Genomic DNA, 57,671 nt, shown 5'->3' on the forward strand with positions numbered 1-57,671 from the left:
GGACTGGAACCAGAAGCATCAAAAATAATAAAGGAGCTAGTTAATTATGAAACAGAAGGGATATTTGAGAAATATTTTGAGCGTGAATTAAACTATATTGTAAAAGTATGATTTTAATTGAGTTGCACAAAGCAATTTGCAGAATGTTGAAGAAAGAAATACCAGCGATACAGACATGTGAAATATATCCAATGATAAGAAGGGAAATAGTAGCACCAGCGGTATTTGTGGAATTGTCAAGTTTAGAGCAAGGAAAAGATTCAGGAACAGAAGAATTAGCCCTGAAAGCAAGATTTGAGGCACGAATTGTGATTGATAGCACAATAGAGAATGCAGCTATTATTGTCAGAGAATTAGCTGCTGAGGTTGCGAGAGTAGTAAATAAAAATACTTGGAACGTAAAAAATGTTTCGCCAGGTGAATTTATATCAGCAGAAATTGACGGATTTAGGCCAGAATTAGACGCGTATTTAGTGTGGATGGTAGACTGGGTGCATGAAGTACACTTGGGTCGATCTATTTGGGAAGAGGGAAAATTTATGCCACACAAAATAGAAATCGGTGAAATAAATGTTGGAAAGTAATTTTGCTATTTCAGAGTTGCAAAGAAAGTTAGCTAACATTGTACGTATTGGGCTTGTGAAAGAAGTAGATTATGAAAAAGCGAGAGTAAAAGTGCAAATAGGGGAATTTTTAACAGATTGGTTGCCATGGATAACAAGTAAAGCAGGAAAAGATAGAAATTGGTCTCCTCCAGATATCGATGAACAGGTTATTATACTTTCTGCGCTAGGAGAACTATCATTAGGGGTGGTATTAGCAGGAATATATCAGGAAAAATACCCTGCACCAGAGAATAAAAAAGAAATAAATAGTGTAAAAATTCAAGATGGGACAAGATTGTTATATGATAAAGAGAAGCATCATTTAGAGATTGAAGTAGTGGACAAAATAACATTGAAAGCTGGGGAATCAAGTATAGAGATGACAAGGAGCGAAATAAAACTGAAAGCAGATAGAATAGAACTTAATTAATTGGAAAATGAATAAATCAGTTGTGCGAGTAGGAGATTATTGTGGAGAAGCAACACCACATTTTTGCATTAGCGGCAGTAATAATGTTTTTGTAAATGATTTCCCAGTCTGTAGGAAAGGAGACAATTTTAACGAAGGAAAAGTAATGATTCAAGGATCAAAAACAGTGTTTGCAAATGGTCATGGTGTAGGAAGAGTAGGGGATTCAGTATCTTGTGGGTTAAAAGTAATAAAAGGCAGTAAAAGCGTCTTTGCAAAATAGAAATGAAGGGTATGGATGGTAAAACAGGAAAAGCGTTAGAAGGAATAGAGCACTTAAAGCAATCAATAATTGATATACTTACGACTCCTATAGGATCACGAATTATGATGAGGAATTACGGGTCTAGGCTATTTGAATTATTGGATAAGCCAGTTAATCGTGATTTAACACTAGAAATTTACGCAGCAACTGCAGAAGCTTTGGAAAAATGGGAAAAAAGGTTTAAATTAGAAAAAGTAAAAATGACAGAAGTAAAAGAGGGAAAAGTAACGCTTGACCTGGAAGGGTTGTACGTACCAATGGGGAAAAAGATTCGCTTCGATGAGGTTGTAGTATAAAGATGCAGCAGACTAACATTATTGAGCCACTGAACTTCGAAGAAATCTTTTCACGTATGAAAGAAGAATTAATAAGTCGAGATGAAAGTTTTACGGCATTAGTAGAAAGTGACTCAGCGATGAAGGTATTAGAAGTAGCAGCCTGGAGAGAGCTTTTGCTGAGACAAAGGATAAACGAAGCAGTAAAGAGTAATTTACTTAAGTTTGCGACAGGAGAAGATCTTGATAATTTAGCTGAATTTTATGGAGTGGAGAGGCAGAAAGAAGAAGATGACGAACGTTTTAGAAAAATAATTAAAGCAAAGATAATAGGCTGGAGCACGGGAGGAAGTAAAGAACACTATCGATATCATGCACTGTCAGCAGATAGTAGAGTAAAGGATGCATTAGTAGAACCACCTATACCAGGGAAAGTACAAGTTTCAATCTTATCCACAGAATTATCCACACTGCAAGAAGAATTACTAGAAATTGTCAAAAATCAGCTAAACAGGGAGGATGTGAGGATTTTAACAGATACAGTTGAAGTGGTAAGTTGCAATATGATAGAAATAGATATCCACAGTAAAATTAGCATTAAAAGACCAGATATTATTGAAACGGTGAAGAAGAAATTTATCGAAAAATTTGGAACAACGAAAAGATTAGGATGGAAGGTAACAAGATCATGGATAATAGCCAATTTGTTTATGGAAGGAGTAGAAAACGTGGAATTAATAGAGCCAAGAGAAGACATAGTTGTGAAAGGAAATGAGTGCGCTTTCTTAAAAAGTTTAAATGTTGAGTTAAATTAATGCTATTACCGCCAAACGCAACAAAAAAGGAAAAAGCGCTGGTTGATGCAATAGATTACAAAGTAGATCCTGGTTGTATCAGAGGGTTTAAATTTAGCCAAGGGGAAAAAGTGTTGCCATGGATAATAGAGGAATATGGGCTAGGAGAAATCCTACATTGGGTAAAAGACAAAAGAAAGGCGATAAAAAAAGGGATAAAATTTCAGCGTTTAAGAGGAACACCTGCTTCACTGAAAATAGCACTAAAATGGGCAAATATAGAAGATATTACAATTATCGAAGAACCATCTGGCAAGCACTTCTTTGAACTGCAGATAGGGATAAAAGATGTTCCGAATGACTTCTTCGTTGATGCAGTAGTAGAACTAGCAAAACTATCATTGCCTGCAAGATCGAGGCTAATGAGGATTTTTAACGATTATTACAACATTAGCAGGTTCATATTGGATGAGAGTTTTTTCGGAAGTTTATTATCGGATTATTCCGGGGTAAAAATAGAAAAAGATGGGCCAGTTTTATCATTTGGAAGAGTAAATTTTTTCAGGTCTCATGGTCCGGTTATTAGGATTGTAGAAAACTATCTACGCGATCATTATGAACGAGCTTTAAGCAATGACATATATCGCTTGGATGTAGCAATACTTGGAGAAACCGAGCCTCATACTAAGAACTACAACGGTATTTATGAACGAAATCATGTGTGGTATAACTTCAAAGCGCTATATCCGCTACCACAGAGCTTATTACCTAAGATTAAGTTTGCTAAAGCGCAGATAGTATTATCAGATAGCTGGAACTTAGGAGAAATAAACGCGTGTTTTCCGGTTACGAGTGGAGAAGAGAAAGGAAGTAAATTTTTACTAGGAAGTGATAAACTATCTGAACAACTGTGGAATTTAAAACACAAGCCAATTTTAGAAAGGTTTAGCGTTACTCACCACTACAAAGTAGAAGATTTTACCAACCAAAAAGTTATAATATTTGGTGTGGCAGAGCACAATATTCATTTTGAAAGGGATTTAAATTCAGAGCAAAAGGATTCAATACATGAACCGGAAAATTACGTTTTAGTGTTTTACCCAGGCGTACTAACGTGGCACGAACATCGTCATTTGAACAGAGGTTGGGAAGAGAAACAAGTAATATGTTTAATGCATTAAGCATATATATTTATATCTTCATATACTATATTAGTATTTAGTTAAAAAGGTGTACTACGCGAAAAAAGACTTGCCTTTTTATGCCAAAACGCACATAACTTGAATAGCAGCAGGTAAATATAAGAAATTTGTCTGGCGCTAGAAAAGATAATTTTGTGAGGTATGAAATGGGGTTCAGCGAAGAAAAGAAAGAATCTTTTAACAAGTTTTTTAAAGAAGTATCAAGGAATGGATTTAAAAATATTAATAAAAGGGATGAAAAAGGAGAAACAGTATTGCACCATGCAGTAGAAAATTCCGATCACAAAACAGTGAGGTTATTAATAGAAAAAGGAGCGGAGATCAATGCAAGAGATAAAAATGGTTATACGCCACTGCACTGTGCAGTATTCGCAAAAAGTTTAGAAAATGTAAAAGTACTGCTAAGGTCAGGAGCGGAAATAAATGCCACTCAATATGTCAGTGGATGTACGCCACTGCACTCTGCATGTAAAATAGGAGGAGCAGGAGTTGAAATAATAAAAGAGCTAGTAAAAGCAGGATCTGAAGTTAATCAACTGAATAAGTATGGTTCAACACCAATGTATTACATATGGGAAAGTGAAAAGTATTGTCTATGTGATAGGGAAGAGAGTGAAAAGGCAAGTAAATTTTTGAGAGCAAAAGGTGGAGTAACAAAAAGTAGAAAACTGACGTGCTATGGAATAGAGGGGCTAGTGGGAGAAATAGCAGACAAGTTGGATAGGAGCTATATGCCAGAGCTAAAAATAATGGAGATCGAAGAAATAAGGAAGAGAGACAAATCATTAATAAAGAAAGAATGTCAAAATTTAGCAACCAAGATAATGTGCCAAGTAAACGAAATGATAGATGAGGTGGTGAGAATTAAAAAAGGGACTTAAATTTAAAGAAAAGGTGAGGTAGGTTATGAGTAAAAAAGAAAAAGAGGATGAACTAAAAGAATTATTAGAGAACTCAGGTAAAAATATTAAGGGGACAAAAAAGGAACTGCATTATGCAGTAGACGGAAAAACAGTGAGCTTATTAGTTGAAAAAGGAGCGAATGTGAATGCAGCGGATGTAGAAGGATATACAGCACTGCACCTAGCGATAACGGAGAAACGTCTAGAAACAGTTAGAGAATTGATAAAATCAGGAGGGAATGTAAATGCTGAAGAGTATGGCAGTAAATGCACACCGCTGCACCTTGCATGTATGGTGGGGTGCGACCCGAAAGTCGTGATTTTGTGGTGGTTAAATTCCATCTTCCCTAAACATCAGGGATAAAGTATGTCTCACATTTTAGAAAGTGGCAACTTCTGGGATGCAAGCATGAGACAAAAGCAGGTAATACTAAACCTTATGGTAAATCCCTGCGAACAGAGTTGGATAAGGTTACGAAAGGAACTTATGTTTGAATTGTCGTCAACATGAATATGCGAAATAAGGTTGATACGCATAGACCAAAATGGTAGAAGCGCAAAGAGGAATCAAGATCCTACCACTTGATTATGGATGTTCTCAGCTTCCGGCAAAAAAGTAAGAACCTAAGTCCAACATGAAACAAAATCATGGAACGGAGTAACCGCATAGATGCTCTTATATTTATTTAGATATAAGCAGGTAGCCAACCGTAAGCTTCTATGTGGAAGGATTGTTTAAGAAGCTAACGCCCAAAGTAATATTTGGGATATGCAGACGTAAACACTGTAATTTGGAAGGTAAAGTTATGAGTAGTAGTGAATATGTTATGAGCCAACAAAATGTTAGGTATGAATGGAATGAAATTTCTTGGCGTAAGCTGGAGAAATCTTCATTTAAGCTACAAAAACGAATTTACCAAGCTTCTAAATGTAATGATGTCAAAAAGATGCATAATCTTCAGAGATTATTACTCAAATCAACAAGTGCAAGAATGCTCGCAGTTAGAAGAGTAACACAGGACAATAGAGGGAAAAAGACTGCAGGTATTGATGGGAAAGCCAATCTCGACCAAAAAGAAAGAATGCAATTAGCAAATTCTATGGATTTAAGAGGAAGAGCAAAACCATCAAGACGAGTCTGGATACCAAAACCTGGCAAGCCATTGGAGCGTCGTCCCCTTGGTATTCCCACTATATCGTGTCGAGCAAAACAAACACTTGAAAAAATGGCGTTGGAACCTGAATGGGAAGCAAAATTTGAGCCGAACACTTATGGTTTTAGACCTGGTAGATCTTGTCACGATGCTATGAAGGCCATATTCAATGCACTAAGTCAGAAAACAGCATATTGTTTAGATGCTGATATTTCAGGATGTTTCGATAATATTAAACACTATGCATTGCTTGAAAAACTCAATACCACACCAACATTAAGAAAAACAATAAAAGGATGGTTGAGAGCAGGAGTAATAGAAAATAGAATCTTCCAGCCAACTAAGAGTGGTACAATTCAAGGAGGAACTATCTCTCCATTATTGGCTTGTATAGCATTACACGGTATGGAACAATATATTAAAGAAGCATTAAAAAGTGAACTTTTTCTATATAGAAGAAGAAAGTATGGTACAGCATCGCAGCAACGGGCACAACAAGCTCTTAGTATAATTTTTTATGCTGATGATTTTGTTGTTATACATGAGAGTGAGGAGATCCTTATTAAGGCAAAGGTACTAATCGAAGAATGGTTAAAAATCATTGGACTAGAACTAAAACCTTCAAAAACAAGGATTTCCCATACTTTAGAAGGGGATAAACCAGGATTTGATTTTCTTGGATTTTCAATAAGACACTACCTAACAAGAAATAATAAGAAAGGTTACAAGTTATTAATCAAACCAAGTCGTGAATCTATAAAACAGCATAATTTCATTATCAAACATAAGATTAGAAAATTGAGGGGAGCAACACAAGAAATAGTAATTAAAGTACTTAATCCAATTATTAGAGGATGGAGTCAATATTACTCTTGTGTAGTTTCAAGTGAAACATTTAATCTTATCGACAGTGTAATGTTCAGAAAACTTTGGAAGTGGGCGTTATATAAACACCCAAACAAAGGAAAATGCTGGATCAAAAGAAAGTACTTCAAGAAGTATGGTAATGATAATTGGCGATTTATGACAAGTAACGAAGTGAATCTTATAAGACACGGAGATCATGTTATTAAGCGACATATCAAAGTGAAAGGAACCAAATCTCCATACGATGGTGATTGGGTTTACTGGGGGAATCGTCTTAATAGAATACTAGATAAATCACCGAGAGTAATAAAGCTGTTGAAGTTACAACAAGGCAAATGTGATCAATGTCAACTTTGGTTCAAGAGTGATGATATTCTAGAAATACACCATAAAGACCAAAATAGGAAAAATAATATGATCAAAAATTTATTATTATTACATGGACATTGTCACGATATTTTACACAGGAAGTGTGCATGACAAGCACCAAATTGCAGAGGAGCCGTATGACGGTAACCTGTCACGTACGGTTCTGCAGTCGAGTGGGGAGAGGTGACTTTCTCCACTTAGATAACTGGAAAAAAGATAGTAGAAGAGTTAATAAAAGCAGGGGCAGAAATAAACCTGGTAAGTATATCAGGATTTAGCCCAATGTATTACGCAAGTGATGAAGAGACAAGGGAGGTATTAAAGAAAAAAGGAGGAAAAATAGTGAACAAACAGAGGGAGTTAATGGAAAAAATAAGTAAGGTATCGGAAAAGCAGGTGGTAAATGGTGGAAAGAAGCTAAATGATGTGGAGGAAAGGGCTGTAGATGTTTGCAGACTTTTTGTGAGGAAATAAGAGGCTAAATATATGGAAAAAATAGAAGAGAAAAGCTGGCAACAGCAGGAGAGGAATTGCTATTATTTAACAGATTAAATATATAGATTTATATCTTAATATAATATGCTGAAAAAATGTGTATATTTTGTAAAAAAAACTTGCTTTTTATGCCAAAACAGCCCTAAGTGAAAAAGTAGCTGGTAAACAAACAAAGTTTGCTAAGCGCTAAAGTGAGCCAAATTGGAGCCACTTTATATTGCATTAATAGCTGAGGAACTTATGGTAAAATTTAGTAAGAAAGAAAGAGAAGAATTTAATAAGTCGTGGAAAGAAGTATTAGATAACTCAATAGAAAATATTAACAAAAAAGACACAAAAGGAAGGACGATACTACATTACGCGGTGGGAATGCCAGATCCGAAAAAAGTGAAATTATTAATCAAAAAGGGAGCAGATGTAGATGCAGCAGATGCCGGGAAATATAGACCACTACACCTAGCAGTGATGGGGCAACGTCTAGAAAATACAAAAGAGCTGATAAAGGCAGGAGTCGATGTAAACGCAGTGGAACGAAGTAGCAAATTTGCCGCGTTACACCTTGCGTGCATGGTAGCAGAGATAAAAATAGTAGAAGAGCTAGTAAAAGCGGGAGGGAATGTGGAACAAAAAGATAAATTTGGCAAGACCCCAATGGATTATGTGAGAAATAATAAAGAGATAAAAGAAGTGTTAGAGAACGTAAAAATGGCAAATAAACAGAGGGAATTTATAGAAAGAATAAGAGTTGTATCGGAAAGTACAGCAGCAGGTGTGATAGTAGCAAAAGAAGAGGTGAAAGAGCTAGAAACTATGGATGAAAAAGTGCTATGAGCCGCAACTTTTTTTTAAATTCAGAAGCTAGAATGGAAGGAATAGAAAAGAAAGTATTGAATTTAGAGAAAAAAGCGTTGGAAGAGCTGAGAAAAATATGGAGGAAGGTCTTTGTGGAAGAAGCGCCTAGAAACTCAAAGAAATATTTGATACCAAGATTGGCGTATAGGTTGCAGGAGAAAGCGTATGGAGAAATATCAAGAAAAGGAGCAAAAAGACTAAAATACCTGGCAGATCGGCTAGAACAGGGAAAAAGGATAAGTAGCGATAAACTGCCAGCAGTAGGAACGGAGTTGATATTAGAAAGAGGTAAAGAAACGCATGCAGTGATGGTAACAGATAAGGGTTTAATCTACAGAGAAGAATTTTTTACGTCATTATCAGCGGTAGCCGGAAAAATAATGGGAATGAGCTACAACGGTCCTTTATTATTTGGGATGCGTGATAAAAAGGTAAGTTGAGAATGCTAAAAGAGGTAAGGTGTGCGATATATACGAGAAAATCAAATGGAGACGGGCTAGAGCAGAAGTTTAATAGTCTTGATGCACAGCGAGTAGCATGTAAAAAATATATAAAAAGCCGAGAAGGGTGGGTAGCATTAGCCAAAAGGTATGATGATGGAGGCTATTCAGGAAGTAATTTAAATAGACCAGCGATAAAGGAATTATTTGAAGATGTAAAAGCCGGAGAGGTAGACTGCGTGGTAGTATACACGTTGGACAGGTTATCAAGGGAAACGAAGGATTGCATAGAAGTAACGTCATTTTTTAGAAGGCACCGGATAAGTTTTGTAGCAGTGACGCAAATATTTGATAACAACACACCAATGGGAAAATTTGTACAAACAGTGTTATCAGGAGCGGCACAGCTAGAAAGAGAAATGATAGTAGAGAGAGTAAAAAATAAAATAGCAACATCGAAAGAGGAAGGATTATGGATGGGAGGGAATGTGCCACTAGGGTATGATGTAAAAGAGAAGGAATTAATAATAAATGAAAAAGAAGCAAAAGTAATAAAGCATATATTTGAGAGATATATGGAGCTGAGATCAATGGCAGAATTGGCAAGAGAGTTAAACAGAGAAGGATATCGAACGAAAGCAAAATCAGATATCTTTAAAAAGGCCACAGTGAGGAGAATAATAACAAATCCGATATATATGGGAAAAATACGGCATTATGAGAAGCAGTATAAAGGAAAGCATGAGGCAATAATAGAAGAAGAAAAATGGCAAAAGGCACAGGAATTAATAAAGAATCAGCCATATCGAGGCAAAAAATATGAAGAGGCGCTACTAAAGGGGATGATAAGATGCAGATGCTGCAAAGTAAACATGACGCTGACATACTCAAAAAAAGAAAATAAAAGGTATCGATATTATATATGCAATAACCATTTAAGAGGAAAAGGTTGCAAGTCGATGAACCGAACAGTAGTAGCCGGAGAAGTGGAAAAAGAAGTAATGAAGAGAGCGGAATGCTTATATGAGAATTGGGAAAAAGGGGCAAAAAAAGAAAAATGGGAAAATTTAAGTTTTGGAAAACAGAAAGAAGCAGTGAAGAAATTAATAAAAACAGTGTGGGTAAGAGAAGATGGAATAGAGGTGTGTTCTGAGTCAGAGGAAAAATTTATACCAATGAATTTAAAGAAGAAAGGAAACAAATGCACAGTAGTGGAACCAGAAGGAAAAACAAACAATGCGCTACTGAAAGCAGTGGTAAGAGCCCATCTTTGGAAACGTCAACTAGAGGAAGGAAAATATAGAAGTGTGAAAGAGCTGAGCATTAAAATTAATATAGGTACAAGACGTATACAACAAATTTTAAGATTAAATTATTTAGCACCAAAGATCAAAGAAGACATAGTAAATGGGAGACAACCGAGTAATTTGCGGTTAGTTGATTTAAGGGAAATACCGATGCTATGGAGTGAGCAAATGGAAAAATTTTACAAATTAGCGTCTTAAAAATCACACAATTAATACGTTATTAACGCAACTAACTTATAAAATAAACATTATACGAAGGGAAATACTATGCCAGTAAAGAAAAAAGAGCGTACTGATAAATTATGTGGATTAACAGAAAAAGAGAAAGGTAAGTTTGATACTCTGAAGCAAGAAATAGAAAATCTAGGGAAAAAAAAAGTCCTTTATGTTCTGGAGAAGGACGAAAAATGAGAATAGCATTGCTGAAAAATTTAATGATGATACATTACAGAAAATTTTAACAACAAAAATACCTTATAGTGAAGAAGGGAGGAAAGGAGTATTTACGCTACCGTGTTATGCTATATCTCTTAAGAATAATCAAGCTTTTGAGACGTTTTTACAAGAAGCAGCAAAACGAAAATTTTTAAAAGATCTTCTGAATGACGAATTAAACGGAGAAATTCTGGGTGTTCAAAAAACAACCTACACGGTACTAGCATACTGTATTTCAGAGAAAAATAGCAAAGCTGTTAGGGCAGTTTTAGAAGTTTCTAAAGAAAACGGTATTTTGAAAGAAATCCTCGACCAGAAAATGATAAAAGAAAAAGCAAATAGCCAGAAGATAAGCTATACACTAATTGATTATGCTAATAAACAAAATTGTAAAGAAATTGTAGCAACTCTCAAGGAATTTAAAGAAAGTCTTAATATAGAAGTTAAACCTGTAAGTGGTAATGCTGAAACTAGCTGTGAAGATATCAATAAAGACTGTGAAGATCTTGAAATACATGAACCTATGCTTGCAAGCAGTGAAGAAGCTAAAAATATTTTAACAAAAGATGATATAGATCAGACACAAAGTTCCAGTATTTCTACAACCACTTTTACTGAAGTTGTGAAAAGAGATCAAACGCAATCGTGCTCTCATAGCAAATCTAGAAGTGCTGAGAACGGAAAATCATTAACAGAAATAAAGCATAAAAGAAAATTAATCAAAACTGATACAGAATCAAGAGAGAAGTTGACAGATAATTTAACATGGGAAAGTAAAGCTACAGCTCAATTGCGTGGAGATATTAATAAAGATAGCGAGCTAATATTTGAAACCAGTGAGAAAGCTCAAAATGCTTTAACAGAAGAAGAGCCTGATATCCCATCTCCAACTGAACTATATTTTGATAGTAAAGGAAATTCTGTAGACGAAAAATCATCAAAAAAGGCAATTCAACCAATTGTAGCTGGTGTTGTTGGTGCAGTGTTATTGGCAAGCGGTGTTGCATTGTATATCATGAAAATGCCTGTAATAGCAGCGGTTGTGGGAATAGCTGGATTGGTGTGTCTGAGCTTTGCGTTGTATAATGTGCTAAAGCCCAGCACAAAGCTAGAAAAAGTGGAAAGTGTGGAGCAGCCTATTCAGTCTTCTTTGAATCTAGCATAAAAGGCTATGCTCAAAAAATCATAAACAACAAGATAACTTCTTTAGAAGATTTCTTAAACTATTAACTAAGAATTACCTCCGTTAGTCCTGCTGCTATTTTTAACAATAACTTGACGTGTATAACCTATAGAAACATCCTCCCTTTTTTGCTTATATCAATTCATACAGTCCTTTTTCTTGGTATAGAGAGTTGAGATACCGATACATCTGTCACTTTTGTATTTATACTGCTTAACATATTTACAACTTCCGTACTTCCTCCTTCTCTAGCGAGATCTAAAGGCGTTTCACGTCCATTGTTTTTAGTATGAATGCTAGCTCCTTTGTCAATTAAAAACTTTACAGTTTCCAAATTACCATTAAAGGCAGCATAGTGTAGGAGTGTCCAACCCTCTTTATCAATATCATTAACCTTTCCTCCTCCTTTATTTAGAAGAAGTTCCATAATGCCTTTATATCCATCATCTTTACCATAATGAATTAAATCTATAGGCTTTTGACCATAAGCGTTTTCAGCACGAACATTAGCCCCATTAGCAACCAAAAGTTTTGCTATTTCCAACTCACCACCAAAGGCAGCATAGTGTAGAGGTGTCCAACCGCTGTTATTGGTATCGTTAACGCTTATCCCTTCATTTAAGAAAAACTCTACGATATTTTTGTTCCCTTTCTGAACAGCAATGTGTATAGCTTTTTTACTACTAATTTCTCTAGCATGAATATCAGCCCCATTTCTAATAAGCTCTTTAACCTTATCAAGGTTATTTTGTTCTACAGCATAAAATAGCTTGCTATTTCAATCTTTCTCTGCTGCAGTAAGTTTAGATGTGTGCATAAACCCTCCTAAAAATATTATTATTAAAATAAAAAAAATAAAGTAAAACCTTTTTGAAGCAGTAAAAACCATACCAACGTTTTTGTCTACAAAGCTTAGTACTATCCAATTTGTGCTCCATTTTTTCTTGTATATCGTACTTGATCTGCCCATTTATCATTTTGTAATTTTTCTTCCTGGACAATTCTTGAAGATGGAGCAGGCTTTTCGAAGTACCCACGTTCAATAGCATCATAAACTGAGTGATAACCAAGTGAGCAATTTTTTCCTATTTCTTCTCCACAATCTTTTAATTTTTTCAACATCCCTTGATCTCTTGCTTCTACCCTAATCCTGTTTTCATTTTGCTTATCAGAATACAATCTAACTTCTAATTCTCCAAAAGAGGTACAGAAAATCAATGCTATATTACTATTGGCTGTAAGGTCTGTGTAATGCCTTTTACCATTTTGCGTTATAATTTCCACCTCACTTTCACCAATCTTTACTATATTTCTTTCATATCCTGCATTTTCATGAGTTAACCATAAACTTCTCGCTCCATCGGTGATCTTTGCAATATCTATTTTGCTCTCCTCCGAATATTCTAAGTAAAGAGTAGTATTACCTATTGCTATATCATTCAATTTACTAGTGGTTGCACTTTTCGCAACTTTAATAAACCTATGGGCATCATTAATGTAACCTTCAAAAGCTTTTATCATATTGGCTTTGTGATCTTTGCATTCTAATCCCAGTTCATCAATTACATCAATGCTCTCTGGGCTACCAAACACTGCTCCTTTTGATACCAATTGACATATTATACCACTAGCAACTTTAGGATACTTTTCTAATTCACTAATTCTTTTTATCACATAATCTGTGAAACTATAACCTTCAAAAGGTGAAGGAACGGTGAAACGATAATTAAGTCGCACTCCAGACTTGATAGCTATCTTCACGAATTTTTCCAATTGATTTATGTCTTGAATTTCAGATAAAATATCTAAGGATCTACTTAGCTTTTCCTTCTGAGCTGGTATTATATTACCCCACAAAACCCCAGATTTAGGTAAGCATTTTTTCCTTTCATACGTGAACTCTTTTGCTCCCGCTTCCAAAAGTAATTTCTTTATTTCATCAGCAGCTTGAAAGCCGGAAAAAGCATTTTTTACATGTTCCAGCACTTCTGACTTTCCTGCTATGTCCCGAGTATTTAAAACTACTTTTAGGTCTTTATTATTCTTATGTTCATGTAAAAACTTCTCTAGATCTTCGAGAAACTGAAATAGAGTGAGTGTAACAATATAGCCTAAATTGCCTTCTTTGTAGCGATGTTCATTAAGTATATTATTTAATTCTTTTCGCAACTTTTTTTGATTGTCAGTAAAAAAACACCTTTCAACATGGTAATTATGATTATCAACTGCAGTTTGTTGTGGAGTTTTCCCTTGTCCATCACATATATTGGGGTCAGCATTTCCCCTTAAGAGAGAATATATATTTTTATCATAGCCTATAGCAGAAGCGCGATGCAAAGGTGTTTCTCCTTTATCATTCTGTATATTTGGACTGGCTCCTGCTTCTAAGAGTAAATTTATAGGTCGGTCTTCTTGACGGTAAGATGCACCTATATGAGCTCCCGCAATCGCATGCAATACTGTTGACCCAGATTCTCCTCTTTTGACATTTAGAACGGCTTTTAGATCTGGATTGCCTCTATTATTTTTTAAAAATTCTTCAAGCTCATCGACCTGACCATTATCATAATCAAAAAGAGCACCTTCATCATGCCATTCTAGATACTTTAAAACATTTAGTAACTCTATGTTTAACTTCTTTTGACTTTCTGTGAGATTATGATCTAAAGCGGACCAAACAGATACCTGTTTACTCAGTGAATATTTACTATCCATTAAAGACGGTGGACTATTATAACTTCGAAATGACGATATGGTTGATTGAGTATGCCAAGAATCCCCCTGACTAAACATTTCATCTATGTCACTCTGTGAATGTCCTTGCTTTCGTAAAATTTCTAACCGATCATTAGATGGTGGAATCTGCAACAGATATTCTATAATCAACTCATATTGATCATCAAACGATCCGCCTATTTCTGACTGCCCTTGTCGAGTATTTGATTTCTCTTCTAGCTTTTTTAATAGCTCTTTTTTTTCGCTTATTTCTGCTCCACTAAAAACCTGCTCAGGCCTTGAAATATCTCTAGTCAATATACTCCTCCCATTCTACAAAGATATCATGCACAGCAGATATCACAAATAAAAACTAATGCAAGAATAATTTTTCTAACTTTGATATTTTTTAGAGATCTGTGTTTTCTTTCCTTCTATACCCATTCTAACTTCATAAACTTCACTGACATTGTGAACCTGCTATTTGGTTCTTTTTAGCTATATAACAAGCTACCCTGCAAAATTTTTGTCAGAGTCCCAATTTCCTTGTGTCATTACTGCTCCTTCTAAAAAAACACTTTGATTATGAAAATTTTTCTTTCTTCTTCTCTTGGGTAAGGTCAATTTTTTCCTACCATGAACCCACAGTTTGCTCAATGATCCTATTAGAGAGAAAGAGCCTGATCAATTACTCTTGTTACCCTTGGTTCACTTAATTGACACCCATGCTTAAATGCAATTACTCCTAACTTAGGAACATCATCTCTCTTTTCAACATTTTTTAAATCTACAAAGTTTTTCAGAGTTATTCCTCCATTTCCTAGCTTTTCTTTAAAATCATCCCTGTGAACAACTTTAAAAAAGTTTTCTATACCAGCAAATGTCATTGTTTTTATATCACATTTATAATGTGCTGATAAAGCATCAATTAGCGGCTTATGATTGTGCAGAAAAATTTCTTTTTTCACTTCATTAGCTTTATTAATTAAAATATGAGCGTATTCTGGATATTGCTCTTTTAGGTTATCGTGATTATCAATCTGATTCTGTATGTCTGCATTCCTTTCCCACACACTAATTAGTTCATTAATATCACTTTTTTTCAAAAAGGAATGTAGTTCCTGAGAGGTTGTCCGGAAACAAGTAAAAGGCTATAATATCTGAAATTTTAGTACGGGGTAAAGATGAGAAAAAAGTATCCAACAGATCTAAGCGAAAGGGAATGGGCAAGAATAGAAAAACACTTCAGAGTATCATACAAGAAAGGAGGAAGGCCGCCAAAGTATAGCAAAAGAGAAATATTAGAAGCAATTTTCTATGTATTGCGTACAGGGTGTCAATGGCGGTATTTACCAAATGATTTTCCGCTATGGAAGACTGTGTATGAGCAGTTCAGGCAATGGAAGAAGCAGGGAATTTTTGAGAAAATGAATTATGAAATTACAAAATATAGTAGAAGAAAAATAGGAAGGAATGAGCAGCCGAGTGCCTGTATAGTAGATAGTCAATCTGTAAAGACTACAGAAAAGGGGGGATCAAAGGCTATGATGGAAGTAAAAAAGTAAAGGGTAGAAAAAGGCATATAATTACAGACACTCAGGGTTTTATACTAGGTTGTTACGTAGGCGCTGCTAACGAAAATGATAGAGATGGTATGAAAATAGCATTAAACAATATGAGAACAAAATATACTAAAGTTAAAAAAATGTGGGCTGACATGGGATACCAAGGAAGAAATTTAAAGAATCACATAAAGGAAGAATATGACATAGATATTGAAATTGTTAAAAGGCCTCCATGTAGATTTTGGGTGCACAAAGATACGCCACCTGAGCTACTACCAACAAGAGAACAAGGGTTTAAAGTACAGCCAAGAAGATGGGTTGTAGAAAGGACTTTTGCTTGGGTTAATAGGAATAGAAGGCTATCGAAGGAGTATGATTTACTCACAACATCCACTGAGAATTTCATATACCTAGCTATGAGTAGGGTTATGTTAAAGAGGGAATATGCTTGAATTTACTAGTTTCCGGACAACCTCTGACTTTCTTTTTCAATCTTTTTGACTTCTTTTTTACAGTTTTGAAGATGTTGTGGATAACTACTGTGTAGATCGTGCAAATCACCTATCAATCTATTCTTTTCTTCTAAGTTCTTTTGACTAACATACAGATCAGCAGCTTCTAGTTTTGTTACGTAATTTATTAGAGCTTTCACTGTATCTATATGGCCATTTCGATCAGCAAAACGCAGAGGTGTATCTCCATTACTATTCACTGCATTAACATCTGCCCCTTTTTCTATTAGAAGTTTTACTATCTCTTCATGGCCATAAGCTGTATGTAATGGAGTACCGTCACTATTTCTTGCGTTAACATTAGCACCTCCTTGTATTAGAGCTTTCACTATATCTATATGGCCATCTCGAGCAGCAAAACGCAGAGGTGCATCTCCATACTTATTCACTGCATTAACATCTGCCCCTTTTTCTATTAGAGCATTTACTACCTCTATACCACCTTTGCTAGCAGCCCAATGTAAAGGAGTCCTTCCCTGTCTATCTTTTGCATTAATCTCTGCTTTTTTGTCTATTAGAGTATTTACTACCTTTCCGCTAGCAGCATAATGTAAAGGAGTCCTTCCCTGATTATCTTTTGCATTAATCTCTGCTTTTTTGTCTATTAGAGTATTTACTACATCTGTCCTGCCAATTTGAATACTCAAATGTAAAGGAGTCCTTCCCTGATTATCTTTTGCATTAATCTCTGCTTTTTTGTCTATTAGAGTATTTACTACATCTGTCCTGCCAATTTGAACACTCAAATGTAAAGGAGTCCTTCCCTGTCTATCTTTTGCATTAATCTCTGCTTTTTTGTCTATTAGAGTATTTACTACATCTGTCCTGCCAATTTGAATACTCAAATGTAAAGGAGTCCTTTCCTGATTATCTTTGCCTGGTAGAGAACCCGGAGATCCCGGTAGATTAAGTCCGAAAAAGTTTGATAAGTTTATGGCTGAATTTAATAGAAGAATAGACCCAGTAATAAATCAATTAATGCAACAAATGTTAAGCAGATTAGAAGTGAGTGACGTAAAAGAACAACAAATAAGCTTGGAGCCTAAAAGTTATCTAAATAATACTTCTGTTCAATGTCATTTAACTCAAGCTAGAGGTCAAGGTAAAGTATTAATTCCTTAATTTTTGAATTTCATCTATCGAAAGGCCGGTAATTTGAGCGATAACATCAATAGAGACACCGGCCTTAAGTGAGTTCTTTGCCACTTCGATTTTCTCTGCTTTTCTGCCTTTTTCATGTCCGATTTGGATGCCTTCTTCTTTACCTTCTTCTCTACCTTTTTCAGTAGCATCATCAAGTTTTTGAGCGAGGACAGCCTGTTCATCAAGAATACGTTTTATTTCCTGTTCATAGGCAATAAATTCTTTTTCTGACCAGTTGAATCTATTTAGCTCTTCATAGGCCTTTTTAATTATTACATCACTACCTATTATTTTTTCCAGCTCTTCTTCACTAGTCTCATCTGCATATCGAAAAAAATAAACCCATTTTTCAACTATATTTTCCAACTGATCTTCCTTATTCTTTGGAAATTTTGGCAACTCAATAAATATAAAATAGAAATCTTTTAGATCATGCTCATTAGTGTCTTCATCTCGAATAGTATGCTTTGATTTGTACTCAGATTTATTAGGAAACAGTACACAATCTGCTATAGCAATGAAGATAATTTCCTTAAGGTTATGATACTGGTCACCTTTATCAGCTTGCCTTGAGTAAGCTTTAGCAGCATAGTATTGGGCACGTTTTTCAAAGCCTTTAGTTTTAGCGACCTGCATTTCGCAAATGTATTGAGCACCTGTAGAATCTCTACAGAGAACATCAACAATACTTTGCTTTTTAGCGGCGATATCGGGGTCTTGAATAGTACTTAAAAACTCTATATCCTTTATTTCATTTTTACCAGTAAAGCCAAGAATATCATTGAGGAAGTGAATAAGGATATCTCTATTTTTTTCAGTACCGAAGATACGCTTAAACGATACATCATTTTTGGGATCAAGAAAAAGTCATAAGAAAGAACCTTAAAAAGCATTAATAATTATACATAATTCTGAAGAAATGTTCAAGTTTTTTATTTTTTTAAGTTTTGAATGCGTTGATGAAAAAAATGTCTCCCATAGATGGCTTTAGAATGCTACTATGCACCTTAGACGTTTTTGTACATCTTTTATTAACCCTTCTATAAAGCGCCTTAAAAGGCCGGCAAATGGATGCTATGAGTTTGGAGCTGTAGGAGACATCAAAGATACCCTTTTTGGTGTATAAAAATACGAATCTACGACAACATCGTTTAAAGAAATTAGCAGCTATTAATATCTTCTACCTTTTCATAAAAAAATAAACAAAAAAAAATTGAAAATTTGATTTGACTTCACCCAAAAGCTATGGCTTTATGCCAATACTGCTAAGAAAATAACAGTAAACATTTAAAAATAATTTATTATTAGTGAAGGGTCTATTATATGAACAATAAGAATAAAAGTAAAGATCGTAAAAAAGAAATAGAGTTCCGAATTGACCTTACCCAGAAAAAGTGGAGAGAAAGAAAGGAGTTTTTTCGGGTAAAATAAAATTTTGGAGGATTAGAAATGGCAAGAGAATATACAGCAGAATTCAAATTGGAAGCTGTTAAGCTGGCAAATGAACAAAGAAAGGTAGGTCAACCAGTTGCAAAAGTAGCAAGAGATCTAGAAATAAGGGAGAGTGTATTAGGAAAATGGATGAAGAAATATAACGAAAAAAAGTCAGCGGCAAATGCATTTCCAGATGTAGCACCTTATGACAAAGAGAGATTTGATTTACAGAAAGAGTTAGCAAAAGTAACAAGAGAAAGAGACATTTTAAAAAAAGCCCTGGCCAGTCAAAAAGAGTAAAATATTTTTTTATATAGTAACTGCTATAAAGTACAGGAATTATGTAGGATTTTCTGCTAGTGGCTACTATAAGTGGACCACAAGAAAAATAAGCAGTAGAGAATCAGCAAATAAAGAGTTATTAGCAGATATTCAAAAAATATATCAAGCTTCTAAATGTAGATATGGAGCTCCTAAAATTCATGCTGAATTGAAGGCTTTGGGTAAAAGTTGCAATTTGAAAACGGTGCAAAGTATTATGCAGAAAAATGACATCAGGGCTATACTGAAAAGAAAGTTTAAAATTAAAAAACAACAAACAGATAATAGAGCTGTAGCTCCCAATATACTAGATCAAAACTTTATTGTTGATCAACCAAATAAAGTATGGGATTACTTATATAAAAACCAAAGAAGGATGGCTATATTTGGCAACAATAATCGATCTATATTCACGCATGGTAGTTAATGAGCAGTTCAATAAATAAACAATTGGTTATGGACTCTTTATTAATGGCCGTTAACAAGCGTAAACCTGCCAAAAATCTACTATTACATAGTGATCAAGGTTCACAATATACTTTGCAAGGTTATCAATATCTCTTATCCATAAAAAACATAGATGAGTCATAAAGGTTGTTGTTACGACAATTCTGTTGTGGAAAGCTTCTTTAGCTCATTGAAAAGAGAAATACTTATTGATACTTCACAACACTCTGCTCAACAAACTAGAACTGCAATATTTGAATACATAGAAATTTTTTATAACAAACAACGTCACTATTAACTATTGCATTCCTGAGCATTTTGATTCATCATTCTCTTTGTGAAAAACATTCCAAACTTTCTCTCCACTTTTTCTGGATAAGGTCAAAAAAAACGCCGATATTTTAGTACATAGTAAATAGCCAACCACCACGGGGTTTCTTTTGCCTTTTTTTTTATTTGGTAAATTTCTTAATGTTTATGGCTAAACGACAATCGTCATCCCGCTACGTGTTAGCGGGATCTATGCTTTGAGATACTGCGAATGAATCGCGGTATGATGGTAAAGTAAGGGATCTATGCTAAGAGATGCCAAAGACCTTCATGAAACTTTTCCCATTTCGCTTCTCTAAAGATTTCGTTGTATATTGAAATAAAGAAACTTGTAAGACTTTGATCTTACAGATTATAAACTTGTCATAAAGTTTAATAGTGTCTGTTACTGCTTTTAGGTGTGAGGCTAGAGGGTTATTAGCAGTAACAGACACTATTAAACTTATTATAGAATTTACTTAAAGTAAATACTTAATTTAAAATATTATAATATTTTTACTTACAATAGATTTATGTAAATGCTTTTTTCCTTAATTAGTATTGTACTATTATACTTGTTGAATGCTAAAAAATGATTAACCATCACTAATCTCTATTTGCATAGTAAGTTTATATATACTATTATACAGTATATCACTTAGTTTTATAGTAAACAAACAAAAGATATGGTGAAGTTATTTGCACTATTGATAATATTTTACTCAAATATATCTGTTGCCTCTGCTCCTACTTCCTGGCAATTTGGATTTCCTGCTCCTGCAACTGAAGTAATGGAGGCTGTAGTTAGGTCACATTCGTTTGTGATGCTTGTGATGGTTACAATAATGCTTTTTGTGTGGGCGCTGCTTGCTTATATAGCGTTTCGCTTTCGTAAAAGCAAAGTAACAAACATAAGTAAAACTACCCATAGTGTTCCTTTAGAAATTATTTGGTTTGTTATACCAACTATCATTGTTGGAATATTAGCCTTTGAAAACGCTAAATTACTGAAGCTACAGGAAGAAATACCGAAAGCTGATATAACACTGAAAGTTATTGGCCATCAATGGTATTGGAGTTACCAATATCCAGAATATCAAGGTGTGTCATTTGATAGTTATATTAAGGGAAAAGAAGACTTTATCGAAGGAGATTTAAAGCTATTCTCTGTTGATAACAACATCATTTTACCCGTTAATACTAACGTTCGTTTACAAGTTACAGCAGGAGATGTGATACACAGTTGGGGAGTACCGGCTTTCGGTGTAAAAATTGATGCGATACCAGGTAGGCTGAATGAGGCGTGGTTTAATATCAAAAAGCCTGGTGTTTATTATGGGCAGTGCTACGAATTGTGTGGTCAAGGCCATGGATTTATGCCAATTGTTGTTGAAGCAGTAAGCAAAGAAGATTTTAATAAGTGGATTGAAAATAGAAAATTAGTGAGTTAAATTTGGAGTATAGATATGAGTGACGTACCAAAGGGCATAAAGCGTTGGTTGTTTTCCACCAATCATAAAGATATAGGGACACTGTACATTATTTTTTCCATATTAGCTGGAATTATTGGTGGATTATTATCGGTGATTATTCGCACTCAGCTAATGCACATTAATATACTTAACAATAACTATCAATTATATAACGTAATGGTTACAGGGCATGCGTTGATAATGGTGTTTTTTATGATAATGCCAGCCCTCATGGGAGGATTTGGTAACTGGTTTGTACCTCTCATGATTGGCGCACCAGATATGGCATTTCCTCGTATGAATAATTTAAGTTTTTGGTTATTAGTGTCATCTTTTATTTTGCTCATTCTCTCAGTGTTTATTGGTGAAGGTCCAGGTACAGGTTGGACTTTATATCCACCTCTATCACAGGTAATGTCCCATCCAAGTGCAGGAGTTGACATTGCTATACTTGCACTTCATGTTGCTGGTATGTCGTCAATTGTTGGGGCGATCAACTTTATAGTTACTATATTTAACATGCGCACAAAAGGAATGTCATTAACTAAGATGCCACTGTTTGTTTGGTCTGTCTTGCTAACAGCATTTATGTTGATTGTTGCCTTACCAGTGCTTGCCGGTGCTATAACTATGCTTCTTACTGATCGCAATATTGGTACTTCCTTTTTTGATCCTGCCGGTGGCGGCGATCCTGTGTTATTTCAACATCTATTTTGGTTTTTTGGTCATCCAGAAGTTTACGTAATTATTTTTCCTGCATTTGGCATCATAAGTCAGGTTGTATCAACTTTTTCTCACAGACCTGTATTTGGTTACATAGGGATGGTTTATGCAATGATAGGTATAGCAGTATTTGGCTTTATGGTTTGGGCTCACCATATGTTCACTGTTGGGCTTAGTGCTGACGCTGCTGCATTTTTTAGCACTACCACAATTTTTATCGGTGTTATAACTGGTGTAAAAGTCTTTAGCTGGATTGCAACTATGTGGGGTGGAGCAATTGAGTTTAAGACCCCTATGCTATTTGCACTAGGTTTTATTTTCATGTTTGTTGGCGGTGGCATAACGGGAATAATTCTTTCTCATGGTGGAATAGATAAGCTCCTGCACGACACCTATTATGTTGTTGCTCACTTCCATTATGTCATGTCACTTGCTGCATTATTTGGAGCTTTTGCTGGCTTTTATTATTGGATTGGTAAAATGTCGGGTAAACAATATAATGAGCGCTTAGGTCAAATCCACTTTTGGCTTACTTTTATTAGCACCAATATCACTTTTTTACCTCAACATTTCTTAGGATTAGCTGGTATGCCAAGGCGTATACCTGATTATCCTGATGCGTTTATCCCTTGGAATTATATATCCTCAATTGGTTCGTATATGTCCTTTGTTTCAGTTATGTTTTTTGTGTTTATAGTTATACATCTTTTTAAATGGGGCAAGAAAGCTGGAGATAATCCTTGGGAAGGTGACACCTTGGAATGGATGGTATCTTCACCACCGCCTTTTCATACTTTCGAAAAGCCACCAGTGGTAAAATAGAATGTACACAAGTGTTTTGCTAAATGTTGAATCAACAATACTGGATTTTTGGCGTTTGCTGAAGCCAAGGATAATGTATCTTGTGGTATTTACTGCAGTTGCTGGTATGGTTACTGCACCAGGTAGTATGCACCCTTTTCTAGCACTAATATCTCTTATATGTGTTGCTCTTGGCTCAGGATCTGCAGGTGCTATAAATATGTGGTATGACAGAGACATAGATCTGCTCATGGAAAGGACAAAAAACCGCCCTATACCCTCAGGTAGAGTTTCTGCAGAAAGTGCGCTTGAATTTGGTATAACTCTTGGAATATTGTCAGTATTTATCATGGCAATAGCAGTAAACTATATTTCTGCTGCTTTGCTTGCTGTTAGCATATTATTTTACGTTTTCATATATACAATTTGGCTAAAAAGGCGTACTCCGCAGAATATCGTTATCGGTGGTGCAGCAGGTGCTTTCCCTCCAATGATTGGCTGGGCAGCTGTGACTAATTCTGTCAGTTGGGAAAGTTTCATTTTATTTTTAGTAATTTTTATTTGGACTCCACCACACTTTTGGGCCCTATCTTTAAATAAGTCTGAAGACTATGCAAAGGCATCGATTCCAATGTTCAATATTGTTTATGGTCCGGAAAAAACAAGAAAATATATATTAATTTATAGTGTTTTGCTGGTGCTAACTAGCTTGCTTCCGGCTCTATTTTTGAAAAAGGCTTTACTTTATCTAAGCATGGCAACCTTTGAAGGTTGCGTTTTTATTTGGTACGCTGTATCTGTTATGAAGTTCAAGAATCACAGCTCACAGAAAAAAATGTTTTCTTATTCAATTTCTTATCTATTTTTCCTATTCGCCAGTATTATTTTTTGTTCTATTGATTTATTTTAGTTATGAAAGAACGGCAGAAGCATAAAAACTATTTTTTACTTTTCCTTTTGGTAATGCTCGTTGTCACACTTTTTTTTGTTTCTATAATAAAATTTAAAGGTGCAGCTTAAACTACCTTTAGAAATTGTGCTTTCATAAAAGCAACTATATACTTTGTTAACCGATATAAACAAAGATGAGTAAAAAAGAAGTGATAATATATACGGATGGGGCGTGTTCTGGTAATCCTGGAGCGGGAGGATGGGCAGCTATCATATTATTTCAAGATTACAGAAAAGACATTTATGGTAGAGAAGAAAATACCACAAACAATAAAATGGAGTTAACAGCGGTGATCAATGGGCTGAAAGTATTGAAATTTTCTTGTAATATTAATTTATATACGGATAGTCTTTATGTTAAGCATGGCATAACAGAATGGATAAATAAGTGGAAAATGAATGGCTGGAAAACAAGTAATAAAAAATCAGTAAAAAATATGGAATTGTGGAAAGAGCTAGACAACGTTGCTTCACAACACGAAATTGATTGGAAGTGGGTTAAAGCACACAGTGGCGATAAGTATAATGAGGAGGCTGATAGTTTAGCAAGAAAAGCAATAATCGATGCTTAAAAAAATTACTATATTATTTTCCGTAGCTTTATTATTCATATTGTGCTTCTTTATTTTTTTTAAGCCTTTAGAAATCAATATTAATTATATTGATTTTTATGTTAAACATAAAATATCAAAAATATTTGTTGGCTCAAGCGTTAATATGGAGAATACCTCAGTTGTTTGGCAGAAAGATGGCAAAGATCCGTATTTAGTCATTACGGATTTGGCAATAGCAAACCCTAATTTTACTATAAAAGTTCCTGAGCTTTTTGTACATTTTAAGTTAAGTTCCTTATTTAAAGCTAGCACAAATCTCTCTCAGGTTTCAGCTGATAATGTGCATGTATGTATCAAGAGAGAAGAAACTAATGTTAATCCGCAAAACTCATTAGACCTTTTGGATAATCATTATTTAAGTAGTAACCGCCTTCCTTCGGTGTCATTCCAGCGCGTGACGCTGGAATCTAGAAAAAAAGAAACAAGTAGTCAAGCTACTTGGATGACAAGGACGAGTGCTGGGATGACAGGAAAAAAAGATACTGGGATGACAGGGAAGAATTTCAAGATGACAGAAAGTAGTGCAAAAAATCTATTAAAAACAATAAGGGAATTTTTTTTTGACTTAAATACGGATTCAAAAATTGAATTTACTAACATCGCTATTGATAAAAGCACAGAAGATGAATTTTTTATTGATAAATTATATATAGGGAAGGGGGAAGATTTTAATGTTTTAGATATTCATGTGAATACAAAAGATGGAAAGGGATTTTTGGATGATTTATCAATTACGATAAAAAATCGCAACAATTTGCTAAATGTGTACGGGACATTTTATGATCTAAAATTGGGACTATTGAGCAAGTTTTCTACATTAGTTAAAAGCTACAATTTGGACAAAAATATAGGATTCAAAGGAAGCTTCTCAGTGAAAATTAATAAAAAGGATGAAATTGTAGATGGAAATATATACGTATTGAATACAGAAAATTATTTGAACAAAAATTTGGCCTTAACTAATGTAAATATAAATTTAACATATAGTGATGGAATTATTAGTGTAAAAAACTTCCATTTTAAGTTAAATGACACGTATCTCTCTTTGATAGGCAAAATGAACTTTAGTACAAGTCATGCTTTGCTTAGAATTAATATTAGTAAGTTTGCTGCAAAGGATTTATGTACTTATATACCAGATAGTGTAGTAAATAGTAAATTTAAAAGCTGGTATTGTGATAATATTGATGGGGATGTTTTAAATACCATTGTAAGTTTCAATGGCAAAATTAACAATTTGGTTGATGACGATCTGTCAGACATTGTAATTGTTGCTGATATAGAAAACGGTAGCGTAAAATTTGATGAAGATTTTGAGCAAGTAAAGGAATTAAAGGGTGGTTTGATCATCAAGAATAACGATCTTGAAATTACTGTAAATAGCGCTAAGTTTCAGAATTTCACTGTTAATGGTGGTGATATTGAAATGAAATCTCTAAATAAGGAAGATTCAGTTCTAACCATTAATGGCAAAGCTGTAAGTGATGCGTATGGTTTATATGAGCCTATAAGATTTAAGCTGGATGATGTGGTGAAGGTTGAAAGGGATAAAGTAAGTGGAATGGCAAAATCCGTATTTAATTTTCGCATTTTTAATCTAAATGCTGATGACAAAAAAGTAGACTTCTCAGCAAATTTTCATTCTGAAATTGACAATTTGGCCGTCTATAATGCAAGTCTTGGTAAATATGATATTAAGCTTAGTTTTGGCAGTGACTTTATAGATTTAAATGGTAGTGGTATGGTGAATAACACACAGCTATTATTTGACCTGAAAAGTAGCAATAGGAATGAAAGTTTCGCCTGGAATTTGACCGGAGATTTACCCGCTCAAATATTTAATTTTGATAGTGGCTATGTCAGTGCAAATTTAGAGTCAGTGATAAATCAAGATAAGACGGGGTATGTTAATGGTGATATAGATTTATCAGAATTTGAATCACATTCAAGCTACTTAGGGTGGAAAAATCGCTTTGAAGATCACAATAAAATTTTGTTTTCTACAAGGTTAAAAGGAGCAGGTGAATTGTTAGTAGATAAATTAGACATTGTAGGAAATGACCTAGATATAAAATTCAGCGGAAGAGTAGAAAATGGAAATTTATATTTAAATTCTAGTAGCTTTAAATTGCCTGATAATGATTTTAGTATAGAAATTGAATCAGGTAAGGAGAAAAATGCCATAACTATTTATGGTGAGGAAATTAACTTAAGTGATATTTTAGGCTTGCTTGGCAAAAACAGTAATGGATTAAATAAAGATATAGAGATTAGTATGAATGTTGACAATGTAATTATGAAAGAAGGCATCGTTATCAAAAATGCTAAGCTGAATGTAACCTGTACTAAAGGTAATTGCAATGGAAGTCAATTTACAGGGCAGTTTCTGGAAGATAGCAGCAACATACTAGCAGAATACAGTGGAATAGGGCTCGAAATATATGCGGATAATTCAGGTATGCTTTTGCGTTCCTTAGGCATTAGTAAATCAATTAAAAACGGCAAATTGTCTTTTTATCTCTCTCCTCAGAGAGAAAGTGGAGAACATTATGGTACGTTATCCATTAGCAATTTCTACATCAAAGATGCTCCACTACTTACTACTTTATTGTCGATGTCTTCATTGCCTGGCATTGTAAATGCCATAAAAAATGAAGGTGTATACTTTTACAAATGTAATGCACCTTTTTCATACAAAGATGGCACTATTGAAATTGAAGAATCTTGGCTTGAAGGGGCGGAGTTAGGTATTAGCACTGGTGGTAAGCTCGATATTAGAAATTATAAATTCCAGGTTGCAGGACAAGTAATACCAGCATATTTAATTAATAAATCTTTGTTAAAAATTCCTATAATTGGAAAACTTCTTACTGGTGGGAAAAGTAGGGGAATCGTTTCAATAGACTATAAAGCAAGTGGTGATGACAAAAACAATAACGTATCTGTTGATCTTATCTCTTCGCTAACTCCAAACCTATTAAAGAGGTTATTGGGAGTGTTTGATCGCATTATGACCAAAACTAACGAAAGTGGCTTAAAAGGTGGTGTGAAAAAGAAATTTGGTTCGATATGACCAAAAGGGAAGTTATTTAACAAAATTATGGACAAAAATGCAAGAATTTCAGAATGATCTACCTGGTTTTTTATTTAGTTGTTTAAGTAATACCACTCCCTTTAACCTCTCTATATTTGCTGAACAACTAAAAAGGGTAGGGGGGTGGTTGTAAATTGTATCTGTTCAGCAGAGTGGCAAAATAAGGTAGACGAGAAAAGACAACTATAGGAACAAATGGGTGTCATGCCAGTGCGTGACACTGGTTTCCATCCAAAAGGGTGTCATTCCAGTGTCAGCTACTTTCATGACATCGTTTACTATGTGCCATATTGTAATGTTCGTACAGTTGTGGAATGAATCGCGGTATGACGTGTTGCTTGGGTCAGCTATAGTATAAATATACTAGGGGTTATAGTTTTCTTATGCTGCCTTTTTGTTATTAGACAACCACAATACAAAGGAGTGAAACGGATGCAAACAGTAGTGCATTTCTGCACCAAACGTATTACCTTTAACGAATAGTAAAATGTGAGATTTTTTGGAACTACCGTGGAGCAATTGCTCCACGGTTTCATTCTACTTAGAATCCACCCATGCCACTCATTTCTCCTGCACCCATAGGAGATGAAGCATTTTCTTTGCTTGGTACATCAACTATCATAGATTCAGTAGTTATCAGCACACTCGCAACAGATACCGCTGTTTCAAAAGCAATACGCACCACTTTTGCTGGATCAATCACACCAGCTGTAAATGCATTAGCGTAATTCATAGCCTCAACGTTGTATATAAGCTCTTTATCATTCTGCTTAATCAAATAGTCAATTATAACAGCAGATTCAAGACCAGCATTTTTGACTAACCTTCTAATTGGAGCACTGAGAACTTTCTTGATAATGTTTATGCCTATTTGTTCCTCGTCACTTGCACCTTTTAATTTGTCGAGAACAGATGAAGCATAAAGAAGCGCAACCCCACCACCTGGAACTATACCTTCTTCAATTGCAGCTCTTGTTGCATGCAGCGCATCTTCGACTCTATCTCTACGTTCTTTAACTTCCACTTCAGTTGCTCCACCAACTTTGAGCACAGCAACGCCACCTGATAATTTCGCTAAACGTTCTCTTAGCTTTTCTTTATCATAATCAGAAGTTGAAGTTTCAATTTGAGATTTAATCTGCTCGATTCTAGCTTTCACACTGTCAGAATCGCTATTTTCGCTGACAACTGTGGTATTATCTTTAGTAATTTTAACATTTTTAGCCGTACCAAGATCATCAAGCGTGAGATCTTCCATCTTGATTCCAAGTTCATCTTTTATGACGTACTTAGCACCAGTTAAAGTTGCTATGTCTTCGAGCATCTCCTTTCTTCTGTCACCAAAACCTGGAGCTTTTACTGCAGCAACTTTTAAACCACCACGCAATTTATTGATAACTAAAGTGCTTAATGCTTCACCTTCGATATCCTCTGCAATAATAACCAAAGGTTTACCAGATTTAACAATAGCTTCAAGAATAGGAAGTAAAGGTTGAATAATATTTAATTTTTTCTCTGTAATTAATAGATAAGGATTATCAAGCTCCACGATCATTTTTTCATTATTTGTAATAAAATACGGAGAGAGATAACCGCGATCAAATTGCATGCCAGTAGTCAGCTCAACTTCTAACTCTTTTGAACCTTTACTCTCTTCAACAGTTATTACACCCTCTTTTCCAACTTTTTTCACGGAATCAGCGATACTGTTACCTATATCCTTATCACCATTTGCAGAGATTATTGCAACTTGTGCCACTTCGTCTATTTTCTCTAGAGAAATTGTACGAGACATTGACGCAATTTCCTTTAATATTACATCTTTTGCCTTCTGTATTCCGTTTTTAATACCAACACGATCGTTTCCAGCAGCAATTGATTTTGAAGCTTCCATTATCATGTTGCTAGTTAGTATTGAGCACGTTGTTGTACCATCACCAACTTTATCGTTACATTGAGAACAACTCTGTGCAAAGATGCTTGCTATCGCAGCGTTTAATGGTTTTTCAGGCTTGATACCCTTCATCACCTTATAACCATCTTTTGTAATTTCTGGTGCTCCATAGGGCTTATTAATCCCTACTGTTTTTCCTCTAGGTCCTGCAGTTATTGCTACCGTTGAATCCACTATTGCTGCAACTTCACGAAAGGCTTCTTGCAACTGCTCACCTGATACTACTACATTAGTCATTTTTATCACCTCTTGTTAATAAAAAATTTAGAAAACTATAATAAAATCATTTACAATGCGCTATGTTGCGCTTTGTTTCAGTTTAGTAAAATAAAGACTGCTACTTAATGACAGCAAGTATATCGGACTCTTTCATCACGATAAGCTTCTCATTATTATGTTCTATTTCTGTACCAGCCCATTGGCGATAGAACACTTTATCACCAGCTTTCACAGTTAAAGTTACGCGTTCGCCACTTGAATTGCGTGAACCTTCACCAATTGCTATAACTTCACCTTTAGTAGGTTTCTTTTCAGCACTTGATGGAAGCACAATTCCACCTTGCTTTTCTTCGCTAATAGGCTTGATCAGCACGCTATCATCTAATACATTTAAACTTATACTTGACATTTGTTTTTCCTCATCAACAAATTAACTTATGAGTTTATATATATATACTCGTAAGTTAGATTTCAAGGGCTGGAGCTTGTAAAATATGCACGCCATTATAAAATATGCACGCCAAAAGCAGTTTCTAAAAGAGCCTAATATTATATAATAAAATTTAGATTTATTTATAGAGATTTCATGAGTTATATACCATTTTTAAGTCGTGGTGTGATAGTGCTATATGGGCCTGACACTAGAGATTTTCTGCAGGGTATTATAACCAATGATATTAATAAGTTGGATAGCCAAAAAGCCATTTACTCTTTATTGCTTAGCCCTCAGGGAAAATATCTATATGATTTTTTTCTTATTGAATATGGTAAATACACCCTCTTGGAGTGCGAAAACATGCACTTGCAGCAAATAATCGAGAAACTAGATTTACTTAAAACTTATTTGAGGGTAAAGATTAAAGACGTTAGTGCACTATATAAGGTTGGGGTTTTGTTTAATACTAAGTTGGCGGAGTGTAGTAGTAAGTCACAAGTTATTTTTCAAGATCCAAGGCACAAGCTGCTAGGAATGAGGATCATACATAAAGATGAAATGAAAGAGCCGGTTGGGGATTTTACTCAGTATGAAAAAGTCAGAATTCAAAATCTCGTTCCAGATGGAGCGAAAGATATGGTGCAGAATTCATCGTTTCCGCTGCAATTTTTAATCGATAAAGTAAACGGTATAAGCTTTAATAAGGGGTGTTATATAGGTCAGGAAGTTGTAAATCGAATGAGCAGACAAGAAATATTCAGAAGAAAACTTTACCTTGTTGAGGGGGATAACGCACTTCCAGATATTGGCACTAAAGTGACAAATGAAAACAATGAGGAAATAGGGGAACTGCGCTCTAGTGTAGACAACATTGGATTTGCATTGCTTAATACTGGAAAGAGCCATGCAAATTTATATGCTGGTGGGGTCAAGTGCGTTAAGACGTTGAAGTCTTAAGGTAGCCCATATAGAAACGAAAAACTTGCTTGACAAACTCCGCCAGCCCCCTTATCATGGTATTGAAGGTATTCAGTTATCTTCATCTGTGCAGATTAAACAGCAAGAAAACAACGTAGTTGGCGTCTTATTTTTAATTTTTTGCACTATGTGCACCTTATGTCTTCACAACATTTCTGGGTTTTTACCTATATAAGCTGAAACGCGCTTATAAGTCGTTTAAGACAGTATAGTACGCCAATTTGCAGGATTAGAGAGTGACAACTAGCTAACACGGGGTTTCTTTTGCCTTTTTTTCTGCTTAGTAAATTTCTTAAACATTTGTAGCGTAGGTTAGTTGCATTCAAAAGCAGCTAAATTGCAGTGTTTAAGACTTAAAAACGCCAATACTGAAAATAGACAATGACTAGGGTTTCTTTTGCCTTTTTTTTCATTTGGTAAATTTTTTAATGTTTATGGCTAAACGACAACCGTCATCCCGCTGCTTGTTAGCGGGATCTCTTGTTAGCGCCGCGGCGGTATGACGGTTCGTGGCGGCGTGACGATAAGCTCGTCATCCCACTGCTTGTTAGCGGCTAAGAGATACCGCGAATGAATCGCGGTATGACGGTTCGCGGCGGTATGACGGTTCGCAGTGGCATGACGATAAGCTCGTCATCCCGCTACTTGTTAGCGGCTAAGAGATACCGCGAATGAATCGCGGTATGACGGTTAAGTAGGGTGTCATCCCAGTGTCACGCACTGGGATGACATTATAGGAGCACTGCGATGACACCCTCTTGGATGGAAATCAGTGTCAGATAATTTCATGACACCAGTTGTTGTAAACTCACTTTTTCTCGATTTTTTGGTTTATCTTGTCTACCTATTTTGCCACTCTGCTGAACAGATACACTCAACTTATGGTCAATACATCTTCTATTAAAAATTGTACAAATTCATTGCCATTCCAGTAATTCATAGAGATTTTACCCAAAATCGCTTTAACATTACCCTGCATGATAGCAGAGCCAAGATGAGTATTTGCAGAACGAAATGCAATAGCTCTTACCATAACATTATCATCAGCAATAAAACATTTTATATGGTCAACTCCTATAACTTCAGGCTTTCTTATCTTTGCTCCTTGGATAATAAACCTTGGTTCAGGATTTCCAACTCCAAATGGTCCCAAGCGTTGCAGTTGGTTCCACAGAGATAAGTTTATTGCTTTAGCAGTTACTATACTATCAGCTTTTAAAGTTTTCTCATTTATAGAGTTTGAAAATCTTTCAGTAAAAAAATCATGCAAATCATTTATTTTGTCTTCTTTAATTGAAAATCCTGCCGCCATACTATGGCCACCACCTTCAATAATCAAATTTATAAACTTTGCGGAAAGGACTGCAGCACCGATATCAACTCCCAAAATTGATCTACAGCTTGCTTTTCCTATTCCATTATTTAAAGATATCACTACTGTTGGCAAGTGAAACTGCTCCTTTAGCCTTGATGCAATTATACCAATTATTCCCTGGTGCCAATTGCCACTTATCATTATAAAATTCGCACCTGATTGGGCAGACTTTTCCGCTTGTGCTGTAGCTTCCAAGAGAGCCTCATTTTCTAACACTTTTCTTGCATTATTCAAATCTATTAATTTTAGCGCGATTGAATGTGCCTCTTCATCATCATCGGTGGAAAGCAACCTTGCACCAAGCGATGCTTCTCCAATTCTTCCTCCAGCATTTATGCATGGCCCAATACTAAACCCTAATCGAGAAACACTTGGTTTTTCAAGGATTCCCAAAGCATCAAATAAAACACGCAAGCCAACGTTTTTTCTTGTTGACATAACTTTTAATCCTTGTGAGACAAGTGCTCTATTGAGGCCTGTGATCTGCATAACATCACAGACAGTTCCCAGGGCAACCAAATCCAACAGATCAAATAAATCTGGTTCTTTTTTGTTGGTAAAAAATCCTTGCTCACGTAGGCTTTTATTAAGAGCAACAATTAGCAGAAATGACACTCCAACTGCTGCTAGGTTATTATAAGGAGAGCTCTCATCAAGGCGGTTTGGATTCACAACTGCTACGGCGCTTGGTAATTTTTCCGTACCAAGGTGATGGTCAACAACTATAATATCAAGACCAAAAGCCTTTGCATCTTCTATTGGTTGATATGCAAGCGTACCACAATCAACGGAAATACATAAATCAATTCCATTCTTTTTAAGTTGTAATAAAGCATCTGTGTTTAATCCATAACCCTCATCAACACGATCTGGAATGTAGATTATAGAGTGTATATCGATTGCTCTCAGGTACCTGTTAATCAATGCTGACGACGTTGCACCATCAACATCATAGTCACCAAATATTGCAAGGTTTTCATCATTTTTTATTGCCCGTATTATACGAGAAACAGCTTTATCCATATCAAGAAGGTGAAAGGGATCTGGTAATAGCGATCTGATTAGTGGATATAAGAAGTCGCTTGCATTTTCTATGTTAACACCACGAGTAACCAATATTCTTGCTAATATTTCTGGTAACTCAAATCTCTGTGTAAGAGTTAAGATTTGCCTTTGATCTGCTTCTTGCAACTTCCACAATGCATTTGTTATGCTGCGCTTTTCAATTTCAAGTAGCATATTCTTTCTTTGTAAATAAAACTACTTTACCAGAATTTTTAAGCTTGTTCTATAATTGTATTAGACTTCTGCATAACCTAAACTAAGTAGAAAAAAGGTATCATCTAAGTAGCTGACACTGGTCTCCATCCAAGAGGGCAGTAGCCCCTTCGGTGTCATTCCAGCGCGTGACCAGGTCTTTTTAGCTATCATAGGATGACAGAAGCAGACACTCCACTTTGTCGTTCCAGTGCCTCCTTTTTTTGTCATTCCAGTGCCTTGACTATTTGGATCCAGGAAAAAGAATGGTGTCATCCCAGTGCCCCTATGATGCCATCCAAGTAGCCTCCCTCTCCTGTCATCCCAGTGCTCCTTTTTTTGTCATCCGAGTAGCTGACACTGGGATCCAGGAATTTTATTAAGTTGGTAAGCATAAAAGTGTTATGTAAAATACAACGTTCTTGATGGGATTGCGTGAAATGCTGGATCCCAGTGTCTGGGCACTGGGATGACAAAGGAGGACAGTGTCAGCTACTCGGATGACAAAAAAAGGAGCACTGGGATGACATCATCCTTTTTTTGGGGTTCCAGCGTCACGCGCTACCTTCCGTATAAATATTAAAAAATTTACCAAATGAAAAAAAGGCAAAAGAAGCCCCGTGGTTGGCTAATTACTTACATTATACTTTCAAGTATGGCGTTTTTTTATTCTAAACGCTTAATAACCGCGATTTAGTTGCTTTTAAGCCGCAACTAATCTAAATTATAAACATTAAGAAATTTACTAAACAGAAAAAAAGGCAAAAGAAACCTTAGGGTAGCTAGTTATTCACTATCCATTTTTTAAATCGGCGTTTTTTGATGTTTTAAATGCTTTATAAGCGCATTTCAGCTTATATTAGGTAAAAACTTAGAAATTTTATAAAGACATAAGGTGCACATAGTGCAAAAAATTAAACATGGGACGCCAGATACGTGAGTTTTTTTGTCATTTAATCTGTACAGAGAAGATAAATAAATAGCTTCAGTTTCATGATAAGGGGGCTGGCGGAGTTTGTCAAGGAAGTTTTTTTTGTTTCTATGGGTCAGTTGGTACGCGCTTTGCCTTTTAACAGATGTAAAAGCACAATTATTACGAACAACATTCCACCAACAACTGATATAGCGCCACCTATAATGAAGCACGTGCGTGCTAACATTGACGAAATACTTGGCAGATCTGCAACCTTCCTTAAAGCACCATATCCACCAAGCCACACAAGGCCAGTGATATGGAGAAAATGCCCTATACTGTAGGCATAAATCTGTAATCTTACCATGGAACTTTTTATCTCTTTAAAGTTTAATTTAGGTAACATCCAGTAGACAAAATTCATAAAAGCTATAGTGATACCAACTACAGAACCGTGATAATGAGCAGGAATCGTGACATTACCTTCAATAGTCAACACTCCGAGCACATCTCCATAAGTGAACAACAAAAATGAATGTAATAAATAGTTGCTTTTATCATTAATAAAAGTTCTGATGTTGTAGCACACTAATATTATCAAAAAGCACGGCAAAACTGCTCCAGCAATCCTCATATGCCAAGTAAAAAACTGTATTAACTTGGCACTATCAACTGGATAAACAAAATATACAAACGGTGCGCCTACAGCTAAAATCGTGTTTATAAATAGTGGTAAAATAGTAATTTTATTGTTTGAAGCTAAACTAATATCATTGGAACTTAGCATTATTAAATAGACTAAAAACATTCCTTGAGTAAAAGCAAACTGCAATAAATGTCCGCCTCCCCAAAAGAGATATTCGTAAAATAAATTATTATCTGAGTGATATAGACCTGGAGGCATATTATTATATGCTAAAACAAAGCAAAGAAATGACGATACAAGTATAATAACTAGCCCAATTTGCCCAACAGAGAGAAATGAAACCTCTTTTTTTGATGTGTATGCTAGCATTGTATTTACTAATATACTGGCAATAAATAAACTGAGTCCAAGTAAAAATAATTTGTTTTGTAATACGGGAATATAGTTACTTTTGATAACTTCAGTATTTGGAACGAATGCGGATATAAACATGAGCAGCATCGAAAGGGTTGATAGAACCCATGAAAAGTTAAACCCACTATTGGTATTTTGTAGGTTTATGATAAAGAGCAGAGATATCATAGAGCACATCCACACTAAAATTGACAAGTTCACGTGTATTACCAGCGCATTATCAAAAATATATTGTGCAGAAGGAACAAGAGAGGAGATAAAAGGCAATCGTAGAAAAATAACAATTATTGACAGTAACCCAGAGCAAGCAAGAGCACATACTGCCAAGAACATCCATTTTCTACAGAGCGGAGCGTTGTCTTGTATATTAAGCACAATCTTTTTTCTCAATTTTGTTCAATACAATATATAACACTGCAATAATACCTAAAACATAGCAATAGTATACGTGTGGCACGACTGCCAAAGGTGAAACTCCAGCAATAGTGCTAGCCAAAAGCAATTGAGCGCCATACGGTATTAATCCTTGAAATACACAAGAAAATATGCCTAGCCATGCTGCACTATAGTGAGGCGGTATTTCATATTTCTTAGCAATATCTCTAGCAATTTCACCACTAAAAATTATAGCGATGGTGTTATTTGCAAGTAAAATATCAAATATGCTGACTATTTTTGCAATAAATAATTGCGCAGTTTTTTGTCCACCACGTTGTATCATAACCCAAGATGAAAGTTTATCTGCAAGCTCCTTAGAATTTTTACCTACCAGTCCTGAAAGCCCGCCAACCATCAATGACAGTAGCATAATTTCATGCATACTCATAAACCCTTTGGTGATGTTTTGGCTTAAAAACAATAAACCATGATTGTTGTTATTTATAAATCCAATGATTCCAGCAAAAGTTATGCTTAAAACCAATGCCGTAAATACATTTATTCCAAAGTTTGCAAGCAATATAAGTATTATGTAAGGAGTCACAAGCAATAAAGAATACTCCTTAACTGAAATAGCAGCACTATTGCTTGAGCTATAAAATAATATAATTATTGTGAATATAGAAGCAATTAGTGCCACTTTTGCATTCAGTTTGAATTTTTTCTTTATATCAGCCTTTTGAGACATCACAGATGCAATTGTAGTATCAGAGATAATAGATAAATTGTCGCCAAACATTGCTCCTCCTACAACGGTTGCAACTCCTAAGGAAGGAGAAATCCCAGCTTGTGTCAGTTCAACTGCAATAGGAGCAATTGTTGCAATGGTGCCCATTGATGTACCAATAGCAGTGGAGATGAAAGCTGCTACAAAAAATAATCCTATGAGTAAAAATTGTGTTGGTATAAATGAAAGAGCCAAATTAACTGTGGCATCAGCACTACCGATTGCTTTAGTTACTTCACTGAATGCACCTGCAAGTAAGAAAATGATACACATAGTGATAATATTACGATCTCTTACCCCATCTAGAAAGGCATACATTTTTTCTTCAGTATTGCCCTTGTATAAAACCCAACCCAGAGCTATGGCAGGAACAATGGCTACCAGTGGAGATAACTGATAAAAAGCATTTGACACGCCAAGAATAGTAAAATATATACCACTTCCTACAAAAAGAAATAGGAACAGTAAAATAGGCAAAAAATTTGTAAGATAAAACATACCTCTACTCCAGCTCTGATAAACGCAAATCAACTATGATATGATTTATATTATTATAAACCACAGTTAGCACCTTGACCAAGGTTTTTCTAGAAAGCAATCTACCAGAAAAGGTTTCCATGAAAAGGACTATTATAATATATCATCTACTTGAATAAAACTGGGAGATAGAATAAGTAAAAAATATGAATGACATAACAACAAAGCAAGTCATATCCTTATGGAATGCACAAGCTGGTAGATTCTTGCCGGATAAAAGAGAAATGGAGATTGATAATATTTTCTTAATCTAATGCTTCAATGTTTCCGATATAGGAAAAGTATCATCTTTATTTTCTATAGAGGAAGGCACACTATTTTGATTATCATCACCATTAATTGGAGTAGTAGGGTGCATTAAAGCAACTTTCATAACTTCATCAATATTCTTAGCAAAAACTACGTTGATCCCTTCTTTGATGCTTGCCGGAATTTCTTGCATATCTTTCTCATTTTCACTTGGTATAATCACAGTTTTGATTGATCCTCTGAGCGCTGCAAGCAATTTTTCTCTCAAGCCCCCGATAGCTAAAACTCTACCACGCAATGTCACTTCGCCTGTCATAGCAACATTTTTGTTAACTGGTATATTTGTCATAAGAGAAACAATAGACGTACATACCGCGCCGCCAGCAGAAGGGCCATCTTTTGGTACAGCACCCTCAGGTACATGCAAATGTATATCATTATTTTGGAATTTTTCGGGCTTTATACCAAAAAACAAACAATTTGATCGAATATAACTATACGCAGCTTTTATAGATTCTTGCATAACCTCTCCAAGCTTTCCTGTGTATTTTATTTCTCCCTTGCCCGGAATTAGGACTGATTCTATCATCAAAATATCACCACCTGTTTCAGTATAGGCGAGCCCAGTTACTATTCCTACTAAACTCTCATTTTCCGCAATGCCAAAGGTATATTTACGTACCCCTAAATAATCTTGTAAATTGTCAACCCCTACGGATATTTTCTTATTTTTATCAGTCAATATTTCTTTAACTGCCTTTCTCATGAGCTTTGCAAGCTCCCTTTCCATACTCCGCACACCACTTTCACGTGTATATAAACGTATCAACTCGTATAACGCCTCATTAGTTATGTCCCATTCCTTCTGATACAAACCATGCTCCTTCTTTAACTTCGGAATAAGGTGGTGTGTAGCAATACTGATTTTTTCATCTTCAGTATACCCGGACAATTGTATAATTTCCATCCTATCACGCAAAGGATGTGGTAAATTTAAGCTGTTTGCCGTAGCTACAAACATTACACTTGAAAGATCAAACTCAACTTCCAAGTAATGATCCGTAAAGTGTTTATTGTGCTCAGTATCTAAAACCTCAAGTAATGCAGACGCAGGATCGCCACGCGAATCAGAACCCATCTTATCTATTTCATCAAGCAGAAAAAGCGGGTTGCATGAATTAGCTTTTTTCATGTGTTGAATGATTTTACCAGGCATTGAGCCAATATAAGTTTTCCTATGCCCTCGTATCTCAGACTCATCACGCACACCACCAAGAGCTATGCGAACAAAATCTCTTCCTACTGCTCTTGCCATAGACTTAGCTAAAGAAGTTTTACCAACACCTGGCGGTCCAACTAAGCAAAGTATAGGACCTTTTATCTCTTTTACTCTTTTTAATACCGCTAAAAATTCTATTATTCTATCTTTTACTTTCTCTATGCCATAATGATTTTCATCTAAGATTTTCTTAGCTGCATTTAAGTTAATTTTTGCATCTTTGTACTTTCCCCATGGCAACTCAAGCAACCAATGCAAGTAACTAGATATAACTGTAGCTTCAGGAGAAATGGGATTCATTTTCTTGTATCTCTTCAAATCAGTTATAGCTTTCTCTCTTGCTTCCTGAGAAAGCTTTGTTTCATTTATCTTTTTTTCAAATTCATTGAGTATATTCCCTTCATCACCATTCTCAAATTCGCCTAATTCTTTCTGTATAGCTTTCAATTGCTCGTTAAGGTAGTAAACTTTCTGAGTGCTTTCAACTTGCGATTTAATTGTCTTATATAAACGGTTTTGTGCGTTCAAAATACTCATTTCTCTCTCAATAAAAGCAAAAGCTTTTTTTAAACGCTCTTCTGGGTCATAAACCTCAAGTATACTTTGTTTATCTGATACTTTTATATTTAAATGTGAAGCTACCGTGTCTACAAGTTGATCAACTTCTTTGATTTGATCAATGGAGTTAATGGCAACCTCGGGTTGATTTTTCTTGTTTAGCTTACACCAGCTATCGAACGCGTCTACAACAGACCGCCTTAAAGCTTCTAAATCAATATTGTCTTCATCTTCTTTATAATAATTGTCTAACTCTACCCTGGCTTGTAATAAAGTATGAGAGCTAATATATTCTACAACTCTTCCCCTTCTTATCCCCCGGATTATAACTTTTACTACATTGTCAGGTAATTTTATTAACGGTTGTACAATGCTTGCTAACACACCTACTTCATAAAGATCTTCAGGCTCTGGATTATCAACAGAGCCATCTTTCTGTGCTACAAGAAAAATCTCATTTTGGTGATTACTACTACTTATTGCATACTCTAGTGCATTAACAGATTTTTCTCTGCCTATGAATAAAGGCACCATTATATTTGGAAAAATTACTACATCTCTTAAAGGTAATACTGGCAATGCAGTAAAACTAGAGCTTACAGCACGTTCAATGTTCATAATATATGCCTCAAATTAATCATTAACCGTTATAACATTGCCATTGTTATTATGATTAACCGTTGCTTTTCCTAATTCTACCATTTTCTTAGTGATTACTATAGTGCTACCTTCAAAGCCTCCGTTTCCAGATGTATACATAATGTCAAGCAAAAGTGACTCCAAGATAGCACGTAACATTCTTGCACCTGTTTTGTAGCTTATAGCCTTTTTAGCAATAGCTGATATTGCTTCATCTGAAAACTCAAGGTTTACTTTGCTAAACGCAAGCAATGCTTTGTACTGTTTTATTAGTGCATTCCTTGGCTCTGTCAACACATGTATTAAATCTTCATGATCCAGCTCATCTAAAACAGCAGTTATTGGAACCCGCCCTACAAATTCGGGTATTAAACCGAATTTGATTAAATCTTCAGGTTGAACATCATGTAAAGCATTCTTTTTCTTTTGCTCTTTAGACTGACTTATATCTGCTCCAAAGCCAACTGACGTTCCCTTTTTTTTCGCTTCAATAATTTTATCGAGGCCTTCAAAAGCTCCTCCACAAATAAACAGTATGTTACTAGTATCCACTTGTATAAACTCTTGTTGTGGGTGTTTTCGCCCTCCTTGTGGCGGAACATAAGCAACTGTACCCTCCATAATCTTAAGCAGAGCTTGCTGGACCCCTTCACCTGAAACGTCACGGGTTATTGAAGTGCTTTCAGATTTTCTTGTAATTTTGTCTATTTCATCTATAAACACTATACCACGCTGTGCTTTTACAACGTCATAATTTGCAGCTTGTAATAAACGCGACAACACGCTTTCTACATCATCACCCACATAACCTGCCTCAGTTAAAGTTGTCGCATCAGCCATAGCAAATGGCACATCTGAAACTTTAGCAAGTGTTTTGGCTAGCAAAGTCTTACCAGAACCAGTGGGACCAATAAGCATTATATTTGACTTCTCGATTTCAATATCACTTATAGCATGAAATTGTACCATGGATTGACAATGGTTATACATAGCTACAGATAAAACGTGTTGCGCGTGTTCTTGACCTACAACATGCTTGCTGAGAAAGTTTTTTATATCCTCAGGTTTCTTTAGTAATAGCTTCATATCAGATATACGATCTGAATTAAAAGATCTATCTTTCTTTTGACTTATTGCTTTATGGGATAATTCTATGCACTCATTACAAATAAACACCTTTAAACCATCCGAAGAGTTAGTAATCAATTTATCTACTTCATCTTGCGCCTTGTTGCAAAAAGAACAGTAGTGTAAATCATTATTGTTATCCATTAACCCACCTTTTGTTTAACTTTAATATTTTCAACTTCAATATCTGTACGCTCAGCTATCACCCTGTCAATTAAGCCAATTTTCCTTGCTTCTTCAGGATCCATGAATTTATCTCTTTCCATCATTCCTTCAATTTTCTTCAGTGAATTTCCAGTATGTTTTTCATAAATTTGATTTAGTTTTTTCTTAACCCGCAAAATTTCATTAGCATGTATTTCTATATCAGTTGCTTGACCATGATAACCACCAGATGGCTGATGTATCATAATTCTTGAATGAGGTAGAGAGTAGCGCTTACCTTTTGTACCAGCTGCAAGCAATAAAGAACCCATAGACGCAGCTTGACCTATACATAAAGTTGAAACGTCTGGGTTTATATACTGCATTGTATCGTAGATCGACAAACCAGCAGTTACAACACCACCTGGTGAGTTGATGTACATACAAATGTCTTTATCGGGATTTTCCGATTCTAAAAATAAAAGCTGTGCTACTATTACACTGGCCATATTGTCTTCAATAGGACCTGTTACAAAAATTATTCTTTCTTTCACTAGTCTTGAATATATGTCATAAGCGCGCTCACCGCGACTAGTTTGTTCAACTACAATTGGTATAAGAGTCATACCTTTCCCTATTAAATATTATCAAATAATTCCTTTAATTCTTTCACAGAAACAATCTGCTCTTCTTTACTAACTTTTTCTGTTATATAATCTGTCACTTTATACTCAAGCGCTTGCCCTCTAACTAATTCTTGAAATTGTTTATTTGATTCAAAATGCTTAAGTACTCTGTCAAATTGCACATCTTTACTGACATATTGATTTACAATAACACTCAAAACATCATTTTGAGTTAATGATATTTTATGTTCTGCACTAAATTTCATAAATAACATAGCAAGCTTTACACGTTTTTCAGCTTCTTTACAAGAATCATTTTGAGCACCCAATTCTCCTTCCATTCTTTGTTGCTCCTGTTTTACTATGTCTGTGGGTAAATCAAAACTATAATTAGCATCCAAATAATCAAACAGCTCCTTTTTAATTAAGAGATTTCTCATTTCGGTGCACTGATCACCAATCATTTTTTTTGCATGATTTATTAGCAAAGAATAATCTTTAAACCCAATACTCTTAGCTATTTCATCATCATTTTCAAAATCTTTGGCAATTTGAATCTCATTAACTCGCACAGAAAAATCAGCTTCCTGTCCTGCAAGGGAAATGGCTTGGTAATTTTCAGGAAATTTCAACTTAAAGTTCTTTGTTTCTCCCTTTTTCATACCAGTTAATTGATCTTCAAAACCATTAATAAATGTGCCAGACCCTAAATTAACGGCAAAATTTTTGCTACTTCCACCTTGAAAGAGCTTATTCCTAATCCGCCCTTCAAAATCAATTATCAATTTATCCCCATCTTTCGCTTGATAAGAAGCATCATCAACAGAGGCGAAATTGGGGAACTTTGTTTTAATAGAATCAATAAATTCTTTTATATCTTCCTCTTCAATCTTTGCTTCAATTTTCTTTAAGTTTATTTTGTCAAGATCTATCACTAGTACTTCAGGCATCGACTCAAAAGATAGCTTGTATACAAAATTGCCCTCCTCATTTTCTTTGCCCAGATCTGGTAATGATATAACATCAACCTTAGGATAAATGTGAGACTTGACTTCAATTTTTTTCATCAAATCACTTGAGCAATAATCAATTGTATTATTTATCACATATTCCAAAGCCTCGTTTTTATAATTTGCAACAACAAGGTCATAGGGCATCTTTCCAGCCCTAAATCCAGGTGATTTTGCATTTTCTGCTATCTCTTGCAACCTGGAATTTACCTTTTGTTTTATATAATCACTACCAACTGTGATTTCATACTCATACTTTAGTTTATCTATACTAAGCTCTTTGTAGGTATATACGCTACTTACTTCGACTGTATTTTGAGGTATATTATTAGACATCATAATTCATTTATTAACATTTTAATTCATATCTTAATAGAGTCATTTTACCAGAATTTAAGTTAAACACAATCCTTAAGAACAGGTTTTTACACAAACAAAAGTGTATTTAGTGATTATAAATTTTCCCTTAAAACCTAAGTTACATGACTTTAAAGTGCGGATAGAGGGACTTGAACCCCCACGAGCAAGCTCACCAGGACCTAAACCTGGCACGTCTACCAATTCCGCCATATCCGCAAGAAATTTTTAGTACCCTATTATAGGTATTCCATTAAAAATATTCAAGGTTTAAAGTCTTACTTAATTTATGGTATTTACACAATCAAAAAAGCTTATTAACATTTCTTAATGAAAGCTCTAAACCCTGAAAATCAATAATGAGATTAATAACAAGCTTCTTACTCGCAATTTTTTTGATTACACAAAGTGGTTGCACAACCCTTATAATAGGTGGTGTGGTGGCTACAGCGGCAGCAACAGCAATAACAATGCAGGACAAATCCTTGGGAAATATCATTGATGATACGACTATGGTCATCAGAATTAATAAGGGGCTCTTAAAACATGGGCTATTTTCATCCATAAAGGTTCAAGTAAGTGAAGGAAGAGTATTGCTCATTGGAAGTGTTGACACTCCTGAAAAACAACTTACAGCAGAAAAAATAGCTTGGCAGCAAAAAGAAATTAAAGAAGTGATAAATGAAATAAGAGTAATACCAATTCAAATGGCTTCCATGCTAGACACCACTGTAGATGGCATGATAACAGCGGAAATAAGAACAAGACTCCTGGGAAAAAGAAATATTAAGTCAATTAATTATAGCGTTAATACGGTTGATAGAGTTGTTTATTTGATGGGTATAGCCCAAAATAAAGCGGAATTAAAAGCTGTAATAGCAATTGCAAGAAAAGTAAAGGGAGTAAAACAAGTTGTAAGTTATGTACGATACAGGTACAGTAAGTTACGCCATTAGGCAAAAATCGCTTTCAAATTATAACATTTGTACAGTTGTGACAATAGGTAGAGAACATAAATGAAAATTGCCTTTCAGATGGATGAAAATATAAATTTTGAAACTGATACTACATTTGCGCTAATAAAAGAAGCACAAAGGAGGGGGTATGAAATTTTTGTTTATACTCCTGATAATTTAGCACTAAAGCTAAACTATCCAATTGCTTTTGCTCAGAAAGTCAGCGTTGATGATTTTAGTTTTATCTCCAAAAAAGATGTAGCTATCAACTTGAATGAAATGAACATCATATTTATCAGACAGGATCCACCTTTTGATATGCGTTACATTACAACAACATATATCTTAGAAAAAACTAGCGCATTGGTAATTAACAATCCAACAGAAATAAGAAATTGTCCTGAAAAATTGATAACTTCATTATTTCCAGAACTAATTCCGCCAACTTTGATTACTGAAAATATATCAATGATTAGAGATTTCTACTACAACTATCAAGATATTATTCTGAAGCCATTGTATAGTTATGGAGGAAACGATGTGATAAGAATACAAGATGAGAATAGTATTCAAGTAGTAGTGGATCTCATGATAGCAAAATACGAATGCCCTGTGATTGCACAATCATTTTGTAAAAACATAGATAAAGATAAAAGAATATTGCTACTTTATGGCCAACCAATTGGTGTAATGAAACGAATTCCAAAAATCAGTGGAGAGATCAGAACAAACATGCGACTTGGAGCAAGTTTTGAGCCCGCTCAAATGAACGATAGAAACAATGAAATATGTAACAAAATTGGTCCTGAATTAAAGAAAAGAGGGCTAATATTTGTTGGTATTGATATTATAGATGACTTCCTGCTCGAAATTAACACAACTTCACCCACGGGAGTAGTTTATATCAATAAATTGTATAATATATCGCTAGAAAAGGATCTTTGGGACGTGTTTGAAGAAAAAGCAAGCAGCCATCAACTAAACCTGTGAACAATCACCTTAACAAACTCAGTAGTCCCATTCTTTATCCCTGTTTTTTCTGTACTATTGGTCATATCACGCAATTTTTGAGAATTATTTAATAGATCAAATAGTACCTCTGTTAGATTTTTTTTTGCTTCACTATTCTGCTTAACTATTATAGCTGCTCTCGAGTCTTCAATATATTTTGCGTTATAAAATTGGTGATTATCTTTTGAGTAAGGGTAAGGAATATATATAGCAGAACGCCTAGCAAGAGTGATCTCTGCTATTGAAGTTGCTCCTGCTCTGCTAATTACCAAGTGAGCATTGGCCAGTCTATTCTCCATATCATCAAAAAATTCACTCAATTCACAATCGATCTTTTCACTTTTGTATAGACTTTTGACCTTGTTTACATTTTTCTTCGTACATTGCTGCGTCACTCTAATTTTCTTTTTCATTTTAATAGGTAAATCACAAATTACGCTGCTTACTACATCATCAAAAAAATTTGCACCTTGGCTGCCTGCTATGACCAATATATTTAGGATTTTCTCAGTGCTAGAATGGCTCTGTGCTTTTATATCAACAAAATTTCCTGTAAAAATACATTTATTGCCCTCTGCATATTTAGTCTCCGGAAAGCTGGTTGCAATTAATTTTGCACTCTTGAAAAAGAATCTATTTACTCTCCCTAAAACTGTGTTTTGTTCATGTAAAATTATAGGTATAGAAAGAACTCTTGCTGCAAGAAGAGTTGGAAAAGAAGCATAGCTACCAAAACCAATGACCGATTTTGGTTTTAATTTTCTTACTTGATACAGTGCTAACATAGAGCTGTATATCAAGAAAAGGAAAAGCTTAAATTTGTTGCTGCTTGGTCTACGTAATGGTAAGGTGTAGCTTTCTATGTCGGTATTTTTATTTGTTTTTTTATCAGTGAATAATATGCAATTGTATCCTTGTGTCTTTAGTGCTTTTGCTAAAGCTATGGCCGGAAAGATATGCCCACCTGTGCCACCTGTTGCTAAAATAATATCCATCTGTAAATAATAAATCCTAGATTGTTAACTGTTATTTAACAATTTGCACGTAGAATTTTATTAAGCGTTATGATAGTTGAGTTAAAAATGCCTAAAAGTAATAGTAAAAAAGAACCTAATGAGAAAAATAAACCTCAAGAACAAAGAGAAGGCAGAAGCGGAGGTTTTTTAGAACTGCTAAAAAATATAATAAAAATTCTTTTCAATTCGGTCGTTGACCTACCTGAGCGCGAGCAGCATAATAAAATGAAAAGCACTAATCTACAACAAGGTTTGGATACTAAAGGAAAAGGCCCAGAAGATCTTCATCCAAAGGCAAAGCTTGAAGTTAAAGAAGCAGCTAAGGGATTGAAAGAAGAGTTACAGAATTCTGATGCTGGTGGTAATCAATCTATTGAAACTAAAGTGCCTAATCAAACTACTACTCAAGACATTGACAACTCTAAAACGATGGAACGTTAGTTCAACTATTTAACATCTGCAGCAAGCACTGATTCATGTATCATCTCTGAAATGGTTGGATGAGGAAAAATCGTAGATTTTATGTCGAAGTCTGTTCCTTCTAGTTGCTTTGCAAGAGCAAAATTGCTAATTAACTCCGTTACTTCTGCACCTATCATGTGGCTACCCAGAATTTCTCCGGTTTTTTTATCTATAATCGTTTTCACTAACCCTTCAGTTTCACTGAGTGCAACAGATTTACCATTAAAGTTAGAGTGAAATTTTCCTATTTTTATATCATACCCACCTTTTATTGCCTGTTCCTCAGTAAGGCCGATGCTCGCTATTTGTGGATGAGAATAAGTGCAATTTGGTATGCATTCTTTTTTTAACGCATGAGCATTTTTACCAGCAATCTTTTCAATGCAGATCACGGCTTCATGGCTCGCTTTATGTGCTAAACATGGTGGGCCAGCTACATCACCTATTGCATACACATTTGATTCACTAGTTTCATACCATTCATTCGTTTCAATAAAGCCAGAAGGGCTTAATTTAATTTTTGTATTTTCTAAACCTATATTTTCAATATTTGCTTGAATTCCAACCGCAACAATCACCCTCTCAAATTCTTTGCTCTCACCACTACTTAGTAGCACTTGAGCAGAGTCTTTACTTTTAGTAAGAGCTTTTACGCTACTGTTTGTATATATTTTTATCCCCTGTTTTGTGAATATTTCTTGTGCTAAATCTGAAATGTCCTTATCCTCCAGCGGCAAAATAGTGCTCTTTATCTCTATGATTGTTACATCAACCCCCAAAGTACTATAAAAACTTGCAAATTCTATTCCAATTGCACCAGACCCTATAATTAGTAGCGATTTTGGTAATCTCTCTGGAGTCATAGCGTGCTGCGCATTCCATATTAAATCTCCATCTGCCTCTATTCCAGGCAGATTCCGTGCCCTCACGCCTGTTGCTAAAATGATATGCTTGGAAACAATTTCTTGTTCTTCCTTATCGCTAACGACTTTTATAGTACCATTGCCTGCAAGTTTACCAAAACCTTGATGAACTTTGATATTATTTTTTTTCATCAAATATGCAACACCGCTTGACAATTTATCAACAACGTTTCTTGAGTATTTCACTATTGATTGTATATCAAAATTCGCTCCCTTTACTTCTATACCAAACTCTTTTGATCTTTTTATTAGCCTATAAACCTCAGATGCTCTAAGCAGTGATTTTGTTGGTATACATCCCCAATTTAAGCATATACCGCCTAAATTTTTTTCTTTTTCCACAATTGCAGTTTTAAACCCAAGCTGTGCCGCCCTAATTGCCGCTATATAACCACCAGGACCGCTACCTATAACCGTAATATCATACTCATTCATCAGTTTTCTTCGTATTCAAAAAGATTATATATAACAGATGGAACCCATACAATCAATGGTCTGTCATCTACCGTTTTAAGAGTCAAGATAAAAGTTGTTATTTTTTATCATGGCATTTAAACAAACGATAATTTTTCTCATGACAGCAACTAATGCAACCTTAGAGGTTGTCCGGAAACAAGTAAAAGGCTATAATATCTGAAATTTTAGTACGGGGTAAAGATGAGAAAAAAGTATCCAACAGATCTAAGCGAAAGGGAATGGGCAAGAATAGAAAAACACTTCAGAGTATCATACAAGAAAGGAGGAAGGCCGCCAAAGTATAGCAAAAGAGAAATATTAGAAGCAATTTTCTATGTATTGCGTACAGGGTGTCAATGGCGGTATTTACCAAATGATTTTCCGCTATGGAAGACTGTGAGGTTGTCCGGAAACTAGTAAATTCAAGCATATTCCCTCTTTAACATAACCCTACTCATAGCTAGGTATATGAAATTCTCAGTGGATGTTGTGAGTAAATCATACTCCTTCGATAGCCTTCTATTCCTATTAACCCAAGCAAAAGTCCTTTCTACAACCCATCTTCTTGGCTGTATTTTAAACCCTTGTTCTCTTGTTGGTAGTAGCTCAGGTGGCGTATCTTTGTGCACCCAAAATCTACATGGAGGCCTTTTAACAATTTCAATATCTATGTCATATTCTTCCTTTATGTGATTCTTTAAATTTCTTCCTTGATATCCCATGTCAGCCCACATTTTTTTAACTTTAGTATATTTTGTTCTCATATTGTTTAATGCTATTTTCATACCATCTCTATCATTTTCGTTAGCAGCGCCTACGTAACAACCTAGTATAAAACCCTGAGTGTCTGTAATTATATGCCTTTTTCTACCCTTTACTTTTTTACTTCCATCATAGCCTTTGATCCCCCCTTTTCTGTAGTCTTTACAGATTGACTATCTACTATACAGGCACTCGGCTGCTCATTCCTTCCTATTTTTCTTCTACTATATTTTGTAATTTCATAATTCATTTTCTCAAAAATTCCCTGCTTCTTCCATTGCCTGAACTGCTCATACACAGTCTTCCATAGCGGAAAATCATTTGGTAAATACCGCCATTGACACCCTGTACGCAATACATAGAAAATTGCTTCTAATATTTCTCTTTTGCTATACTTTGGCGGCCTTCCTCCTTTCTTGTATGATACTCTGAAGTGTTTTTCTATTCTTGCCCATTCCCTTTCGCTTAGATCTGTTGGATACTTTTTTCTCATTTTTACCCCGTACTAAAATTTCAGATATTATAGCCTTTTACTTGTTTCCGGACAACCTCTAGTAGCGGAATGACGAATTTTTGTTTTTCAAATTGTCAGTAAATCTAAGTCAGTTTAGCTATATAAAACATAGTATAAAAAGAGCTATTTTAGCAAAATTTTAAACAAATAAAGTTAATTACTTCACAATTCATACCTTACGAGAAAAGCACATTTGATACAGATTTAAAATACAAGTTAACGAATTATTATGATTTTTACCAAGATAATAATATAGTAAGGTTTGGTAGTGAGGTATCAAAATGGAAAAATACACCAACGCATGGTTTAATAAGAAAGATAATCATGATTGTGCAAATGATGGCACTTGCGGGCAATCTATAAAGGATTTTAGGATTGGTAATTCTGATATTTCTTTTTTTGATAGTAACAAAAACTTAATTGCCAAAGTACCTAAACTACCAAAGTATTCTAGGGATAAATATGGGCATCAATTGTATAAGGAAGCTGAGTCAAAGCAGTTCAATTATTTTTCCACAAATATACATGATGTTTTGTCTAACAGCTTTACCGTTAAATACGGGTATATAAATTGTACTATAAAATACGACAACTTATCTGAGCAGGAACAAAACCAAATAGAAACAGACATTAAAACTGCCTATGAAGCATTTAAAGAAAAGTTTTGCTTGAAAAATAGTAATGCAAGTTACAATATAACGGTTCACATTTTTAATAATAGAAGCGATTATACAAAGTATAACAATCTTCTCGGCTTAGATGAAGATGGTGGTCCAGGATATATTACACGAGGAGTAACAGATTGTCAGAATATTCTGACATATAAGCAAAGTGCCATGGATTTTGTTCTAGGTCATGAGCTAGGCCACATATTTCAATTGTGTTTTTCACCATCGGCAACAGTCCAAACTTTGAGTATTCTGGATACTGAACTCATAGCAAATGTTGTTGGACGAGAAGTAGAAGAAAAAAATTATAAAGCTATTTGCAAGCAGATGGGTGTAGATGAATATAAATACGATGGATGGAGTTTTATTTTTAAATACATAGGTACAACTGGTAGTGTATACCGCCTAAACCTTTCAGAAGAAGAGAAATTTCAAATTATACAACGTGTCAAGAGTTCTGGACTAGATGAATATGAAGACCATGGATGGATGTTTAAATTTAAATATAAAGATACAACTGGTAGTATATACCTCAAGGACCTTTCAGAAGCAGAGAAATTTCAAATTATACAACGTGTCAAGAATTCTGGACTAGATGAATATGAAGATCGTGAATCAATGTTTAGTTTTAAATACAAAGGCACCACTTATAGAGCAGAACACAGAGATTATCTTTCAGCAGAAGAAGAAAAACTTCAATTTATCAAAGACATTAAGAACTCTCATGAATCGCTCGTTAGTGAATGTGATGGATTGGGGAATGAGAATACAACTTTAGTGATTTACGTTGATGAAAATAAGGAGATAAGTCAAATGTATTTTCATAATCTAGACAAGAATATATTCAAATGGTTAGATAAGACACTTATAAGCAGAAGTAAACCTGAAGAAGATGTGGATGACACAGCAGGAAAAGAGCCTGAACCAGAATCAGCCGAAGAGGATACTCAGCAACCCAGTAATTTCTTATCCAATATTTTTTCAACAATTAAATCCATTATTGATTCTATCTCATCACTCTTTTCATGGTTATTTGGGTCGAAAGAGAAAGAGTCTAATCAACAATCTGATGATAATCCTTCTTTGTTTAAGCTCGATGCTAATGAGTTAGATCACGAAGTTAAGCCTGATGCCAATGAGTTAGGTCACGATGTTAGAGATCACTTATCAGACAATTATAACCATTACAACTCATCTGATGGGCTAATGTAATATAGCTAATTTACAGTATCTGTTCAGATGCATGGCTAATGTACAAATATTGAAACAAAAATTCCAGTGCCCCTGTGATGTCATTCCAGTGCTTGACACTGGAATCCAGCTTTTAATCGAAAATGTTGTATAGTACACAATCAAATTTTCTAGATCCCAGTGGGCTTTGTTGCATCGCTCAAGTGAAAAGAACTGGCAGTTACTGACAAAATTCATTATAAATAGCCATTTAACTGTTGAAGAAAAAATATGCCACAAAAAATGAGAGTCAGTAACTGCCATGAATATAACAAATTTCTCCAAGAAAGAGGAAGCATTTTTTGTTATATCAATGACGCCATAGAAAATTGGTACGAGAATTGTCCAAAAATGCAGGGCGGCAACTATATTTATAGTGATAAAGTTGTGATTTTGGTGCATATAATCGTCAGTTTCTTTAGAATTGGTTTAAGACAAACAGTCGGGTTTATAAAAGGGTATTTGCAACAAATAGGAAGAGATTTGCAGCTATTCACAAGCATCAAAAGAAACTTAATATTAAGATAAATGATTGCAGAAAATAATATGGAAGATATCGAAATTGCTATAGACAGTACAGGAATTAGTATATACAACAACACACAGCAAGGAAAATAGCACTGACAGAAAATATCGTGGCTATGAGCAAACGAGAAAATTGCACGTAATGTTGAATATAAACAACAAAAAAGCCATAGCTGTAAAATACAGTAACGGCTGATCACTATGGAGCTTGTGATTTGCTAAAAGAAGTTGATTTTCAGCATGCCATAAAAGCACTATATGCAGATAGAGCATGTGATAGGCACAAGTTTTATAAGTTGTGTAACGAATATGATATAAAGACAAAAATTCCACCAATAAACAATGCGGCAGAACATCCAGAAATAGATTATATGTCTGACAGGAATGCTGCTATTAGGTTAATAAAATTATACGGTGAAGATGGCATGAAAGAATGGAAAAAAGAAGTAAATTATGGGAAAAGATCTTATATTGAAGGGTTTTTGTCAAGATTAAAGCAAATATTCGGATTTAGTTTTAGGAATAAATCTGAGATAAATCGAGAAAAAGAACTAAATGCTATTTGCTTAATAAATTCACTGATATTGGTATGGCTAAATTTGAGATAGTTACATGAATTTACCATAAATCACCATCTCATAAAGTGTGATGCAACAAAGCCATCCCAGTGCCAAGCACTGGGATGACACCCTCCTTATGGGCCAAAATCACAATGTTCGTACAGTTGTGGATTCATTCGCGGTATCTCGGCATAGATTCCGCTAACAAGTAGCGGAATGACGAATTTGTCGTTTTTCAGATTGTCGTAAGTCAGTTTAGCTATAGCATAATGCTATATTAATAAATAATCTATATAATACTATTAAATATAATAATTAAAATCTAAACTACTTTCTCTATAAAAGGAGAAATTTACCTTAATGAAAATATATATATATTTAATATTATTTTTATTTTTTTCTTGCGCTCAACTATATGCTGACGAGGAAATTGCAAAATTTGATTTACTTATGGCGAGATAAATGAAGCAAGCTTCACTCTTAAAGGTGCAATAAAGGTTACAGTAGAACCAGGCTGGCACATATATTATAAAGATCCTGGAGATTTTGGCCTTCCCACGTCTATTAGTTACAAAGGTAATGCATCAGATATAAATATTCACTGGCCTATTCCAAAGGAACATAAAGATAAAGTAGGGAGAGAGACGTTTGTAAGTAACGTATATGAGGATATGGTATTATTTCCCTTTAAGATGAATATATTTTTAAATCAAGGGTATATTGACCTTAACTTCCATATAAATTATGCGATATGTAAAGATAGGTGCATCCCTAAAAATGTTGAGATAAAAATCAGGCAACCATTAAAGGATTTTATAGATTCTGATATCAATAAACTTATAAATGAGTGGTATGAAAAATAGAGTTCTCATGGGGTAGGTGTCATTCCAGCGCGTGACACTGGAATCTCATTTACTTTTTTGTTCACTATGTGAGGAACTTGGGCCTACAAGTATATAAACATAATGGGTTCGCATAAAAAATTTAGATCCCAGATACTGTTTCTGCTGTCAAACAAATTATCCAACAAAATTACAATTAAATGGTTGATTATTTTTAAGAATACCAAAAAAGACATGCATTAATTTTCGCATTAACGCAAGAACTATGACTTTTGGACATTTGCCTTTACTTGCTAGACGCTGACAAAACTTTTGAAAATGATTATTATGGTTTTTGACTACTATAGCTGGCATATAAAGAGCTTTTCGAATACGCTCAGATCCTATTTTGCATATGCAACTTCTCTTACTTACTGACGATCCCGATTGATAATGTCCTGGATTTAGACCAGCAAAAGCTGTAAATTGTTTAGCATTGTCAAAGTTATCAACTGATGGCATTTCTGCAACAACAGCAACAGCAGTAAGATATCCTATACCTTTTATAGTCTTAAGGTTTTCCACCATATTTTTTAGATGTGGATAGTTATTTATATGCTCATTAATTTCTTTTTCGAGAACAATAGTTTGCTCCTCTATTGCCAAAATTACTTTAGATATAGCTTCTTTGCAACTGGAATGCATATTTTTGTTTTCCAAGCGATTTGTCTGTTGCACCTTATCATCTTTTAGCGATTGCATGCAACGGTAAAGCTCCCTCAAATGCCTCATTTCAGGTGCAATGGGCTTCCAAAGAGCAGGTTTGTTGGCGATACAAAATCTAGCTATCATAGCTGCATCTGATTTATCTGTCTTATTTCTGAGCAGCTCACTTTTGCCAAAAGCTTTCTGGGTTTACTATACTGACATTATGTCCTAAATCGTGCATAAAAGTAGCCAAATCTTCTCCATACCAACTAGTTGCTTCAAGACATAAATGAGTAAGATTTGCTCCATGGCCATTGCACCAAACTACAAATTTTGCAAAACCATCTTGATTATTTTGAAAGACTTTGTGTCGTTTTTTACTGTCCACTAACAAACAAACATCAAATTTCTTTTTTGAAATATCCACACCCAAAATAGCATTTACTTGCATAAAATTGCCTCCAAGACTATAAATAAACTGAGAGTTTAGACTAACCTTGTAATACGGGATATAATTCCAAAAGATACTGTTCAGTCTTTAACTCTATGGGAGGGAAGCAAAATCTGGCTTAATGGCATTAGTGTCGCATCAGCTTCACCCTCCCTGTGAGGTATTTTAGCTCTAATGCCTCACATCATAAAGATACAAGTGTCACGCACTAACTGTACGAACATTGAGATATAAGAGTAATTTGTACCAAGAAAAAAGATGTCATCCCAGTGCCCAGACACTGGGATGGCTTTGTTGCATCGCTCTTCGGATAGTAGGTAACGCACAATAAATTTATGAAGCTATCTCAAATTTAGCCATGCCTATTTCAGTAAATTTGTTAAGCAAATAACATTTGAGTAGCAGTTCCCTCTCACGATTCATTTCAGATTTGTTCCTAAAACTAAATCCAAATGTCTTTTTTAATCGCGAGAAAAAACCTTCTATATAAGATCTTTTTCCATAACTCATCTCTTTTTTCCACTTCTTTATACCATCTTCATCATATGACTTTATGAGCTTGACTGCAGAATTTCTCTCAGCCATATAGTCTAACTTTGGATGCTCTGTTGCGTTGTTTTTCGGAGGAATTTTCGTTTTTATACCATATTGATTACACAGCTTATAGAGCTTTTCTCTGTCATATGCCCTATCTGCATATAGTACTTTTATGACATACTGAAAATCGACTTCTTTTAGCAAATCACAAGCTCCATAGTGATCAGAGTAGACACCGTTACTGTATTTTACAGCTATGGCTTTTTTGCTGTTTGTATTCAACATTACATGCAATTTTCTTGTCTGTTCATAGCTGCGATACTTTCTATCTTCGCTATTTTCTTTGCTATGACCAGGAGTGTTGTTGTATATACTAATTCCTGTACTGTCTATAGCAATTTCGATATCTTCCATATTATTTTCTGCAATCATTGATCTTAATATTGAGTTTCTTAAACCTTCTTGATGATTGTGAATAGCTGATAACTTGCAAATTTTTCCCAATTTGCTCAAGGTATCCTGCTATAAACCCAACTGTTTGCCTCAGGCCTATTCTAAATAAACAAGTTATTATGTGCACCAAAATTACAACTTTATCGCTATAAATATTGTTGCCACCTGGTATTTTCGGACCATTCTCGTACCACTTTTCTATGGCTTCGTTGATATAATGAAAAATATTTCCTCTTTTTTCTAGAAATTTGTTATATTCGCTATGGTTACTGACCCTCATTTTTTGTGGCATATTTTTTCTTCAACAGTTAAATCGCTATTTATAATGAATTTTGTCAGTAATCACTAATTTTTCTGCTGCTATGCAACAAAGCTCACTGGGATCCAGATTGGACACTAAGTTGGTGAGTATAAAAGTAGCTAACCTTATGTTAAAACACAATATTTTTGGTGAGGGGTTGCATTAAAAGCTGGATTCCAGTGTCAAGCACTGGAATGACATCGTCTTAACATTGTACCATATTACAATGTTCGTACAGTTATGTGTCACGCTACTTGGATGACAAGAAAAGGTTTCTAGAATGACGGAAACGAAGTCATACATAGAAAATAGGTTAGGTATTTTCAATTTTTGTTGTATACTCAAATAAAAATCTCACTTTTACAGATGGATACAGTAAAGTTTGTTTTATTACTGCCAACAATATTACTCATGCTAATTGCTGGTGTTTACCTATCGATTAAACTAAAATGGCTACAGGTATTTAGATTACCATACGCCCTTTCACTCCTTGGAGCTAAAAAAGGAGAAAATAAATTTTCTTCTATAGCCGCTCTGTTTACAATTTTAGGGGGAAATTTAGGAGTAGGAAATATTTCAGGAACTGCTGTTGCTCTAAAAACCGGAGGACCGGGCTCTATTTTATGGATGGCAATAATTATTGTTATCACTTCTGTGATAAAATATGTCACTTGTTATCTAAGTATAAAAACCAGAAAGGAAAAGAACGAACGGTTTATAGGTGGCCCTGTAGCCTACATGACTGATGCGTTTAACTCTAGGAAGGCCACAATTGTCTTTCTAGTTATCATGATGATGGTTTCAATAACAGTTGGTAACCTTGTTCAGGTAAATTCTCTATCAATACCACTTAATATGATAGATGTGCCTGTAGTTGTTGGTGGCATTGTAATGGCCATAATATTTTTTGTTGTTGCAGCTCTCAGCTTAAAAAAAATTAAAATTTTTATATCGGCTATGATACCGATAATGACGGTAAGTTACCTCACACTTTGCGGTATCATATTATTTAAATTTAGTGAAAATATTCTTCCTTCTCTAAAACTAATAACAAGCAGTTTTTTTACAACTAGTAGCTTTAACTCTGGTTTATCTCTAGGTTTGATTTTAGAAATGTTGACTATTATTCAAGTTGGAACTTTGCGAGGTATTTTTGCAACAGATATAGGGCTTGGCCTCGAAGGAATCGTACATTCTTCAATTGTTCCTAAGAAAAATAATAATAAATTTATTATTGAACAGAGCCTAATCACAATAATATCGCCTTTTATAGTTGCATTCATAGTGTTTATTACAACAATGGTACTGCTTGTCACAGATTCTTGGGTCACTGATTTAGAGAGTACTAACATGTGCATATTTGCTTTTAGAAAAGCTATGAATTGGCCCTATATTGACTATTTAATTATGGCCATAATGTTTTGTTTTGCCTTTACTACTATTTTTACTTGGTTTTTTTGCTCAAAACAGACAATACGCTATGTGTCTATGGATAATAAATACACTAAAATCTGGATTGTAATTTTTACCATGATCATTCCGCTTGGTGCGATAGGTAAAGTCCGGTTGCTATGGGATGTTGCTGATATCTCGATTGCTGCTTTGTTGTTTATCAACATACTCGCTATACTCAAGCTAACCTCTCAAGATCCAGAAGTGTTTACTATGAGTAGCAGATATTTGAAGTTGCAAAAACAGAGCTATAGCTAAAGCAATTT

The 57,671-nt window shown here is 34.9% G+C and carries 51 protein-coding genes, 1 tRNA gene and 9 pseudogenes (1 of these 61 cut by a window edge); 35 read left to right on the forward strand and 26 right to left on the reverse strand.

The features are described from left to right. The 16 genes and pseudogenes from R0F62_RS04235 to R0F62_RS04310 all read left to right on the forward strand — a co-directional run. Nucleotides 1-111: pseudogene (locus tag R0F62_RS04235) on the forward strand (phage tail protein) (it extends 410 nt beyond the left edge of the window). Then, nucleotides 108-584, forward strand: coding sequence for a hypothetical protein (locus R0F62_RS04240; protein WP_010962732.1), 477 nt, complete (start codon nucleotides 108-110; stop codon nucleotides 582-584). The pseudogene R0F62_RS04235 and the gene R0F62_RS04240 overlap by 4 nt, the downstream one beginning before the upstream one ends. Further along, entirely contained in the window at nucleotides 571-1,035 is a 465-nt protein-coding gene (locus R0F62_RS04245) for a phage baseplate assembly protein V (RefSeq protein ID WP_012673195.1), read from the forward strand. Before R0F62_RS04240 ends, R0F62_RS04245 begins: the two co-directional genes overlap by 14 nt. Before the next feature lie 7 nt (nucleotides 1,036-1,042). Then, nucleotides 1,043-1,297: a PAAR domain-containing protein gene (locus R0F62_RS04250; protein ID WP_010082105.1), complete on the forward strand. Its 255-nt coding sequence runs from the start codon at nucleotides 1,043-1,045 to the stop codon at nucleotides 1,295-1,297. Between the two features lie 2 nt (nucleotides 1,298-1,299). Next, nucleotides 1,300-1,635: a GPW/gp25 family protein gene (locus R0F62_RS04255; RefSeq protein WP_007552425.1), complete on the forward strand. Its 336-nt coding sequence runs from the start codon at nucleotides 1,300-1,302 to the stop codon at nucleotides 1,633-1,635. A 2-nt stretch (nucleotides 1,636-1,637) separates the two neighbouring features. Beyond that, nucleotides 1,638-2,429, forward strand: coding sequence for a baseplate assembly protein (locus R0F62_RS04260; protein ID WP_274979148.1), 792 nt, complete (start codon nucleotides 1,638-1,640; stop codon nucleotides 2,427-2,429). Further along, on the forward strand, nucleotides 2,429-3,589 hold the full coding sequence (locus R0F62_RS04265; RefSeq protein ID WP_044471240.1) for a phage tail protein: 1,161 nt from the start codon (nucleotides 2,429-2,431) through the stop codon (nucleotides 3,587-3,589). The genes R0F62_RS04260 and R0F62_RS04265 overlap by 1 nt, the downstream gene beginning before the upstream one ends. Nucleotides 3,590-3,756: 167 nt before the next feature. Next, complete coding sequence (locus R0F62_RS04270) at nucleotides 3,757-4,491, forward strand: ankyrin repeat domain-containing protein (RefSeq protein WP_006280237.1); 735 nt, start codon at nucleotides 3,757-3,759, stop codon at nucleotides 4,489-4,491. Nucleotides 4,492-4,516: 25 nt separating this feature from the next. Further along, nucleotides 4,517-4,813 (forward strand): annotated as a pseudogene (locus R0F62_RS04275) (ankyrin repeat domain-containing protein); the annotation flags it as partial. A 505-nt stretch (nucleotides 4,814-5,318) separates the two neighbouring features. Further along, complete coding sequence (gene ltrA, locus R0F62_RS04280) at nucleotides 5,319-7,013, forward strand: group II intron reverse transcriptase/maturase (protein ID WP_317051330.1); 1,695 nt, start codon at nucleotides 5,319-5,321, stop codon at nucleotides 7,011-7,013. A gap of 171 nt (nucleotides 7,014-7,184) precedes the next feature. Next, nucleotides 7,185-7,376 carry a hypothetical protein gene (locus R0F62_RS04285; RefSeq protein ID WP_274979201.1) on the forward strand — a complete coding sequence of 64 codons (192 nt, stop codon included), beginning with the start codon at nucleotides 7,185-7,187 and terminating at the stop codon, nucleotides 7,374-7,376. A gap of 261 nt (nucleotides 7,377-7,637) precedes the next feature. Beyond that, nucleotides 7,638-8,228 (forward strand): ankyrin repeat domain-containing protein, encoded by a 591-nt coding sequence (locus tag R0F62_RS04290; protein WP_010962485.1) that lies wholly within the window; start codon nucleotides 7,638-7,640, stop codon nucleotides 8,226-8,228. A 32-nt stretch (nucleotides 8,229-8,260) separates the two neighbouring features. Continuing rightward, on the forward strand, nucleotides 8,261-8,689 hold the full coding sequence (locus R0F62_RS04295) for a DUF2924 domain-containing protein (protein ID WP_274979203.1): 429 nt from the start codon (nucleotides 8,261-8,263) through the stop codon (nucleotides 8,687-8,689). A 2-nt stretch (nucleotides 8,690-8,691) separates the two neighbouring features. Then, complete coding sequence (locus R0F62_RS04300; protein WP_317051331.1) at nucleotides 8,692-10,194, forward strand: recombinase family protein; 1,503 nt, start codon at nucleotides 8,692-8,694, stop codon at nucleotides 10,192-10,194. Nucleotides 10,195-10,263: 69 nt separating this feature from the next. Beyond that, on the forward strand, nucleotides 10,264-10,407 hold the full coding sequence (locus R0F62_RS04305) for a hypothetical protein (protein WP_010962488.1): 144 nt from the start codon (nucleotides 10,264-10,266) through the stop codon (nucleotides 10,405-10,407). Continuing rightward, nucleotides 10,382-11,596 (forward strand): WD_0033/WD_0034 family tandem repeat-containing protein, encoded by a 1,215-nt coding sequence (locus R0F62_RS04310; protein ID WP_010962489.1) that lies wholly within the window; start codon nucleotides 10,382-10,384, stop codon nucleotides 11,594-11,596. The genes R0F62_RS04305 and R0F62_RS04310 overlap by 26 nt, the downstream gene beginning before the upstream one ends. A gap of 160 nt (nucleotides 11,597-11,756) precedes the next feature. On the opposite strand, the gene R0F62_RS04315 is transcribed toward R0F62_RS04310, so the two are convergent. The 5 genes and pseudogenes from R0F62_RS04315 to R0F62_RS04335 all read right to left on the reverse strand — a co-directional run bounded on the left by R0F62_RS04315 (nucleotide 11,757) and on the right by R0F62_RS04335 (nucleotide 15,435). Continuing rightward, nucleotides 11,757-12,041: an ankyrin repeat domain-containing protein gene (locus R0F62_RS04315; RefSeq protein ID WP_394356548.1), complete on the reverse strand. Its 285-nt coding sequence runs from the start codon at nucleotides 12,039-12,041 to the stop codon at nucleotides 11,757-11,759. A gap of 96 nt (nucleotides 12,042-12,137) precedes the next feature. After that, a pseudogene (locus tag R0F62_RS04320) lies at nucleotides 12,138-12,347 on the reverse strand (ankyrin repeat domain-containing protein); the annotation flags it as partial. A 185-nt stretch (nucleotides 12,348-12,532) separates the two neighbouring features. After that, nucleotides 12,533-14,647, reverse strand: coding sequence for an ankyrin repeat domain-containing protein (locus R0F62_RS04325; RefSeq protein ID WP_317051333.1), 2,115 nt, complete (start codon nucleotides 14,645-14,647; stop codon nucleotides 12,533-12,535). A 192-nt stretch (nucleotides 14,648-14,839) separates the two neighbouring features. After that, nucleotides 14,840-14,986, reverse strand: a complete 147-nt coding sequence (locus R0F62_RS04330) for a hypothetical protein (protein WP_317051334.1) — start codon at nucleotides 14,984-14,986, stop codon at nucleotides 14,840-14,842. Between the two features lie 8 nt (nucleotides 14,987-14,994). Further along, nucleotides 14,995-15,435 (reverse strand): hypothetical protein, encoded by a 441-nt coding sequence (locus tag R0F62_RS04335; RefSeq protein ID WP_317051335.1) that lies wholly within the window; start codon nucleotides 15,433-15,435, stop codon nucleotides 14,995-14,997. A 78-nt stretch (nucleotides 15,436-15,513) separates the two neighbouring features. On the opposite strand from R0F62_RS04335, the pseudogene R0F62_RS04340 reads away from it, so the two are divergent. After that, nucleotides 15,514-16,346: pseudogene (locus R0F62_RS04340) on the forward strand (IS5 family transposase). Nucleotides 16,347-16,351: 5 nt separating this feature from the next. Here the strand turns inward: R0F62_RS04340 and R0F62_RS04345 are convergent. Beyond that, nucleotides 16,352-17,251 (reverse strand): ankyrin repeat domain-containing protein, encoded by a 900-nt coding sequence (locus tag R0F62_RS04345; RefSeq protein ID WP_317051337.1) that lies wholly within the window; start codon nucleotides 17,249-17,251, stop codon nucleotides 16,352-16,354. A 28-nt stretch (nucleotides 17,252-17,279) separates the two neighbouring features. On the opposite strand from R0F62_RS04345, the gene R0F62_RS04350 reads away from it, so the two are divergent. After that, entirely contained in the window at nucleotides 17,280-17,528 is a 249-nt protein-coding gene (locus tag R0F62_RS04350) for a hypothetical protein (protein ID WP_251371787.1), read from the forward strand. On the opposite strand, the gene R0F62_RS04355 is transcribed toward R0F62_RS04350, so the two are convergent. After that, the gene (locus R0F62_RS04355) at nucleotides 17,517-18,377 is read right to left on the reverse strand and encodes an Rpn family recombination-promoting nuclease/putative transposase (RefSeq protein ID WP_317051410.1); all 861 of its coding nucleotides are present in this window, start codon (nucleotides 18,375-18,377) and stop codon (nucleotides 17,517-17,519) included. The genes R0F62_RS04350 and R0F62_RS04355 overlap by 12 nt on opposite strands. 621 nt (nucleotides 18,378-18,998) lie before the next feature. On the opposite strand from R0F62_RS04355, the pseudogene R0F62_RS06795 reads away from it, so the two are divergent. From R0F62_RS06795 to R0F62_RS04400, 7 genes and pseudogenes are all read left to right on the forward strand, one after another. Beyond that, nucleotides 18,999-20,092, forward strand: a pseudogene (locus R0F62_RS06795) (IS3 family transposase). A 654-nt stretch (nucleotides 20,093-20,746) separates the two neighbouring features. Continuing rightward, nucleotides 20,747-21,511 (forward strand): cytochrome c oxidase subunit II, encoded by a 765-nt coding sequence (gene coxB / locus R0F62_RS04375; RefSeq protein WP_010962498.1) that lies wholly within the window; start codon nucleotides 20,747-20,749, stop codon nucleotides 21,509-21,511. 15 nt (nucleotides 21,512-21,526) lie between these two features. Further along, entirely contained in the window at nucleotides 21,527-23,077 is a 1,551-nt protein-coding gene (gene ctaD / locus R0F62_RS04380; RefSeq protein WP_274979309.1) for a cytochrome c oxidase subunit I, read from the forward strand. Nucleotide 23,078: 1 nt separating this feature from the next. Next, nucleotides 23,079-23,966 (forward strand): heme o synthase, encoded by an 888-nt coding sequence (locus tag R0F62_RS04385; protein WP_274979310.1) that lies wholly within the window; start codon nucleotides 23,079-23,081, stop codon nucleotides 23,964-23,966. Between the two features lie 175 nt (nucleotides 23,967-24,141). Next, a complete protein-coding gene (rnhA, locus tag R0F62_RS04390) occupies nucleotides 24,142-24,579 on the forward strand; it encodes a ribonuclease HI (protein ID WP_010082655.1) in 438 nt (145 codons plus the stop codon). Further along, the gene (locus R0F62_RS04395) at nucleotides 24,572-27,694 is read left to right on the forward strand and encodes a YhdP family protein (protein ID WP_274979311.1); all 3,123 of its coding nucleotides are present in this window, start codon (nucleotides 24,572-24,574) and stop codon (nucleotides 27,692-27,694) included. The genes rnhA and R0F62_RS04395 overlap by 8 nt, the downstream gene beginning before the upstream one ends. A gap of 216 nt (nucleotides 27,695-27,910) precedes the next feature. Next, nucleotides 27,911-28,033 carry a hypothetical protein gene (locus tag R0F62_RS04400; protein ID WP_255703183.1) on the forward strand — a complete coding sequence of 41 codons (123 nt, stop codon included), beginning with the start codon at nucleotides 27,911-27,913 and terminating at the stop codon, nucleotides 28,031-28,033. 223 nt (nucleotides 28,034-28,256) lie between these two features. On the opposite strand, the gene groL is transcribed toward R0F62_RS04400, so the two are convergent. Both groL and R0F62_RS04410 read right to left on the reverse strand, forming a co-directional pair. Next, a complete protein-coding gene (gene groL / locus R0F62_RS04405; protein ID WP_010962503.1) occupies nucleotides 28,257-29,906 on the reverse strand; it encodes a chaperonin GroEL in 1,650 nt (549 codons plus the stop codon). A 100-nt stretch (nucleotides 29,907-30,006) separates the two neighbouring features. Continuing rightward, nucleotides 30,007-30,288, reverse strand: a complete 282-nt coding sequence (locus tag R0F62_RS04410) for a co-chaperone GroES (RefSeq protein ID WP_173862895.1) — start codon at nucleotides 30,286-30,288, stop codon at nucleotides 30,007-30,009. A gap of 186 nt (nucleotides 30,289-30,474) precedes the next feature. Between R0F62_RS04410 and ygfZ the strand changes: the two genes are divergently transcribed. Then, nucleotides 30,475-31,281, forward strand: a complete 807-nt coding sequence (gene ygfZ / locus R0F62_RS04415; protein ID WP_010962504.1) for a CAF17-like 4Fe-4S cluster assembly/insertion protein YgfZ — start codon at nucleotides 30,475-30,477, stop codon at nucleotides 31,279-31,281. An 895-nt stretch (nucleotides 31,282-32,176) separates the two neighbouring features. Here ygfZ and recJ read toward each other — a convergent pair. The 10 genes from recJ to R0F62_RS04465 form a co-directional block, all read right to left on the reverse strand. Further along, nucleotides 32,177-33,916 carry a single-stranded-DNA-specific exonuclease RecJ gene (gene recJ / locus R0F62_RS04420; RefSeq protein ID WP_010962506.1) on the reverse strand — a complete coding sequence of 580 codons (1,740 nt, stop codon included), beginning with the start codon at nucleotides 33,914-33,916 and terminating at the stop codon, nucleotides 32,177-32,179. A 60-nt stretch (nucleotides 33,917-33,976) separates the two neighbouring features. Continuing rightward, the gene (locus R0F62_RS04425; RefSeq protein WP_010962507.1) at nucleotides 33,977-34,210 is read right to left on the reverse strand and encodes a hypothetical protein; all 234 of its coding nucleotides are present in this window, start codon (nucleotides 34,208-34,210) and stop codon (nucleotides 33,977-33,979) included. Next, nucleotides 34,207-34,410 carry a hypothetical protein gene (locus tag R0F62_RS04430; RefSeq protein WP_274979312.1) on the reverse strand — a complete coding sequence of 68 codons (204 nt, stop codon included), beginning with the start codon at nucleotides 34,408-34,410 and terminating at the stop codon, nucleotides 34,207-34,209. The genes R0F62_RS04425 and R0F62_RS04430 overlap by 4 nt, the downstream gene beginning before the upstream one ends. A 570-nt stretch (nucleotides 34,411-34,980) precedes the next feature. Further along, the gene (locus R0F62_RS04435) at nucleotides 34,981-36,240 is read right to left on the reverse strand and encodes a cbb3-type cytochrome c oxidase subunit I (protein ID WP_316659895.1); all 1,260 of its coding nucleotides are present in this window, start codon (nucleotides 36,238-36,240) and stop codon (nucleotides 34,981-34,983) included. A 34-nt stretch (nucleotides 36,241-36,274) separates the two neighbouring features. After that, on the reverse strand, nucleotides 36,275-37,570 hold the full coding sequence (locus tag R0F62_RS04440; protein ID WP_274979314.1) for a Na+/H+ antiporter NhaC family protein: 1,296 nt from the start codon (nucleotides 37,568-37,570) through the stop codon (nucleotides 36,275-36,277). Nucleotides 37,571-37,859: 289 nt separating this feature from the next. Further along, on the reverse strand, nucleotides 37,860-40,313 hold the full coding sequence (gene lon / locus R0F62_RS04445) for an endopeptidase La (RefSeq protein ID WP_274979315.1): 2,454 nt from the start codon (nucleotides 40,311-40,313) through the stop codon (nucleotides 37,860-37,862). Nucleotides 40,314-40,328: 15 nt separating this feature from the next. Then, a complete protein-coding gene (clpX, locus tag R0F62_RS04450; RefSeq protein ID WP_274979316.1) occupies nucleotides 40,329-41,606 on the reverse strand; it encodes an ATP-dependent Clp protease ATP-binding subunit ClpX in 1,278 nt (425 codons plus the stop codon). Beyond that, nucleotides 41,606-42,232 (reverse strand): ATP-dependent Clp endopeptidase proteolytic subunit ClpP, encoded by a 627-nt coding sequence (gene clpP, locus R0F62_RS04455; protein WP_274979317.1) that lies wholly within the window; start codon nucleotides 42,230-42,232, stop codon nucleotides 41,606-41,608. The genes clpX and clpP overlap by 1 nt, the downstream gene beginning before the upstream one ends. A gap of 11 nt (nucleotides 42,233-42,243) precedes the next feature. Next, nucleotides 42,244-43,578: a trigger factor gene (tig, locus tag R0F62_RS04460; RefSeq protein WP_274979321.1), complete on the reverse strand. Its 1,335-nt coding sequence runs from the start codon at nucleotides 43,576-43,578 to the stop codon at nucleotides 42,244-42,246. 158 nt (nucleotides 43,579-43,736) lie between these two features. Next, a tRNA-Leu gene (locus R0F62_RS04465) sits at nucleotides 43,737-43,818 on the reverse strand. Between the two features lie 140 nt (nucleotides 43,819-43,958). Between R0F62_RS04465 and R0F62_RS04470 the strand changes: the two genes are divergently transcribed. Both R0F62_RS04470 and gshB read left to right on the forward strand, forming a co-directional pair. Then, entirely contained in the window at nucleotides 43,959-44,555 is a 597-nt protein-coding gene (locus R0F62_RS04470) for a BON domain-containing protein (protein ID WP_274979318.1), read from the forward strand. A 60-nt stretch (nucleotides 44,556-44,615) separates the two neighbouring features. Next, nucleotides 44,616-45,545, forward strand: coding sequence for a glutathione synthase (gene gshB, locus R0F62_RS04475; RefSeq protein ID WP_038198626.1), 930 nt, complete (start codon nucleotides 44,616-44,618; stop codon nucleotides 45,543-45,545). Here gshB and murG read toward each other — a convergent pair. Continuing rightward, on the reverse strand, nucleotides 45,530-46,561 hold the full coding sequence (murG, locus tag R0F62_RS04480) for an undecaprenyldiphospho-muramoylpentapeptide beta-N-acetylglucosaminyltransferase (RefSeq protein ID WP_274979319.1): 1,032 nt from the start codon (nucleotides 46,559-46,561) through the stop codon (nucleotides 45,530-45,532). The genes gshB and murG overlap by 16 nt on opposite strands. Nucleotides 46,562-46,630: 69 nt before the next feature. Between murG and R0F62_RS04485 the strand changes: the two genes are divergently transcribed. Then, nucleotides 46,631-47,023 (forward strand): hypothetical protein, encoded by a 393-nt coding sequence (locus tag R0F62_RS04485; RefSeq protein WP_274979320.1) that lies wholly within the window; start codon nucleotides 46,631-46,633, stop codon nucleotides 47,021-47,023. 5 nt (nucleotides 47,024-47,028) lie between these two features. Here R0F62_RS04485 and lpdA read toward each other — a convergent pair whose 3' ends face one another. Then, complete coding sequence (gene lpdA / locus R0F62_RS04490; protein ID WP_010962518.1) at nucleotides 47,029-48,402, reverse strand: dihydrolipoyl dehydrogenase; 1,374 nt, start codon at nucleotides 48,400-48,402, stop codon at nucleotides 47,029-47,031. A 222-nt stretch (nucleotides 48,403-48,624) separates the two neighbouring features. On the opposite strand from lpdA, the pseudogene R0F62_RS04495 reads away from it, so the two are divergent. Continuing rightward, nucleotides 48,625-48,822 (forward strand): annotated as a pseudogene (locus R0F62_RS04495) (transposase); the annotation flags it as partial. A 23-nt stretch (nucleotides 48,823-48,845) separates the two neighbouring features. Here the strand turns inward: R0F62_RS04495 and R0F62_RS04500 are convergent. Beyond that, nucleotides 48,846-49,678 (reverse strand): IS5-like element ISWpi1 family transposase gene (locus R0F62_RS04500; protein ID WP_317051339.1). Its coding sequence is split into 2 segments (ribosomal slippage): nucleotides 48,846-49,309 and nucleotides 49,309-49,678, totalling 834 coding nucleotides; the frame shifts between segments, so codons are not numbered across the junction. Between the two features lie 302 nt (nucleotides 49,679-49,980). Here R0F62_RS04500 and R0F62_RS04505 point away from each other — a divergent pair. Then, a complete protein-coding gene (locus R0F62_RS04505; RefSeq protein ID WP_264374374.1) occupies nucleotides 49,981-51,579 on the forward strand; it encodes a hypothetical protein in 1,599 nt (532 codons plus the stop codon). Here the strand turns inward: R0F62_RS04505 and R0F62_RS04510 are convergent. Beyond that, nucleotides 51,571-51,999, reverse strand: a complete 429-nt coding sequence (locus R0F62_RS04510; protein ID WP_317051414.1) for a hypothetical protein — start codon at nucleotides 51,997-51,999, stop codon at nucleotides 51,571-51,573. The two genes, R0F62_RS04505 and R0F62_RS04510, sit on opposite strands and share 9 nt — an antisense overlap. On the opposite strand from R0F62_RS04510, the pseudogene R0F62_RS06800 reads away from it, so the two are divergent. Then, nucleotides 51,895-52,738: pseudogene (locus R0F62_RS06800) on the forward strand (IS5 family transposase). The gene R0F62_RS04510 and the pseudogene R0F62_RS06800 sit on opposite strands and share 105 nt — an antisense overlap. Nucleotides 52,739-53,203: 465 nt before the next feature. Beyond that, complete coding sequence (locus tag R0F62_RS04525; protein WP_233641163.1) at nucleotides 53,204-53,545, forward strand: protein-disulfide reductase DsbD domain-containing protein; 342 nt, start codon at nucleotides 53,204-53,206, stop codon at nucleotides 53,543-53,545. Nucleotides 53,546-53,701: 156 nt separating this feature from the next. Here the strand turns inward: R0F62_RS04525 and R0F62_RS04530 are convergent. From R0F62_RS04530 to R0F62_RS04545, 3 genes and pseudogenes are all read right to left on the reverse strand, one after another. Beyond that, nucleotides 53,702-54,662: pseudogene (locus R0F62_RS04530) on the reverse strand (IS110 family transposase). Nucleotides 54,663-54,841: 179 nt separating this feature from the next. After that, on the reverse strand, nucleotides 54,842-54,988 hold the full coding sequence (locus R0F62_RS04540) for a hypothetical protein (RefSeq protein WP_190321476.1): 147 nt from the start codon (nucleotides 54,986-54,988) through the stop codon (nucleotides 54,842-54,844). A gap of 7 nt (nucleotides 54,989-54,995) precedes the next feature. After that, nucleotides 54,996-55,944: pseudogene (locus R0F62_RS04545) on the reverse strand (IS5 family transposase). A gap of 40 nt (nucleotides 55,945-55,984) precedes the next feature. On the opposite strand from R0F62_RS04545, the gene R0F62_RS04555 reads away from it, so the two are divergent. Next, on the forward strand, nucleotides 55,985-56,119 hold the full coding sequence (locus R0F62_RS04555) for a hypothetical protein (protein WP_256437683.1): 135 nt from the start codon (nucleotides 55,985-55,987) through the stop codon (nucleotides 56,117-56,119). Nucleotides 56,120-56,319: 200 nt separating this feature from the next. Then, on the forward strand, nucleotides 56,320-57,663 hold the full coding sequence (locus R0F62_RS04560) for an alanine:cation symporter family protein (protein ID WP_274979139.1): 1,344 nt from the start codon (nucleotides 56,320-56,322) through the stop codon (nucleotides 57,661-57,663). Nucleotides 57,664-57,671 lie beyond the last annotated feature (8 nt).

This window comes from Wolbachia endosymbiont of Drosophila aff. chauvacae BK-2020, from assembly GCF_032848195.1.
Classification (GTDB): domain Bacteria; phylum Pseudomonadota; class Alphaproteobacteria; order Rickettsiales; family Anaplasmataceae; genus Wolbachia; species Wolbachia pipientis.

Coding starts and splice junctions, on each gene's coding strand:
- R0F62_RS04240 (WP_010962732.1), top strand. CDS start 108: ATGATTTTAATTGAGTTGCACAAAGCAATTTGCAGAATGTTGAAGAAA.
- R0F62_RS04245 (WP_012673195.1), top strand. CDS start 571: ATGTTGGAAAGTAATTTTGCTATTTCAGAGTTGCAAAGAAAGTTAGCT.
- R0F62_RS04250 (WP_010082105.1), top strand. CDS start 1,043: ATGAATAAATCAGTTGTGCGAGTAGGAGATTATTGTGGAGAAGCAACA.
- R0F62_RS04255 (WP_007552425.1), top strand. CDS start 1,300: ATGAAGGGTATGGATGGTAAAACAGGAAAAGCGTTAGAAGGAATAGAG.
- R0F62_RS04260 (WP_274979148.1), top strand. CDS start 1,638: ATGCAGCAGACTAACATTATTGAGCCACTGAACTTCGAAGAAATCTTT.
- R0F62_RS04265 (WP_044471240.1), top strand. CDS start 2,429: ATGCTATTACCGCCAAACGCAACAAAAAAGGAAAAAGCGCTGGTTGAT.
- R0F62_RS04270 (WP_006280237.1), top strand. CDS start 3,757: ATGGGGTTCAGCGAAGAAAAGAAAGAATCTTTTAACAAGTTTTTTAAA.
- ltrA (WP_317051330.1), top strand. CDS start 5,319: ATGAGTAGTAGTGAATATGTTATGAGCCAACAAAATGTTAGGTATGAA.
- R0F62_RS04285 (WP_274979201.1), top strand. CDS start 7,185: ATGTATTACGCAAGTGATGAAGAGACAAGGGAGGTATTAAAGAAAAAA.
- R0F62_RS04290 (WP_010962485.1), top strand. CDS start 7,638: ATGGTAAAATTTAGTAAGAAAGAAAGAGAAGAATTTAATAAGTCGTGG.
- R0F62_RS04295 (WP_274979203.1), top strand. CDS start 8,261: ATGGAAGGAATAGAAAAGAAAGTATTGAATTTAGAGAAAAAAGCGTTG.
- R0F62_RS04300 (WP_317051331.1), top strand. CDS start 8,692: ATGCTAAAAGAGGTAAGGTGTGCGATATATACGAGAAAATCAAATGGA.
- R0F62_RS04305 (WP_010962488.1), top strand. CDS start 10,264: ATGCCAGTAAAGAAAAAAGAGCGTACTGATAAATTATGTGGATTAACA.
- R0F62_RS04310 (WP_010962489.1), top strand. CDS start 10,382: ATGTTCTGGAGAAGGACGAAAAATGAGAATAGCATTGCTGAAAAATTT.
- R0F62_RS04315 (WP_394356548.1), bottom strand. CDS start 12,041: ATGGAACTTCTTCTAAATAAAGGAGGAGGAAAGGTTAATGATATTGAT.
- coxB (WP_010962498.1), top strand. CDS start 20,747: ATGGTGAAGTTATTTGCACTATTGATAATATTTTACTCAAATATATCT.
- ctaD (WP_274979309.1), top strand. CDS start 21,527: ATGAGTGACGTACCAAAGGGCATAAAGCGTTGGTTGTTTTCCACCAAT.
- R0F62_RS04385 (WP_274979310.1), top strand. CDS start 23,079: ATGTACACAAGTGTTTTGCTAAATGTTGAATCAACAATACTGGATTTT.
- rnhA (WP_010082655.1), top strand. CDS start 24,142: ATGAGTAAAAAAGAAGTGATAATATATACGGATGGGGCGTGTTCTGGT.
- R0F62_RS04395 (WP_274979311.1), top strand. CDS start 24,572: ATGCTTAAAAAAATTACTATATTATTTTCCGTAGCTTTATTATTCATA.
- R0F62_RS04400 (WP_255703183.1), top strand. CDS start 27,911: ATGGGTGTCATGCCAGTGCGTGACACTGGTTTCCATCCAAAAGGGTGT.
- groL (WP_010962503.1), bottom strand. CDS start 29,906: ATGACTAATGTAGTAGTATCAGGTGAGCAGTTGCAAGAAGCCTTTCGT.
- ygfZ (WP_010962504.1), top strand. CDS start 30,475: ATGAGTTATATACCATTTTTAAGTCGTGGTGTGATAGTGCTATATGGG.
- recJ (WP_010962506.1), bottom strand. CDS start 33,916: ATGCTACTTGAAATTGAAAAGCGCAGCATAACAAATGCATTGTGGAAG.
- R0F62_RS04425 (WP_010962507.1), bottom strand. CDS start 34,210: ATGACACCATTCTTTTTCCTGGATCCAAATAGTCAAGGCACTGGAATG.
- R0F62_RS04435 (WP_316659895.1), bottom strand. CDS start 36,240: ATGTTCTTGGCAGTATGTGCTCTTGCTTGCTCTGGGTTACTGTCAATA.
- R0F62_RS04440 (WP_274979314.1), bottom strand. CDS start 37,570: ATGTTTTATCTTACAAATTTTTTGCCTATTTTACTGTTCCTATTTCTT.
- lon (WP_274979315.1), bottom strand. CDS start 40,313: ATGAACATTGAACGTGCTGTAAGCTCTAGTTTTACTGCATTGCCAGTA.
- clpX (WP_274979316.1), bottom strand. CDS start 41,606: ATGGATAACAATAATGATTTACACTACTGTTCTTTTTGCAACAAGGCG.
- clpP (WP_274979317.1), bottom strand. CDS start 42,232: ATGACTCTTATACCAATTGTAGTTGAACAAACTAGTCGCGGTGAGCGC.
- tig (WP_274979321.1), bottom strand. CDS start 43,578: ATGTCTAATAATATACCTCAAAATACAGTCGAAGTAAGTAGCGTATAT.
- R0F62_RS04470 (WP_274979318.1), top strand. CDS start 43,959: ATGAGATTAATAACAAGCTTCTTACTCGCAATTTTTTTGATTACACAA.
- gshB (WP_038198626.1), top strand. CDS start 44,616: ATGAAAATTGCCTTTCAGATGGATGAAAATATAAATTTTGAAACTGAT.
- murG (WP_274979319.1), bottom strand. CDS start 46,561: ATGGATATTATTTTAGCAACAGGTGGCACAGGTGGGCATATCTTTCCG.
- R0F62_RS04485 (WP_274979320.1), top strand. CDS start 46,631: ATGATAGTTGAGTTAAAAATGCCTAAAAGTAATAGTAAAAAAGAACCT.
- lpdA (WP_010962518.1), bottom strand. CDS start 48,402: ATGAATGAGTATGATATTACGGTTATAGGTAGCGGTCCTGGTGGTTAT.
- R0F62_RS04505 (WP_264374374.1), top strand. CDS start 49,981: ATGGAAAAATACACCAACGCATGGTTTAATAAGAAAGATAATCATGAT.
- R0F62_RS04510 (WP_317051414.1), bottom strand. CDS start 51,999: ATGCACCAAAATCACAACTTTATCACTATAAATATAGTTGCCGCCCTG.
- R0F62_RS04560 (WP_274979139.1), top strand. CDS start 56,320: ATGGATACAGTAAAGTTTGTTTTATTACTGCCAACAATATTACTCATG.